Origin of the sequence: Rossellomorea aquimaris (genome assembly GCF_001877785.1) — a bacterium.
GTDB lineage: Bacteria > Bacillota > Bacilli > Bacillales > Bacillaceae_B > Rossellomorea > Rossellomorea aquimaris_A.
This window is the reverse complement of the sequence record NZ_MINN01000150.1, coordinates 112,522-163,192: the sequence shown is the minus strand read 5'-3', so window position 1 is coordinate 163,192 and position 50,671 is coordinate 112,522. Positions and strand designations below refer to the sequence as shown.

The following is a 50,671-nucleotide window of genomic DNA, read 5'->3' as shown; positions in this document are numbered from 1 at the left end:
CCAGATATATTTAAATTTGGGTGTATCTGTTTGACCATGCCGTGTCTCTTATGTTGAACACTTAAGAAATCCCGAGAAAAACAAAGATATTCTAAGTAACCTGCCATTATCGTGAGGGAGGCTCACCGGCCGCCCGCGGAAAGCGAAGTCTTGCACGGAAATCATTAGCGCATAAAGAAACTATACTTTTATTGTTTGCCGCTATATGGAATTTTTTTAGTTTTATCCCACATACTTTTTATAAACTTATTTCCTCAAATCCCCATTCTTCTGGAATATATCTGCCTTTACCTCCTTCGGCAATAACGTGTACTTTTTTTCACAGGTAATGACCCAATAATATATTGCATATTTCAATAAAGTCTATTTTCCTGTATAATTTTACATACCAAATGAATTTCCAGAAAGGCTGATTTCTATGCCCATACCAACAAACCATTCTAAGCCTGTCCGCCAATCTGCCAAGGAAAACGCATTCAACCAGATTCAGGAGTGGATCATTGATGGAACATTGAGTCCAGGCGAAAAATTGAATGATACTGAACTTGCTAATGCGTTAGGAAGCAGCAGAACACCGATACGTGAATCGCTGCAGCTTCTGGAAGTGCAGGGGTTCGTTAAAATGTACCCTGGTAAGAGTACGGAAGTCACAGAAATCGAACGTGAAGCGATCAAGGATCTGCTCCCTCCGTTGGCTGCCTTGCAGTCTTTGTCTGCTGAGTTGGCAATCGGCCATATCACAGAGGAGCAGCTGAAGCAGCTGGAAGATATCAATGAGCATTTCGCAAAGTTAATCCATTCAAAGAATGCCTACGCTGCCTTGAAAATAGATGAAGAATTTCACCAGGTCATTATAGAAATAACGAAAAATACATATATCAAAAACATGGTAAAGTCCTTGCAGGCACATGTCCGAAGGCATTTTTTCCATAATTCCATTATCTTAACCGAGAGGTCGATCGATGAACATAAAGCCATTATTTCGGCCTTGAAACATGGTGATAAGGATAAGGCAGCAGCCATCATGAAAGATAACTGGCTAGGTACACTGGAGGATTTTCAGGCATAGACAAATGAAAAGCCGGTCCCCTCATTTTTATGAGGGGGCCGGCTTTTTTTATGAGGCCAACGCTATTGTCACTTGTTACTAAGCATGGACCGGAGCCTTTCTTTGGAAACGGCTGATCACACCGGTAACGATAATGACGGCAAGGGCCGGCAGCAGCCATCCAAGCCCTTGATTGTATAGGGGCAAAGTTTGTTCATAAAAAGCTACAATTGGCTTCATCCAGCTGAAATACTCGATTCCAAGTGAGTCACAAAGCGACTTGAGGCCATCAAAGATGCTGATCAAAAATGTCACAGCGATGGTTGAACTATAAACAATCGTTGCGTGATTAAACAATGGAGACAGAAATGTCAGGATGATCAGCACAATCGCCAGTGGATATAAGAACATCAGGACCGGTATAGAGTAGGAGATGATGTTTGACAATCCAAAGTTCGCAATCACGAAGGTGATTGTGGCAAAAAAGACAACAAGTTTCTGATAACTGATCTTCGGAAACAACGTATGAAAATATTCGGCATTGGCTACCGTCAATCCGATCGCTGTTGTCAGACATGCCAATATGATGGCAATCGCAAGCATAACGGAACCAAGTGTACCGAAGTAGTGGGAGGCAGCGTTACTCAAAATCGGTCCGCCGGTCTCAAAGGTTCCATAAATCTGTGCGCTTGTTGCCCCTAGATAAGCAATTCCGACATAAATCACAGCGAGCAGCAATATGGCAATACTGCCTGCTTTGACAGTTGCTTTTTGAATATCGGTATTCGAAGTTACGCCCATTGCACGGATCGCGTTAATCACGATAATACCAAATACCAATGAGGCAAGTGCATCCATGGTATTATATCCTTCCAGAAAACCAGTGATAAATGCGCCATTCGTATAAGCTTCCTGAGGTGCTTCCATGCTGCCCATCGGATTGGCTATTGCAGCCACAAGAAGAACGGCAAGCATGACCACCAGCCCGGGTGCCAAAAACTTTCCAATATTATCTACAAGCTTGGCAGGTTTCAATGAGAATAAGAGAACCGCACCAAAAAATAGTAAGGTGAAAATGAAGAGTCCCATTTGCTGTGAAGACTCATTTATAAAAGGGGCTATCCCTACCTCGTACGCAACGGTACCCGTGCGGGGAGACGCGAAGAACGGCCCGATGGTCAGATAAAGCAGTGACGTGAAACACACGGCATAAACCGGGTGTACGCGGCTTGAAAGTTCCTGAAGGTTACGGCTCCCTGAGAAACTCATTGCGATGATTCCGAGCAGCGGAAGTCCCACTCCTGTAATTAAAAAGCCAATGATGGACGGCCAGAGATTGGTTCCGGCATTTTGACCGAGCTGTGCCGGGAAGATCAGGTTTCCAGCCCCGAAAAATAATGCGAAAAGCATGACGCCTATGGTCGCGTATGATGAAAAAGTCAATTTTCCTTTCATGAAGTATGCCTCCTATGATGAAAAATATTTAAGAATAATAATTTCGATATGCAATATATCAATGAAATCTATCATACTCTCCTAATATGCATAATGCAATATATTTCAGAAAATTTTCATATGTAAATAAATGACGTTTAGAGGCTTGAAACAGTGATATTCCTCAAACATAGGAGAGGTAGGCGAAGCCGAAGTATTTTCAGGTGAGCGTATTGATCCTTAGAAAACTTTACTAGCTTGATATATCGGTTAGAAATATTGAATAATGAGCATTTAATAGAAAAGTTTGATGTTATAAAAGGTGTATAGTTCGGGAGTCGTTAGTCCAGCTGGCTCCATTAGGTATCACCTCGATTTCATGGTGCAATCGAGTTTAGTATGAGGAAACAGCCTGTTTATTATGCGATATGATAGCCGGGGAAAGAAGCTTATCATAAGTTGTAGAATAGTCTTTCATAAAAAAAAGAACCAGGCAAACCGCCTAGTTCCTCTTAGAATTAAAATAACTCACCGCTGTCATATGGCTTAGCAGCGCGACTGTAAGGATGGACAAAATCATGTGCACAGAAGATGTGACGGGGCTGAGTTCTTCCGTTTTGGTTATGAATCCGCCGAACGTTGCAAGTGCAGACACCAGGATTAATGATAAGGCCTGCATTCTCATCACATTGAACCTTATGGAAAGGAAGACGGCATAACCGATATAGAAAAGGGTGAGCAGTCCAAGGATTCCATGAGTAAAGTAGACAAAATTTGCGAGTGCGATCTCTGTGTGGTTCACTTCAAAAATCAGTTCGCTGAGCCGGAAATGTTTGAAGACAGCACCGATTAAGATTTCACTCATGAGGATGACAACACCGATGATCAACGGTTTTTTTATTTCCATATATTTGACGTGGTATGTCCGTTCGCTTAATCCTGCATAAAGGAAGACAAGGGAAATCAACAAAAACAGACTGAACATCACATCAAGAGTGGTGAATCCGGTAGGAGTCCCCAGCAATACATTCATCCCGCCAATCATCGCCTGCGTTAACAGGAGCAGCAAGGAAAGGGTCGAAATGAACTTCACCTGCTTCTCTGAAGTTTTTTTCCAGGCCAGGATGGCGTTGATTAAGATGAACAGACCAAGCAGGGTCGTGAATAACCGGTGGGAATATTCAATCACGATATGGTAGTCCGTGATGTCCGGAATGACCTTTCCATTACAGATCGGCCAATCTGTCCCGCAGGCGTCACCGGAGTTGGTGGCCACGACCAGATTGCCGAGTACCAGTGCTGCAATCGTCAGGAAGACCGTAAATAATGAGAATTTATTTTTCATTTCATAAAAAGTCCTTTCATGTTTGAATCGACTATATTGATTTCTGTTCATATACTATCAGCTTGGCCGGATTCCTACAAAAGATAGGTATAGAGTTCACATAACGTTCATCATTTATCAACTAATCAGAGCAAAACATTACCCTCATTTTTTTCCAAAATCAAATGAACGCATTGACACAAGAAGCATATTTTTTTATCATTTAATTATAATATATGAACACATTATCATATATAAGAATAGAATGGGAGTGTCAACATGGGAAAAGATAAAGATAAGAAGCATGAGTTGGACTCACAGCATCATGATGAAATAGAAGATACAAAAGGAACATGTGTTGAAATCGATGAAGAAACCCTGTTTATCGTGACACAGACGTTCAAAGCTTTATCCGAACCGACACGGGTGCGGATTCTGCACTTATTGGCTCAGAAAGAGCATTCAGTAAATGAGATTGCCGAGAAGCTGTCATTGCTTCAAACCACGGTCTCCCATCAGCTGCGTTTCCTGAAAAACCTGCGCCTGGTGAAATATAGACGGGAAGGCACGACATTGTATTATTCCGCTGATGACGATCATGTGATGAACATGCTCCAGCAAACCATGCACCATGCCAGACACCACTAAGTATCATGGGGGAGTTCAAGATGGACGAATATAAACTTCAGGGACTTTCGTGCGGAAACTGCGCGAGGGAAATGGAAGAAGAAATCAATAAGCTTGAAAACGGGGAAGGATCAAGGATCCTGTACAACAGCAGCAAACTGGTGCTTGCTAAGGGCGTCGATATGCAAAAGGTTGAAAAGATCCTTTCCTCGGATGGTGCTGTCATTGTCAAAGATCCTGATGACGGTGATGCCCGCGGACATGAACATGACCACTCCCACGTTCATGATAGCAGCACCGACATAAAGATCCTGCTGGGGATTTCCGCCATCATCTTTCTGTCCGCCATCTATGTCGATACCCAGTGGGATAATCTTGTCCCAGTCTTCATGTATCTCACTGCGGCCGCTACGAGCGGGTATCCTACGTTCATTAAGGGGGCTAAGAACTTATTAAAGTTTAAATTCAACATTGATACACTCATGACCATCGCCCTGATCGGCGCATTTTCCATCGGTGAATGGAAGGAAGGAACGCTCGTTGCGATCTTGTTCGGTGTCAATGAACTGTTGGAAGGCATGGGGATGGAAAAGGCAAGAAAATCGATGGAGGAACTCTTGAAGGTAGCACCTAAGGAAGCGATCCTTATTGAGGGAGAAAAAGAAAGGGTCGTTCCGATCGAAACCCTTAAAACAGGAGACCTTGTCCTGGTGAAGTCCGGACAGAAAATACCTTCGGAAGGAATCGTCGCAGCCGGGAAGAGCTCGGTCAATGAAGCAGCCATCACCGGAGAAGCCATGCCGGTTGATAAGGAGCCGGATGAGAAGGTCTTCGGGGGAAGTATCAACAATGAGGGTGTACTGAAAGTGAAGATCACGAAGGAATATAAAGATTCTTCCCTTGCAAAAATCCTTCACTTGGTCGAAGAGGCACAGGAAACGAAGACGCCGACAGAGCTGTTCATCAACCGGTTTGCCCGCTATTATACGCCGCTCATCATGATTGTTGCGGCTCTCGTGATGGTCGTGCCGCCGCTGTTCATGAACGGCGATTGGGGATCATGGTTTTATCAGGGCCTTGCCGTACTGATCGTTGGCTGCCCGTGTGCCTTGATCCTTTCATCACCGATTGCCATTGTTTCGGGAATTGCACGTAATGCCAAAAACGGCATCCTTGTAAAAGGCGGCGTATTCCTTGAACAGCTCGGTAAGATCGATACGATCGCCTTTGACAAGACAGGAACGCTGACAAAAGGCCATCCCTATGTGGAAAAAACAATTGTATATGATGAAGAGAATTTTTACCGGATTGCCGGTTCCATTGAAAAGACATCGTCCCACCCGATTGCTAAAGCGGTCATGGGAAAAATCGATCACGAAAACATCACATACACCGAACCTGAAGAGATCAATACGATTTCAGGGCAGGGGGTATCAGCGGTTATCGATGGAAGGACCTACAAAGTAGGAAATGAGAAAAGCCTCGGCTTCCCTTTATCCGAAAAGACGGAGACGGATATCGGCTCACTGAAGGATGCAGGCTATACCCTAGTGATCGTCTCAGATGAAGAAAAGGTATTAGGGGTATTCGGAATCACCGATGAGATCCGCGAAGAAAGCAAGGGAATCATTTCCAAACTTTATTCAGCAGGCATCAACAATGCCGTCATGCTGACGGGTGACCATCAAAAAACCGCAGAAAAAGTGGCGAAACAAGTAGGGTTGACGGACTATTATGCAAATCTGCTGCCTGATGAAAAAGTTGCCAAGGTGAAGGAACTGACCGCGAAAGGAAAGACTGCGATGGTCGGGGACGGCATCAATGATGCACCGGCACTCGCCACAGCGGATCTCGGCATTGCAATGGGGAAAGGAACGGACAGCGCGATTGAAACCGCCGATGTCGTCCTTATGCAGGATCACCTCGGCAAACTGCCGTCTGCCATCACGATTTCAAAACGGGTCAATAAGATCATCAAGCTGAACATTTCGCTGGCGCTCGGTCTCAAGCTGATTGCATTGCTGCTGACCATTCCGGGACTGCTGACACTCTGGATCGCCATCCTGTCAGACATGGGGGCCACCATCCTGGTGACATTGATCAGCCTCACGATTATGATTGGGGAAAAAAGAGATTCAGCATAGAAGAAAGAAACTGAACAACTAGCATATAAATTTAAAAAAGCTGGACCATCATTCAATAGGAGTATTTGAATGAGTCCAGTTTTTTTAGTTTGATTTTGTTTGAGCTTGTCTAAAGTTTGTAGTTTGTTCCAGCGTTTGATTGGAGTGCAAGACGAAGACTCCTATCAGAAAAGCGGAAGGGCTTTGCTCAGAGGCGTGTGGCATAAGGCGAATCGGCCTGGAAGGCGTTCTTTTCCTTCTTGGCCGGTTTGACTTATGACATGTGCCTCTAAGCCCTGCAGCTGGACAGTTAGTCCCCTTAAAAGAAGAGGAGGCTCACGGGCTACCCGCGGAAAGCTTAGTCTTGCACGGAAATCAATAGCGGTATGATGAAATTGTCACATAATATCCATATTTTCTTTTTTTAGTTTAAATGTGTATTGACGGAGTTTGAAGGGGTATGTAAAATCAATAAGTGAGAATAATTATCATTTTCAAATACATACATAAGGGTGGAAACAAGAGATGAACGTATCAAAACTGCTAAAGCCTATTATTGCAACAACGGCATTAACTCTTGCACTTGCCGGGTGCGGCGGACAAGACAATTCTGAGGGTGCGAAAGACAACGCTTCCAAAAAAGAAGAAAAGGTAGTCAATGTATACACTGCCAGACATTATGAAGCAGATGATCAAGTATATAAAGACTTCACCGAAGAGACTGGCATTAAGGTCAACGTTGTCAAAGGTGAAGCGGAAGAACTCATCGAGCGTCTGAAGCGCGAAGGGGAAAGTACGGAAGCGGACTTATTCATCACTGTCGACGGCGGTGTACTTGCCCACGCAAAAGACAATGATATTCTTCAAGCGGTTGAATCAGATGTGGTGAACGAAAACGTTCCTGAAACGTTCCGTGACAAGGAAAACAAATGGATCGGGATGGCGACAAGGGCCCGTGTCATCGTCTATTCAAAAGACCGTGTGTCAGAAGATCAATTATCAACTTATGAAGACTTAACAAGTGACAAGTGGAAAGGAAAAGTGCTTGCCCGTTCATCGACAAGCCTATATAATCAGTCGCTGCTTGCTTCTTTCATCGAATTGAATGGTGAAAAAGAGGCCGAAAAATGGTCAGAAGGCATCGTGAAAAACTTCGCCCGCCAGCCTGACGGCGGTGACCGCGACCAGGCGAAAGCCATTGCAGCCGGTGTAGGTGATGTAGGGATCATGAATACTTACTATGTAGGACTGATGGCTAATTCATCCGATCCCGAGGAAAAGAAAGTCGCAGAAGGCCTGGGCGTATTCTTCCCTAACCAGGATACAAACGGCACACATGTCAATGTCAGTGGAATCGGTCTGACGAAGCACAGTAAGCATCCTGAAAATGCCGTGAAGCTGATCGAATATATGACAGGCAAAGATGCTCAGGAATATTTAGCTGCAAACAACTATGAATTCCCGGTGAATGATGAAGCGAAAAAGCCTGAAATCCTTGAATCATGGGGCAAGTTCAGAATTCAGGATCTGGACTTTGATACTCTGGGGAAACATAATCAAAAAGCCATTGAAATCTTCAATAAAACAGGCTGGAAATAATTATGCGTATACAATCTGTTAAACATTTTTTCCGAAAAGATTTTAACGGATGGTGGCTGGTAAGCTTGATGGGGGCAGCAATCATATTGCTGCCCATCTTGTTTATCTTTTTTTCTATTTTCCAGGAACCGAATGAAAACTGGTATCAAATAAAAGAATATCTCTTGAAAAATTATGCCGCCAATTCAATTATCCTGGTTTTGTTGACAGGGATCTTTACAGCGGTTCTGGGTGTCAGCCTCGCCTGGATCATTGCCGCTTATGATTTCCCGATGAGACGCTTTTTCAGCTGGGGGCTCCTTCTTCCGCTGGCGATCCCGCCATATATCGCAGCTTACACCTACCGGACGATGCTGAGTTACACGGGAGTCGTTCAGGTGACATTGCGGAATCAGTTTGATTATCAAGTTGATCCTGATTGGCTCGCGATCTCCTCCCTGAGAGGAGCCGTCTTCATCTTTACGATTTTTCTATTTCCATATGTATATATCATGTGCAGGGCATTCCTCGAAAACCAGAGCTCTTCATTCCTTGAAAATGCAAGGCTTCTGGGGAGGAAACCGTTCTCGATATTTGTAAGGATCGTACTCCCGCTGTCTAGGCCGGCGATGGTGGCAGGTGCTGTGCTCGTGGTATATGAAGTACTGAGTGACTATGGTGTGACAAGTTACTTTGGCATTCACACGATCACAACGGCGATATTCCAGACGTGGTTCGGGATGTATGATGCAGACTCGGCCATGAGACTCGCTGCCTGGCTGATGGTCATAGTGGTTGGGTTATTTTTCATCGAAAAATGGCTCAGGCAGGGGAGAAGATATAGTATCGGCAGTAAAGCAAGGCCGCTGACACGCCAGCGCCTGAAAGGGCTGTCTGCCGCAGCCGCTTTCGCTTATTGTCTCTTGATCTTCCTGCTCGGCTTCTTCATCCCCGTGGTCCAGCTCTTGGCATGGTCCAAGCTTACATTTGCGAAAGTGTGGGATGATACATTTTTTACTTTATTGAATCAGACTGTTTATGTTGCACTGATATCCACGGTACTCATTCTGTTATTTGCAGTGATCCTCGCCAATGTGACGCGTTCGCAAGCCTCCGGGACGTACATCTTATCTAAGCTGGCTACAGCAGGCTATTCGATCCCGGGTGCGATCATAGCGATCGGAATCCTGGCATTATTCATTGAACTTGATTCATTGCTTGCACCATTTTACTCTTATATGGGATGGGGAACGGCCCCGCTCATTTTGAGCCTGTCCCTTTCCATGCTCGTGATCGGATATACGGTCCGGTTTATGGCAACGGGTTATAATGCGGTGGAAGTCGGATTTGAGAAAATCGGGCCTAAATATTCAGAAGCGTCAAGAATGCTCGGTTTCGGGGTGACGAAAACCTTTTTCAAGGTGGATCTGCCTTTGATCAAAGGGGCTTTATTCAGCGGGTTCATTCTGACTTTCGTCGAAATCATAAAAGAACTGCCCCTGGCTCTCTTGCTCAGGCCGTTTAATTTTGACACCCTTGCCACAAAAACGTACCAATATGCAAAGGATGAGATGATACATGAAGCAGCCATCCCGTCCCTGATGATCATTCTGTTAAGTGTAGTATCAGTGGCTGTATTCCAAATGATTGATAGGAAGGTGAAGAAATGAACATCCTTACGATCAATAACCTGACATTTTCGTTTCCAAAATCTCGGATCCCCGTGATAAAGGATTTTTCTTTTTCCATGAATGAAGGAGAAATCGTCGGGATCCTCGGTGAGAGCGGAAGCGGGAAAAGCACGCTCCTCCGCTTGATTTCAGGCCTTGAAATCCCGCGGGGAGGCACCATCGAAATCGCAGGCAGGCAAGTCGCCGGCAAGAAGACGTTCGTTCAGCCCGAAAATCGCGGAGTGGGCATGGTGTTTCAGGATTATGCCCTTTTCCCTCATATGACGGTAAGGGATAACCTCCTTTTCGGGTTGTCGCGGCTGCCGAGGAAAGAAAGGAATCCCCGTGTGAGGGAGATGCTCGAGCTCATTCAGATGACAGAGTTCGAGAAAAGGTATCCCCATCAGCTGAGCGGCGGGCAGCAGCAGCGGATCGCGCTTGCCAGGGCGCTTGCCCCCAAGCCGGAACTCTTGCTGATGGATGAGCCATTCAGCAATCTGGATGCAAGCTTGAAGGGTGCCATCCGGGATGAGCTCTGCACCATATTGAAGAAGGCAAACATGACCTGTATCATGGTCTCGCATGACAAAGAAGACGTACAGGCCATTTGTGACAGGAGCCTTGTTTTTGGAAATAAGGATGACCTACTGCAGCAGACACCCGACGACCGGGAGCTCACCTTTTTAAAGTAGATGTTATCCTTAGAAGCCCGCAGCCGTGCGGGCTTTTGCTTTATTTTGTCAGTCAGTTTCTGGCAAAGAGTAAAAAGCGTTGCTTCCTGCACCGAATATTGATAGAATCTCGTTGGTGGTATTGAAAACGCACACAAAAGGGGTAGAGACATGACGACTGCTACTAGCGGATACAGAATAGAAAAAGATTTCCTCGGGCAAAAAGAAGTGCCTGAGAATGTATATTATGGAATACAGACGCTCAGGGCGGTGGAGAACTTCCCTGTGACAGGTTATAGAATTCATAAAGAAATGATCGACGCGCTCGCTGTTGTCAAGAAAGCGGCAGCGCTTGCGAATATGGAAACGACACGCCTTTATAAAGGAATCGGCGAAGCGATTGTACAGGCTTGCGATGAAATCCTCGCGGGGAATCTGCATGAGCATTTCATCGTCGACCCTATCCAGGGAGGCGCAGGGACGTCCATCAACATGAATGCGAATGAAGTCATCGCCAATCGTGCGCTTGAACTGCTTTCCCATCATAAAGGGGAATACGGGAAAGTCAGCCCGAACAGTCACGTGAATATGGCACAGTCGACCAATGACGTCTTCCCGACGGTCATCCATATCTCCACATTGAAACTGTTGGATAAGCTCCTTATCACGATGGAAGATATGCTGGCTGTCTTTAAAAAGAAGGCACAGGAGTTCGACCATGTCATCAAGATGGGCCGCACCCATCTTCAGGATGCTGTTCCTGTCCGTCTCGGCCAGGAATTCGAGGCGTACAGCCGCGTTGTCGAGCGTGATATCAAGCGCATCGGCCGTACGCGCGAGCATCTGTATGAAGTAAATATGGGTGCGACGGCAGTGGGAACAGGGTTGAATGCCGACCCTGAATATATCAAGAGTGTCGTGAATCATCTGGCTGACATCAGCGGCCTGCCTTTGACAGGCGCCGAGCATCTTGTAGATGCAACGCAGAATACAGATGCCTATACAGAGGTTTCCTCTGCATTGAAGGTATGCATGACGAATATGTCCAAGATCGCAAATGATCTGCGCCTGATGGCTTCAGGTCCGCGCGCAGGACTTGGCGAGATTTCCCTTCCCGCGAGACAGCCGGGTTCGTCGATCATGCCCGGCAAAGTGAATCCGGTCATGCCGGAGCTCATCAATCAGGTGGCTTTCCAGGTGATGGGGAATGACCAGACCATTTCCCTTGCTTCTGAAGCTGGGCAGCTTGAACTGAATGTGATGGAGCCCGTCCTTGTATTCAACCTTCTTCAATCCATCAGCATCATGAATAACGCGTTCAGAAGCTTCACCGACAACTGCCTGAGCGGCATCGAAGCAAATGAGACACGCATGAAGGAATATGTCGAAAACAGCGTCGGCATCATCACGGCAGTGAACCCGCACCTGGGATATGAAGTCGTTTCAAGAATCGCAAGGGAAGCGATCCTGAAAGGGAAATCCGTAAGGGAACTTTGCCTGGAATACGATGTTCTTACAGAGGAAGAACTTGATTTGATCTTAAACCCTTACGAAATGACCAATCCCGGCATTGCCGGACGTGTACTGTTTGATCGTGAATAAAAAGGCAAAAAAGCTTGCAGACAAAAATCCTTGAATCGGATTAAGTCTGCAAGTTTTTTATTTTTGTGGGCAGCGCCCCTACAGTATCTTCTATAAGAATTGAAACCCGTACCTGAATAGGGACTTCACTAAAAAGAGTAATGATAGCTGTAATCTGTTGAATTTCTTCAAAGTTACATATTTGATTTTCTTGAACCAATTCATATTTATAAAATTGAGTCGGAGGCTGGCACAAAAGTGTTATAGCCAAATTTAAACCCGAACGAATTTACCTTCTTTGAAGCTGAATTCATACGGGTTTTATTTGTTCAAATGGACATGTAAGAAAAGCTCTTTCTAGCGGTTGATTGGAGTGCAAGACGAAGACTCCTGCGGGAGTAGTGGCCAATGTGAGACCCCGCAGGCGAAGCCGAGGAGGCTCACGGGTCACCCGCGGAAAGCGAAGTCTTGCACGGAAATCATTAGCGGTATTGTAAAGTTATTAATTAATTTGTCCCGTAATAGGAAGATATTTTTGAGTGAAGAGATCTTAATTATTTACTTTTTAAATATAAAAAACCATGTAGCTGTTTTTTTGGCTTCCCAGTAACAAACTTAATAATATAACTGTCACAATTAGCATTCAAATATCGGTATAATTCTGAATTATCAATCCATAAAACGCTCTCAATGCTATTCGGAAATAGTGTTGGGAGTCATTTTTTTGCCTCTCGAGCAATTCTTTCCAACATTGTTACCGTTTTGTGAATAACTTTCGTCTAAATTTCGAAAATCAGGTTACAGTTCGGTTAAAGGGGGGTACCTTCTTAAGAGAATTTGATAATATGATGCTACAACTGTTAAATACGAAGTAAAGGAAGGTGAACCCTTTGTTTGATAAATTCAAGCCATACTTGATTGTTTTGATAAGTCTGGTTTCTTTATTTTTCATCATCATATTCAGTTCGGGAAGTGAAATGATCATTCTCGATCCGAAAGGGCCTGTAGGGGTCATTCAGAAAGACCTGATCATGCTGTCGATTTATTACATGCTTGGCATCATGGTCGTTGTTCTATCATTCTTTACATTTATTCTATTAAGATATCGAAGCAGCCGGAAAGGTGATTACAGACCGGAGATGCATGGAAGCACGAAGCTTGAAATCATCTGGACGCTCATCCCTGTGTTGATCGTCATTGCTTTGTCGATTCCGAACACAAAGGCGCTATATGAGTTGCGGGAAGCCCCAAAAGCGACTGCCCATAAAGATCCCATCGTTATTCATGCCACGGCTGTCGACTGGAAATGGATCTTCAGTTATCCGGAGGAAGGGATCGAAACGGTGAACTATGTCAATGTGCCGGAAGATCACCCGATTCTGTTCAAGGTGACGGCTGCAGACTCCATGGCTTCGTTCTGGGTGCCGCAGATCGGCGGCCAGATTTACGGAATGCCTGGAATGGTGAACGATTTATACTTACAGGCGGATGAGCCTGGCACATACGACGGCCGAAACTCGAACTTCACCGGTGAAGGAATGACACACCAGCAGTTTGATTTCGTGGCCATGAAAGAAGGGAAGTACGAAGACTGGGTGAAAGAGGTTAAGGCAAGCGAACCGAAGCTTGATGAAAAGACGTATGAAAAGCTGATGCTGCCTGGTACGGTCGAAGAAATGACGTTCTCTTCCACTCACTTGTCCATTGTCGATCATGGTAAGAATTCCGAATATGCATATGCGATCCGTGAGAAATACGGTGTCTCTGATAATGCTCACGGTGCGGATGCGGAAGCAGAATCCGGCCACAGTGGACACGGGGACCATGGAAGCGGCAGCGGAAGCCATCAGGACCAGGAAGGTCATGATGGACATTCAAAAGACGAAAAAAAAGAAGAGGGACATGAGCATTAAGAAAGGAGGACCACTCTAGATGATTGATTTTATAAAAGATAACTTAATCCTCAATGATCCGTTGATTCTTGGAGCCAATATTTCGATTGTATTCACTGTCATCGGGATTGTCGCCACACTGACGTATTTTAAAAAGTGGAAATGGCTTTGGAACGACTGGATCACGAGTGTTGATCATAAAAAGATTGGTATCATGTATATTCTCGCTGCATTGGTCATGCTCTTCCGCGGAGGAGTCGATGCACTATTGATGAGGGCCCAGTTGACGGTGCCTAATAACGAGTTTTTATCATCTCAGCACTATAACGAAATCTTTACGACTCACGGTACGATCATGATCCTGTTCATGGCGATGCCGTTTTTACTTGGATTGATGAACGTTGTTGTACCTTTGCAAATCGGTGCAAGGGACGTTGCGTTCCCGTATTTGAATAACCTGAGTTTCTGGTCATTCATGTTCGGGGCGATCCTGTTTAATATGTCATTCGTATTCGGCGGGTCGCCGGATGCCGGGTGGACGAACTATGCACCGCTCGCGATTGAAGGAAGCCCTGGACCGGGTATCAACTATTACCTGCTCGGACTTCAGATTTCAGGGATCGGTACATTATTGACCGGTATCAACTTCGTCGTGACGATCATCAAGATGCGTGCGCCGGGCATGACCCTGCTTCGCATGCCGATGTTCACTTGGACGACTTTGATCACTGCATTCATCATCGTGTTTGCATTCCCGATCTTGACTGTCACACTTGCACTGATGACATTTGACCGTTTGTTCGGCACGCATTTCTTCACGCTGACTGATGGCGGGAACCCGATGCTTTGGTCGAACCTGTTCTGGCTATGGGGACATCCCGAGGTATATATCGTTATCCTGCCGGCTTTCGGTATCTTTTCGGAAATCATTGCGACGTTTGCAAGAAAGACATTGTTTGGCTATAGATCTATGATTATCTCGCTTGCTGCCATTTCACTCCTCAGCTTCATCGTGTGGGTCCACCACTTCTTTACGATGGGCGGAAGTGCGGCAGTGAACAGTGTATTCTCGATCACGACGATGGCGATCGCCATTCCGACGGGTATCAAGATATTCAACTGGCTCGGTACCCTGTATAAGGGAAGGATCGAGTTTACGACCGCGATGATGTGGTCTGTCGCGTTCATCCCGACATTCCTGATCGGCGGGGTGACTGGTGTCATGCTCGGTATGGCTGCAGCTGACTTCCAGTATCACAACAACTACTTCCTGGTTGCCCACTTCCACTACACATTGATCGCCGGTGTCGTATTTGCCTGCTTCGCGGGACTTGTTTACTGGTATCCGAAGATGTTCGGCATCAAGATGAACGAACGAATCGGGAAATGGGCTTTCTGGTTCTTCTCGATCGGATTCAACGTATGTTTCTTACCGCAATTCGTACTTGGATTTGCCGGTATGCCAAGACGTGTGTACACATACGGACCTGAAGACGGCTGGACAGCATTAAATGTCATCTCTTCTGTAGGTGCATTCGGCATGGGTGTCGGCTTCATGATCATCGTGTACAACGTATATTACAGCTACCGTTATGCAAAACGTGAGATGACGGGCGATGCCTGGGACGGCCGTACACTTGAGTGGGCGACAAGCTCAGCGATCCCTCCTCACTACAACTTTGCTCATGTACCGGAAGTGAAGAATGTCGATGCATTCCACTACATGAAACAGGAATGGAAAGAAAAAGGAAAGCCTGAAGAGCCTGAATACAAACCGATCCATATGCCGAACAATGCAGGAGTGCCGTTCATCATGTCCGCTCTCTTCTTTGTTGCAGGATTCGGACTTGTGTTCGAACTATTCTGGCTTGCGATCATTGCGCTTGTCGGGATCTTTGGAACGATGGCGCACCGCTCACTTACTTCGCACAAGTATGATAAAGGCTACTACGTAAGTGTGGATGAGATCGAAAAAACTGAAAATCGGTTCAAGAGGGAGGCGTGAGTATGGCACATAGTACAAATGTAGATCCAAACACGCCACTGGAATATCAATCGGAAATCGGGAAACTGAATATCTTCGGTTTCTGGATTTTCCTTGGAGCGGAAATGGCGCTGTTCGCTACGATCTTCGCCACGTTCTTTGCCCTTGAAAGCGGGACGGTAGGCGGCCCGATGCCAAGTGAAGTGTTTGATCTGAAGAATACAATCATCATGACGCTGCTGCTACTGATCAGTAGTTTCACGTCGGGATTGTCGATAAATGAATTAAGAAGAAGAAATGTCAAAGGGATGATGATCTGGCTGATCATCACACTGCTATTCGGTGCAGGGTTCCTTTACATGGAGATAGCAGAGTTCCTTCACCTCATTCATGAAGGAGCTGCTATGGGAACAAATGCATACTGGTCTTCATTCTATCTGTTGACCGGTACGCATGGACTCCACGTTTCACTGGGGATCCTATGGATCATCCTTGTGATGTTCCAAGTGAAGAAGCAGGGATTGAATCCTGATACTGCGAAAAAACTATTTGTATCCAGCTTGTACTGGCACTTCCTTGATTTCGTATGGATCTTCGTGTTTACAAGCGTGTACTTGTTAGGGATGGTGGGATAATAATGTCAAATAACACATCAAACCACAGCCGTATACCTTGGACTCAAATCATTGGATTCTTCTTGTCAGTCGGATTGACCTTCCTGGCAGTCTGGTGGGGACTGTACACTGACCTTGCCCGCGGAACCATTGTGGCCATCGTCTTTGTCCTTGCCTTCCTGCAGGCGGCAATCCAGCTGTTCATGTTCATGCACGTAACCGAAGGAGAAGGAAGATGGCAGGTCGGCAAAATGCTGTCAGCAGCCTTCATCGCCATCGTCATCGTAGCAGGATCCGTCTGGGTCATGAACAGCATGCACTAAAAATGGGACAGGGGGACAGGTACACTGTCCCGTTGATCGACCATATGAACCATAGAAAAGGAAGCTTCTATTTAGGAGGCTTCCTTTTTTGTGTGTTTTGTTATTTTCAGTGTCGAAGAAAGGTGTTGACATTGGAAGGTTCTTACAATAAAATAATGATTGATTGATCAATCAATTTTAAAAAGGGAGAGATTTCACATGTCCGCATCACTTTCACTCGAAGAAAAAAAGAGAAGGAAAAGGGCGTTGATCCTCGAGGCTGCTGTGAAACTGTTCAGCGAAAACGGATTTGCCGAGACCCCGATCGCGGCGGTAGCGAAGGAGGCAGGCGTAAGCTTTGGTACCGTGTTTACGTACTTCGAAACAAAGGATGTATTGTTTCAGGCATCGGTCCTTGAGCACCTCGAAGAAATAAAGCCTTATTTTTATGAAATAGAAGAACGTTACAGCGGCAATCCGATGGAGATGGTTAAAGAAATGATCCATTGTCAGGTGGATATGTTTTCAAAAAGCATGGATTATCTGCGTTTGATTCAACAGGTTCTTGCCAGACCAGACAGATATCCTGCGCTTTTCAAGGAGCTTGATGATTTCGTCAACGTATTTATCGATAAAATCTATCCGGTCATAGCCGAAGGCCAGGAGATGGGACTCTTCTATAAAGATGCACCGCCTTTGATCGCCCAGTCGTATTTATCTCTGATAAACGGGATGAGATTGACATTCATCGATGACTATACAAACCTCGTTTGGAACGATATGAAGATCCAGGCACTGCGGCTGTTTGGACCGGTTGCAGACGCAAGGGAGGAAATGCAATAAAACTCAGGGACATTCATCCCAACATTAAATTAAGGCTGGGCATTCAATTCCTGGGCGGGCTTGTATCCATGGCCGTCATTCCGTTCCTGGCCATTTATTTTTCCAAGAAAATCGGGGCCGCCGAAACCGGGATCATCCTTATATTGACCGTCATCAGCGGTGTGATCGGAGGATTCATCGGCGGGCATGTGTCCGATAAGATCGGGCGCCGGAGCATCATGATCTATTCGGAAATCGGCGTACTCGTCACCTATCTATTGATCGCTTTCTGCAACTCCCCGTGGTATGACCTGCCGTATGTATCCGCGGTGTTTTTCGTCTTCAATATGTTTGCAGGCGGGATGCTGCAGCCGGCTGCCCAGGCGATGATCATCGATGTGACGGATACCGAGTCCAGGAAGCTCGTATTCACGATCAGCTACTGGCTGGGGAACCTTGCCACTGCACTCGGGGGAATAATGGGTGCCTTCCTGTTTAAAAGCTATTTATTCGAATTGTTCATCGGGATATCGGCCATCTCGCTTTTATCCGTCGTCATCACTTTTTTCTTCATCTCTGAAACCTACACACCAGCTCCCGTCCAGCCTTCCACAGGGAAAAGCAAATCTTCACCATTCGATTTTTTCAAAAGCTATTCCGCCGTATTGAAGGACAGATTGTTCATGTTTTACATCATTGGCGCCGTGTTCATTTTCACCCTTGAGCAGTCATTGACCAACTATATCGGGATCCGCCTTGAAAGGGATATCCCGGAACAGGGCGCAACACTACTCGGCCTTGACTTCACGATCGACGGCACAAAGGTACTCGGATTCCTTAAAACCGAAAACACCCTGCTGGTCGTCCTGTTGTCCGCGGTTGTTTTATACCTTTTTAAAAAGTGGAAAGACAAATGGAACCTCGTTATGGGAATGTTCATCTTTTCCATCAGTTTCAGTGCACTGGCCTTCATCAGCAATATATGGATCCTCTTCATCCTCATCTTCGTGGGCACGATCGGCGAGCTCATGTATGTACCGGTGAAGCAGGCCATGATCGGCGAACTTGCCCCGTCCAACGCACGCAGTACGTACATGGCATTTTACAGTCTGACCTTTTATGGTGCGATGATCATTGCGTCGCTCTTGATCATCGTAGGCGAATGGATCAGTCCGGTGATGATGGGCGGGATAATGCTCATTCTCGGCTTAACAGGAACTTGCCTCTATTATCTGATCACCAGGTCGCTTGAAGGGCGGGAAGCGGTTACCGAGGAGCTGAAGTCGTCCGTTCCTTCTTGACGTGAAAAAAGGACACGGAGTTTTATCCGTGTCCTTAAGGTGCAGGCGATTCAAGCTGGACACGGAATTTTAGCCGCATGTCCTAAGAGTAGTCGATTCCTTACTGGGACAATGAACCTGTCCCCCTGTCCCGTTATTAATGGGGCATATTTCCCGGCTGCTGGGGTACGGTCGTATAGCTCTGCAGCATCTGGGCCATATCCTGGTCGTTCAGCTGCGGCACCTGATAGTATCCGTGTTTATTCTGATAAAGGAAAATCTCGTAGCTCATTTCAATGAAGTTCGGCACGCTGTCCGCAACGACGCGGCGCAGGACCGGATTGGTCATCTCAAGAGCCGTCATCGCAAACAGGGTAGCAAGCGATTTGGTCTGTCCGAGCATATAGGCAGACAATCCTTTATCGGACAGTTCATTCACCGACTGATTCGGTTTCTTTGGCTGCCCCGGTTTTATTCCGTAAACCGTATCATTGGTTTGGGTCATTTTATACTGCTGGGTAGGGACCTGAGGATCGCGACCGGTTGAAAAGCTGCCGACGATCGTGTTGTACATCGTCGTCACGAAAGCGGATTGGCGTTTGACGATCTCTTTCAGCTCGGGATCCTGGATATGCTGATCATACATTTGATACTGATCGAGCATGCTGATGATCCCTGCAATCACCTCGTGGGCATCGAATAGTTCATGGCCGCCGTGGTTTTTATTCGGCTGGTTCATGGTTTGATTATTCATTCCCTGCCGGGGAGTCGGATTCATATTAGTCTGGTTTGGCTGATTTTGTTGATTGAACATGATGTTTCCCTCCTGAATCGTCGTTGACATCCCCTTTAGATTTCCCGCAGTGACAGATAATCATGTAAGATTTTTATAAAAAACAGACATGCGCCTACTACAAGGCGGCCCGTCCGAATATACTAGGAAGAAGTTTTGTCAGGGGTGGTTTCGGAGATGAGCGTATTTATAAGTTATATCGTACTGGGGTTATCGCTGTCCGCACCGATGGGACCGATCAATGCCCTGCAATTGGACAAAGGGATCCGCCTTGGATTCTGGCATGCATGGCTGGTGGGGGTCGGAGGGATGGCCGCTGATGCGGTCTTCATGCTTCTCATTTATTTCGGGCTTGCACAGTTCGTGGACACGCCTATTGTTCAACTGTTTTTATGGCTGTTCGGATTCTTTGTACTCGTTTATACAGGGATTGAAAGTGTCGTAAAAGCGGGCGCCCCTGCCTATGATTCTCAGCAAAACGGGGGAGAGACGAAAGCGAGGTCGTTTCGCACTGGATTTTTAATGGCCATTTCCAATCCCCTGAGCATCCTTTTCTGGCTCGGCATTTACGGGTCGATCCTGGCAGAGACCACAAAGACCTATCATGGCGGCCAGATCCTGATTTACAGCATGGGGATCTTCCTCGGCATCACCCTCTGGGATTTAGCGATGGCATCAGTCGCAGCAGGAACCCAGAAATGGTTCAGCGGGCGTATCATCAGGTGGATCTCGATCATTTCAGGACTTATCCTCATCGGGTTTGGACTATATTTCGGTGTGAAGGCTGCAGGTATTTTGCTGTCATAGACAGACACCCGGCCGGGCGCCTCCTAATAGGATAGTGTGTAGTCCGTTAGGAGGTATTCGCCCATGTTACGTTCAAAAAGCTGGATTGACCGTCATTTTAATGACATGCCCTCTTGGGAGAAGTCAGCCTATACCCGGTTTGCACAAATGATGCACGGTGAACAGCATCCATATCCCTGCGTGCCGGGGATACAGGGTTTTCAAAAAGATATGCTCCGCTTTGGATTTGCAGGTGATCCGAGGACGGACCGATCAATTGGACAGCTCGCTTCCCTGCTGAAGGAGTACGGTAAAATCTCCCGTGATACCGGGAATTATGCTTCACTGGTCGTCTTCTTTCAATCAGAAGGGCTGCAATCTGCAGACATCAATGATTATCAGGATCTGTTCTGGTCCGTATTGAATAAACTTCATGAACGGGATGAAACCCCCTGGCCGGAAGGGATCGCGGAAGACCCACATCATCACAGCTGGGAATATTGTTTCAGCGGGGAACCGTACTTCGCTTTCTGTGCCACCCCTGCTCACATTAGCCGGAAAAGCCGGCATTTTCCCTGTTTTATGATTGCCTTTCAGCCGCGCTGGGTATTTGACGAGATCAATTCATCCACCGCATTCGGGCAGAAACTGAAAAAAGTCATCCGGAAGCGTCTCGTGGAATACGATGGAATCGATGCTCATCCGAGTCTTAAATGGTACGGCCAGGAGGATAACCACGAGTGGCAGCAGTATTTCCTCCGTGACGACGATTCGTCCCTGTCCAAGTGTCCATTTATGAATAGCCAGAAGAGGATCAAGAGTTGAGGCGCGGTGCTTTGGCTCTTTTTTTGTGCTGAGAGTAAATCTTTGCTGTACAGTGCGGGGTATTGAGAGGGTAGTGGGGCTGTGCACTTGTCGAATAATCTTTAATTAGCCCATATATTGTGAATTCCGCCCATAAAATCAAAATTCCGCCCATATATCCCGGATTTCGCCCATAAAACAGGAGTTCCGCTCATATCTTAGGCGAGATACCCCTCATAAAACAGAGATACAACATAATCCATGCAGGATACACCCCTCATAAAACAAAGATCCCACATAATCCAGGCAGGATATCTCTCATAAAACAGAAATTTCGGACTTAATCCAGCCTGGATCCCATTACGCCGCGATCTTACAACGCCGGAATGTTTTCCATCCAGAAAGGAAAAAGTAAAAGAGGAAAACAGAAGGAGGCCAGAGGATGCATAAGATTCAACCGAACTGCTGGAACGAGCATGATGAACTGAAGACGGTCGTGGTTTGTTCCCCGACTGTATTGGACGTCCCCGACCAGCGCACCGCCGATTATGTCGGCTGGGAAAAGCCCGTTCACCATGAAAAGGCGAAGGAAAACCATGAGAATTTGATAAAAGCTATTGAAAATGAGGGTGCACAGGTCATCGACTACTCCCATTACTTAAAAGGCGGGGATGCCGAATTGAATCCACACCTGCTCAACAGGGTGTTTGTGCGGGACCTTGCCTGCGTCTACGGGAACACAGTGATACCCGGGGATGCCGGCGCGACGATGCGGGAACCGGAATATATCCACGCTCACGGACTATTTAAGGAATGGTTTGACGAAGAGGTCTTCAATATCAAGGCCAATAACGTGATGAAAGCACTTGAAAACGGGGACGTATTCGTACTTGATAACGATACCGTATTCATCAACACCGGCCTCAGGACAAGCATTGAAAGCCTTGAAGCAATCCAAAAAAGGATTTTTGCCGCGGGATTTTCAGAGATCGGCATCATCGATCTGCCCAGGACAGGGGAGACGATGCATCTGGACATGAACTGCAATGTCGCAGGCCCTGACCTCCTTGTCGCGAAAAGCTATATGCGTTTATTCCCTGTGCAGGTCGTCACTGAAAAAGACTCCTCCTACACCATGACAGGCGACTTCCTTAAGCGGCACGGGTTTGAAGTGCTGTGGACGGACAAGGTGAAGCACACCGTCGCAGATATCAATTTCCTGAACCTGAATCCTGAAACGCTTCTGGTCAGTACAAAAATCAACAAAAGCATCCTTCAAGATCATCCTAAATTGAAGAATAAAAAGGTCATCGAGGTCGATGTGAATGAACTGGAAAAAGGCGGTGGAGGCATCCGCTGCATGACGCTACCTTTGGAACGGAGATAAGGATTGTTTGGGTGTCCACGCTGCCGGGGTGGCGCCCGGCTGACAACACATAAATGGACATGCCGGGGGCAGGTCCATTTTTTATACGCATATCATGGAAGAAATCAAATAGGTGCAGTCTGCTTTTGCCTGATTATATTATAAAGGGCAGTTAAGTCCTTTTCCGACAGGATTTTCGGCACCGGATAAAACGGATTCGCTTCACTCAGGGCCCGCTTGACCATCAGCGGGATATCGCTTTCGGAAATGCCGTCCACCTTGTCAGGGATTTTCATATCTGTATTGAGCTTCTTTATCGCAGCAATAAAGGCAGCCGCTTTCTCACCCGCCGGATCCGTTGGCGACCCGATCCCGGCTGCATCGCCCAATTCCGCAAGCGGCTGATGAACCGACTCTCCGTAGTACTCGAGTACATATGGGAGGATGACGGCATTCGCGAGCCCGTGCGGAACCGAATAGAATCCGCCGAGGGTATGGGCGATCGCATGGACGTACCCCACATATGCGCGGGTGAACGCAACTCCCGCAAGATACGATGCTTTCTGCATATTGGTACGGGCTGCAATGTTTTCCCCGTTGGAATAGGCTTCGTAAAGATTGCTGAATATCAGCTTCACTGCCTGTTTGCTGCACTCCATTGTCTCCCTTGTTCTGCTCCTGCCGATATAGGCCTCGACTGCATGGGTCAATGCGTCCATTCCGGTCGTCGAAGTGATGTGAGGCGGAAGTTTTACCGTAAGCAGCGGATCGAGGACCGCGATCTGCGGAATCAGCGACAAGTCGTTGATTGCATATTTCTCATGGGTAGAGGGGTTTGAAATCACTGCGGCGATCGTCGCTTCGCTTCCCGTTCCGGCAGTGGTCGGGACGGCGGCGAGGAGAGGGAGCTTCCTTCTCACTTTCAACTGTCCCTTCATCTCCGGTATGGTCCTGTCCGGCCTCGCCACCCTGGCCCCCACCGCTTTGGCACAGTCGATCGGCGACCCGCCGCCAAATGCGATGATCCCATCACACTTATTGAAGTGATACAATTTCAAGGCGTCTTCGATATTATCGATGGTCGGGTTCGGGACGGTCTTGTCATAGACGGAGTAACGAATATTGTTGTTTTTCAACTCTTTGAGGAGACCGTCCATCAATCCGAGTGAAGAAATACCTTCATCTGTAATGACCAGTACGCTCGAAATTCCGCTTTCTTTTAAAATACCAGGCAATTCGGCGAGACTGTTTTCCCCCTCGATCAACCGGGGTTTCCGCCACGGCAGGAAATACAATGCCCCCCGGTAAGCGGTTTGGTAGGCCCTGCAATACAGTTTGTACATGACAATCCCTCTCTCTTTTTTAAAAATATGGCATGACGGAAGGCCTGTCTAAGGTTGTCTCTGTTAATATGTATATGCGTTTCACCTTGTTTATAAGTTGCTTACAAATTTTTCTGCTAATTATCTATGATTCTATCAAGCAATCATGAGGGTGACCAGCGAAACTTTGTATAATCCTGAAAGGTTGTTATAATGGTATTTCATTGCTAAACGAAAAAGGAGATGAAACCTTTGAAATATATACGTTCCCAAATGAAGCGATTGATGAAGGATGAAAAAGCACTGCAGGACCGCCTTAAGAATTTGATGGATGAGCAGGGCTTGGAGAGAAGTTTTGCCATGAAGGCCCTGTATCACTCCGAAGTGGCTGACGGAGGAAAGTATCAGGCAAAGTACCAGGCGCTGGATGAGCAGGGGAAGTAAATCAGCCCGGTTTTATAAAAAGACCTGTATAGAGCTGTTCTATGCAGGTCTTTTTATCGTGGTTAAGGGGTTAAGTGCAGAATCATCCGGGTAAACAAGCTGAAAACGTGCAAAGGATGATACAATGCCATTCGATTATTCACTGGACTTCGACTCCACCGATTTCCGGGAGCATCCCGAACTTTACCGGGTCGGAAGGGGAGAGCAGGGTGTTCTGCTCGTTGAACCTTATAAAAGTGAAATCCTCCCGCATTGGCGGTTCAAGACACCCGATATCGCGAAGGAATCCTCGGAGAAAATTTATGAGATGTTCCTCGATTACAAAAGGCAGGACGATTTTGTCGGAATGGACATGGCGCGGAAATTCCTGCAGATGGGCTACACCAGATCCCGCCGCTACGCCAACTACAAAGGCGGCAGGAAGTATGATGAAAAAGGCGATGTGAAGGAAAGACAGATCGATTCGGAAAAAGCAGAATCTGCCGCCATCTTTGAAGAGAAATGGAAGCTTGCAAGGGAAGATGAAGACTATCTTTCCAGGAAAAAGGAACACCAAAAGAAGTATGGATGAAAAAGGCCCGGCCCTGAACTGCGTTAAAGCAGCGAGGGATGGGCCTTTACTGTTATCTTCTTCTCCGGCTGTCAATGAGGTGCATGACACCTTTGAAGATCAGTACGATGGAGAATAATAAAACTGCAAGAACCCCGATCACATCGACAATCGGATTGATCGGCGCAAGGAAGCCGGTCAGCGGCACCCTCAAGAGGGCAAAGCCTGACAGAATGCCGAAGAGGTATAACCAGATTGGACTATCCATTTTGATTCACACTCCTTTCTACTGATTAATTTATTCCGGATTGTTAAAAGCGTTTATGAAATGGGTAAAGTGCCCGGAATGACCAGGGACTGAGTAATTACTAACTTTTTCGGGAAAACAGTGGAGAAACATCTGAAACTTATAGAATATCGTCAAAATCTCATTGAATAATTAATCCCTCAAGTCCAGCAATATTTTTACGAGCATGCTTCTTATATCGAAGTGTGAATGAGCTCTCTTTTACAAAACTTTTACCGGCATTAATCTTACATAACAGAACGGCCCAACCCTTTTTTGAAATATTTATTTCATGTTAAGTTATAATAAGAAATATATATTTAATATCGGAGGTCTTACTTTTGCATCAAAATAAGCTCAATCCATTGTCCCGTCACACAAAGAATTCAGCGGCACTATTTGAAAAGGCCAAAAAGGTCATCCCGGGAGGAGTCACGGCGAATATCAAATATATGGCACCTCACCCGATCATGATGGAAAAAGGGCACGGCAGCAGGCTGATCGATGTTGACGCAAATGAGTACATTGATTATCTGCTCTGTTATGGAGCCCTGATCCTTGGCCATGGTCATTCGCGGGTATATGAAGCAGCGATGAATCAAATGAAGAAAGCGGGAACGACCATTTTCGGCACCCCGCACAGACTTGAGACCGTCCTTGCTGAAAAATTGATTTCTCTATTTCCAGGTATTGAAATGGTACGATACACGAATTCAGGTCTTGAAGCCACTTTACTTGCGATCCGGACAGCGGCGGCTTATACAGGCAAACCAAAAATCGCGAAGTTTGAAGGTCATTATCACGGCGGGTATGATCAGGTGCTCCTCAGCGTGAATCCTGAAATCGACATGGCCGGCGATGAAACTGAACCGGATGTGGTGCCTGAGTCACCTGGCATTCCTGATTACTATCGTAAAAATACGGTCATACTTCCTTTTAATGATATTGATGCGACAGAAACAATCCTGCGGAACAGAGCGCATGAGATTTCTGCCATCATCATGGAGCCGGTTCAAGGCGGATTCATTCCTGCTGATGAGATTTTCATGACAAAGCTAAGGGAGATAACGGAAGAACTTGGGATCCTCCTGATATTTGATGAAGTGAAAACAGGGTTCCGGCTTACCGTAGGAGGAGCGCAGAACCTATATCATATCAAACCGGACCTCACCGCTCTCGGTAAGGTGCTTGGCGGAGGATTTCCCGTAGGGGCGGTCGGCGGAAAAAAAGAAATCATGGAAATCAGCGCGCCGGATGGGGGAAGGGACATTCTTACGGCCGGTGCTGAAAACGGCAGCAAAAAAGATCCATTATTTCACAGCGGAACCTACAACGGCCATCCGACAGTACTGGCATCAGGACTTGCGACGATTGAGGTTCTCGAAGAGGAGGGAACGATGGAGGCACTTCTCGCTGACACAGCATTACTGAGGTCTGGGCTTGAAGATATCTATAAATGCCATGACATCCCGATGCAGACTGTGGGGAAAGGGAGCATCTTCAACATCATCCTGGCGGAAGGAAGCATCAGGAACTATCGGGATATGGCTAAAGCCAACAGTACCTTAAGAAGCAAAATCGACTATGAGCTATTGAAACTTGGAATCTACACAAAACCACTCAACCGTTATTCCATGTCTGCCGTCCACAGCCGGGAAGATATAGAAAGGACACTCGATGCACACGATAAAGCCATCAAAATAATCAGGAAATGAGTCAAAAAGAGGTGAAATATGAACATTGATGTCTACAAAGTCATTTCCGGAAAAATGCCGGAAATGAGTAAGGCGCAGGAGAAAATTGCCCGATATATACTCGAAAATCCCAATCAAATCCCATTTTTAACAGTCGGGAAGCTGGCGAAGCTAGTCAACGTAAGCGATGCTACAGTCGTTCGTTTTGCCGCGTTTTTGGGCTTTACGGGTTATCCCGAGTTTCAGCGCCACATCCAGTCTTCGGTTCAGCAGCAATTAACTGCGACTGAGAGACTGAAGCTGTCAAAAGAGGTATACGGGCATGAAGATCAAGGCATTTCCCAAATCATCGGAGGAGACATTGAAAACATCCAGCACACATTTAAGAACCTGGATGTTGAAAATTTCCGCAAAATGGTAGAGTACTTGTTGAAGGCAAGGAGAGTCTATATTGTGGCTAACAGGAGTGCAGAAGCCCTGGGGGTTTTCCTTCATTACTACCTGACTATGATTCTTGATGATGTCAAGATGCTCGATTCAATCGAGAAAAATGCAGACCGTCTTCACGATCTTGGTGAGGAGGATTTAGTCCTGGGTATCAGCTTCTCAAGATATACAAAAAGTACAGTCGACATACTCCGTTTTGCAAAAGAAAAAAAAGCAAAAACAGCTGCACTTACCGACAATCTGTTATCACCGCTCATTCAGCATGCGGATGTATCATTAACGGCAGAAAGCAAAATGCCTGCCTTCATCGACAGCTTCACCGCACCGCTCAGTGTCATCAACGCACTCGTCATCTATGCCGCAAAACAAAAGCAGGACGGTTTCGAAAAGCGGCTCGATGAACTCGAAGAAGTGTGGGAGAGGTTCGATGTATTCTATTAAATGAAAGGGCCCGTCCTTCACTGCTTTAATGCAGTGAGGGACGGGCCTTACACAATTATTCCACAGCATCCCGCTGTCTCTTCTTACCTCTAAATCGGTCAAATACCAGATAAAGTGCCGGTACGATCAAGAGCGTCAGGATCACCGAGAAGGCGATCCCGGAAATGATGGTGACCGCGAGCGGTGTGAAGAGGGCGTCTCCGCTGACGGCAACCGGGATCAGGGCGACGATGGATGTCAGGGCCGTCAGTACGATCGGACGCAGTCTTGCGCGTCCTGCTTCGATTACGGCATTCTTCACGTCCATGCCATCGCGCAGTCGCTGCTCGGTGAATTCGATGAGTACGATCGAGTTCCGGACGACGATCCCGGTCAGCGACACCATTCCCATGACGGCAAGGAAAGAGATCGGTGTCTGGGTGACGAACAATCCAAGGATGGCTCCCGCAATCGCCAGATAAACGGCAACCAATACCAGGAATGGCATTGACAATGAATTGAATTGCAGGGCAATCAACAGGTAGACAAGGAAAATCACAATCGTGAACAGGATGGTGATTTCCGAGAAGAAGCTGTCCTGCGCTTCATTTTCACCGCCGAGTGTCAAGCTGTATTCAGAACCTACGTCTTTCCCGGCGTCATCCACGATCTCCTGGACTTTTTCTTCATAACCTTCCTCATTTTCAGGGAATGCGCGAATTGTGATCGCACGTTCGCCGTCGACGTGAGGAATCTGCTGGATTTCTTCTTTCTTTTGAACATTCACCAGTTCATCAAGACCTACCAGTTTCGGCGGTCCGGCAGGGTTCTTCCCGCCGGCAGCCGGTAATTCGAGGGAAGAAAGATCGATTTCCCCGTCATTTCCGCCGAGTACAAGGTTCATATCGCGTTTCGTGACGCCGTTGTCAAAGGCTTTCAGAGGGATCCCCTCTGTTGCCAGGCGTATTTGCTGACTGATCTGGTTAACGGTGATGCCGTTTTCCTCGAGCGCTTCACGGTCAGGTACATATTCCTGGACAGGGGAGAGTTCTCCTACATTGTCGACGACCAGATTGGTCTCGAGCTTTCCGATATCATCCTTGATCGAATCCCTCAGTTCAAGCAGTTTCTCCATTTCAGGTCCAGATAAGGTTACCGTTACAGGCGCACCGGCAGGAGGACCTTGTTCGATTGTTTCCATGAAAAGGACGGCATCCGGGAACCCGGTGCGCAGCTTTTCAGTCCAATCGTCGATAAGCCCTTGGGCAGTCTGGTTTTCCCGGTCTACGCGGGCAACGATCTGACCTGTATTGTCCCCTGAGTTCTCAAGGGAACTATTGAATAGATTTGGCAGCCCGGTTCCGGCGAATACGCTTGTTTCGTAGACACCTTCATCCGATTTCAGTCTGTCTTCCATTTCTGCAAGCGTGTCGGATGTTTCTTCAAGTGTCGTACCAATCGGAAGGGTGACGTCGATCGTCACTTCTTCGCGGTCGGCGGACGGGAAGAATTCAAACGGCGTAAAGGCGATCAGGCCGAATATGGCTGTCGTGAACACCAGTCCGAGTATGGCGGTCAACAAAGGTTTCTTTGAAAATCTTCTAAGGACACCGTCTGCATACCAGTCGGCCAGTTTATCAAGCGGCTTCCCGAGCAGACCGGGGGAGTCAGAAATCTTTTTCTTTGTTTTACTGTAAAGCATGTAGCGGAGCACCGGTACGAATACCAGTGCTGCCAAAGTCGAAGCCAGGATCGTTGTGATCAAGACGGTCGGAAGCGCCCTGATGAATGCACCGTTCCCTCCTGATAAAAAGACGAGCGGCAGGAAAGTGAACACGATCGCGAGGGAGGAGGTGACAATCGACACCCACATTTCCTTCACGCCGTTCACAGCACCCCTCAGCGCAGAATCCCCGAGTTTGTAGCGGCGCTGGATATTATCATTCATGACGATCGAGTCATCCACAAGGATACCGAGTGCGATGATGGCCCCGATCACTGATATTTGGTTCAGGTCCACCCCTGCATATGGAAGTGGGATCAACCCTGCGAGCACCGAAATCGGAATCGCCAGTGCGACGACGAAGACCCCGGATCCGGTCAGACCCACCGCGGTCGTGACGATGACTGCAAGGACGGATATTGCAAGCGAGGTGAACAATCCTTTAAAAATATCAGTCACCAGGCTTGCCTGTGAATAATATGGAACGAGTTCTACGTCCCCCGGAAGATTATCCGAAAGTTCTTCGACCTTGCTGCTCACCCGGTCATCGACGGATGGGATATCTTCGCCCTGTTGTACAAAAGCAGTGAAGGATACGGCAGGTTTTCCATCGAAAGTAATGATATCCTCAGGCTCTTTGGGTGAGATCTTCACGTCTGCGATATCCCCGAGCAGGACGGATTCACCACCCGGATTCTTTCCGATGAAGACTTTTTCCATATCCTCCAGGGTCTTATAATGATCGACCGTCAACTGGACGACTTCATCATTGATTTCTTCTTTCCCCAGAGGTGAAGGATAGTACTCATCATTGATGGCGGTCATGACATCGGACACGTTAAGACCGGATTCCTTTAAATCCTCGAGCTTCAATTCAATCAGGATCTGTTCCTCGGGCAGTCCCTTGACAGCCACCCCTGAAACCCCGGATAATTCCTCGACCTCCGTTTTCCAGCGGTCGACCTCTTCCTTGATGTCCTGAAGGCTTTCACGGCTGTCGCTCGTGAGCTGATAGGAGACGATCGGCATCTTCACTGTGGATTCATTGATCTCCGGATCGAATACCTCTTCAGGAAACGATGTGGAGGCATCAGAAACGGCCTGCCGCACATCGCTGAACACTTCTTTTTTGTCTTTGCCATCTTCGACCTCTACAATGATAGTAGAGAATCCGGCAGCAGAAGACGAATTGAGTTCCTTGATCCCGTCGATCGACTGCAGCGAATTTTCAATCGGATTCGTGACGGTACGCTCGACCGTATCAACGGTTGCCCCCGGATATACCGTGGAAACCGTCCCGATATTCACTTCAGTCTCGGGAATTTCCCTTTGGGGGAGCTGGAAAAAAGTAAAAATCCCGATAATGGCAAAGAGCAGTACAAAAATCAATGTGATTTTCGATCGCTTCAAGATTGCTCGAATCATCAATCATTCCTCCTGTTCACTTGGTTTGACTCGTGGGTCAAAATGGTTTTGGCTATTGCTTTTGATGTATTGATATATCAAGTTTAATGAAAATTGACTCATAAGTCATTTTTTCACGGTCGTAAATTTTAGTCAAGGAATAATGTGCTAACCCGGGGAGGAGGGATGAGGGCATCGAAACTATGGTAAAATGGTTTAAAAATCAAATGAATCGGACTTTATATAGAAGACAGGTGATATCTATTGAACAAACGTAAAGCAATACTGGAAACAGCTGTCGATCTGTTTGCAGAACACGGATACAACCGGACCTCGATGCAGCAGATAGCTGACAGCATCGGGATATCCAAAGGTTCTCTTTACTCTTTTTTCCAATCAAAGGAAGATTTAATCATATCCATCTATGAACATTATCAGCAGCTCGTCTTCGAGCGGGCGTTTGTGGTCGGCCTTGACAGCAATATGGCACCAGAGGACCGCCTGGCTAAACAATTCCAGGTCCAGTTTGAAGGAATCCTTGAGTACAAATCGTATATGAAGATGCATATGAGGGGAGAAACCGCCAAGGACAGCGAAAAGCTCGCCGAGATGGAGCACAGGATGCGCGGGAGATTATTCAGCTGGCTGCAGCACAATCTCCACCGGTTATACGGGGATAGGATCGACCCCTATAAATGGGATCTGATGTGGATGACACAGTCCATTTATTCTTCTTATATGATGCTTCTGATTTCAACCGACAGCGATCTTGAACCGGCCGATCTCGGGAAGCATATTGTGAGACAGATCATGATCCTTGCAGACGACTTCTTTGAAGGGAAGAGCGCACCTCTCCTCGATGATGAAATGATGAAACCGTTTTCAGTTGATATGGACCGGGAAGGGGCCTTCATTTCTTTTGAAAAAAGGGAGGAAGCGTGGACGAATCTGTATGAGAAGATTCATTCACTCGGGAGTGATGAAGCAGGGGAGTATGTGAAATTTGCCGACAGGATTTCAGAAGAGTGCCGGAAATCCAAACCGGATGAGTTGATCCTAAAAGGGATGTTCAGGCTGCTCCGTGATGTGGAAGACTTAAAAGAAGAAGTGACGGAATTGGAAAAACAGCTGCTGCCTTAAGCGAAATCCGGGCAGCAGCTGTTTTATTATTCTGGCTTTAGTTTCGTCAATACATTGTATCCAAACAATAACACGGCAAGCGTCGTCAGCACTCCCCCGGCTGCGATCACCGGGATGATGACTTCATTGCCGGATGAAATGAGGATGAGCAGTCCGGCCATCATAAGCGGGAGACCGATATTGTGGAGCCAAAAATGAGCTTTTGCAAGCTTTGTCTGAGACACAGCCGGGAATAAATGATAGATGATACCTGCCAAAGTAAGAGCTGTCCAGCCCAGAAGATTGGTATGAGCGTGAACCGGTGTGAAGCTGTAATCATGCGTCATCGACATATACAATCCGAATAACACGCCGATCATAAAATAAACAACCGAAATCTTGATTAATCTGATACCCATTGTTATCCCTCCATTTCTAGAAAAAATATATGAATCAAATGAATTGGATAGAACAATATTAATAGTGCTTAAGTCACGACTGAAGATGAAAAACAGTAGTAAGGTTACACCAATTAAATTTACTATGTGCAACTTTTTTGACTTTAAGAGAGATAAATGGGGAAGGATAAAAAGGTTTCTATAGACCCACTCGCATGCCGCTTGATAAAATGTTCAGGCAGTTGTTTGGAGGTTGGAATCATTGGATGATAAACGATATTCAGATTTAAAATTGGGTGAACGGGGTGCGATCATCAGCATCATCGCATATATTCTCTTATCCATATTAAAACTGGTGATTGGCAATGTGAGCGGGTCGGAGGCATTGAAAGCGGATGGTTTGAACAATACGACGGATATTCTGGCTTCGGTTGCCGTATTGATCGGGCTCAGGTTGTCGCAGAAACCTGCTGATGATGATCATCTATACGGGCATTGGAAGTCTGAAATGGTCGCTTCGATGGTGGCTTCTTTCATCATGGCAGTCGTAGGGTTCGAAGTGCTGAGAGGGGCAGTCGTTACCCTGTTCGAGGGGCACTCGCACCCGCCGGACATGATTGCTGCCTGGACGGGGATTTTTTCAGCATTGGTGATGTATTTCGTCTACCGTTATAATAAAACACTTGCGTTGAAAATAAAGAGTCAATCGGTCATGGCCGCAGCCAAAGACAATCTTTCCGATTCGTGGGTAAGTATCGGTACGGTGGTCGGGATCATCGGTTCACAGTTCCACCTGGCCTGGCTCGATCCCCTTACGGCTTTAATCGTAGGGATCTTGATCATCAAGACGGCCTGGGGCATTTTTCGTGAAGCTTCCCATCAATTGACGGATGGATTTGATCAGGATCTGATACAAGAGTACATAGAAACGATCGACGATATTTCAGGTGTCGAGGGGATCAAAGATATCAAGGCAAGAACGTACGGAAACAATATTGTCGTGGACATCGTCATTACGGTGGATCCGGAATTGAACATCAATGAAGCCCATGACATCTCTACCAAAGTGGAGAAACAGCTGGAGAGAGAGTACGAAATTTATGATGTCCACGTCCATGTTGAACCGGAGTGACTTCATATTTGAACGCAAAGAGGGACGGGCCAATAAATTCTGCCCGTCCCTCTTTTGATATTAATAGACTTTATCACCATTGAAGATGGAATTCTTCACGACCACATAATCGACGTGGCGGATGCTGTCAAGATTAGTTCCCCCTGCATAGGAGATGGAAGACTGAAGATCCTGCTCCATTTCAGTCAGGGTATCCTGGAGTGCTCCTTTGTGTTCCACGAACATTTTCTTTCCTTCGACGTTCTTCTTTTCACCTTTTTGAAATTCGGACGCAGAACCGAAATATTCTTTGAAAAGCTTGCCGTCTTTCTCGAACGTTTCACCCGGGGATTCTTCGTGACCGGCGAACAAGGAACCGATCATGACCATGGACGCACCGAAGCGGATCGATTTCGCTACATCACCGTGCGTGCGGATCCCTCCGTCAGCAATGATCGGCTTTGTGGCGGCTTTTGCACACCAGCGGAGGGCCGCCAGCTGCCAGCCTCCCGTACCGAATCCCGTTTTGATTTTCGTGATGCATACTTTACCAGGTCCGATGCCGACTTTCGTAGCGTCAGCCCCTGCGTTTTCAAGCTCTCTTACGGCTTCCGGAGTTCCGACGTTGCCGGCGATCACAAAGCTTTCGGGAAGGTGCTTTTTGATATGCTGGATCATATTGATCACGGCATTGGAGTGGCCGTGAGCGATGTCGATTGTAATATAGTCAGGAGTAAGCTGCTCTTCTGCAAGCCCCTCCACAAATGTGTATTCTTCTTCTTTGACGCCTACGCTTATGGACGCGTATAAACCGCGTGACTTCATATCCTTGATGAAATCCCGTCTTTTTTCAGGTTCAAAGCGATGCATGATATAGAAGTAATTATTTTCTGCCAGGTAAACGGCGATCTTTTCATCGATGATGGTCTGCATATTTGCAGGAACAACAGGAAGTTTAAATGAACGGCCGCCAAGCGTAACCGATGTATCACATTCAGAACGGCTGTTTACCACACATTTTGCAGGAATTAATTGAATATCTTCGTAATCAAATACATTTTCCATGAATAACACTCCTAAAAACGAATATTAATTATATTTTAATTCGTGAATGTTCGTTCCTATCGTAATATACTACATTTATTGCCAGGGTGTCAAAGATTTTTCTGACATTTATCTTCCTCTGCAAAATAAAAAACGGACCTGCTTAACGCAAGTCCGTCTAATGGATCAACACTTCTCCAGATTCCCATTCATTTTCACAAGGACTTTCCTGTACATTTCCAGCTCATCTTCTGAGATGCCGGCGAGGATGTTTTCTTCCCACAGCGCTTCGATGACCGGGGTCAGTTCCTCTTTGAGCGTGTTCCCTTTGTCTGTTATGAACAGGATGAATGAACGGCGGTCCTCTTCATTTTTCTTCTTGATGACCAGTTCTTTCCGTTCGAGGATATCGAGGATCCTTGTCACGGTGGGCTGGTCCTTCTCTGCTTTATTCGCCAGTTCCTTCTGGTTGATGCCGTCATTTTCGGACAGCCGCTTAAGGACGGTCCACTGCTCGGGTGTAATATCGAAATTCTTAATGTTCACAGATAAGAAACGGATAATGTTCTTAACGGTATTGCTTGTAAAAAGACCGATTGCTTCATCGCGAGTATCATGCATGCTGTATCACCTGCCACCAATTTTAGTCTCCTTCTATCATACTACAAAAGTCACTGGAAATGAGAACGATTTCATATTAATTGTCATAACAAGTATTTACTTCTGTGCTTTCTGTATATATAATTAGTATGACAACTAATTGAATCGATTATACATCATCGCTTGAAAGGGGATTTACATGCAAAAATCGACACACAACATTTGGACAAAGCCTTTTCTGATGGCTTTATCGAATAATTTTTTCGTCTTTTTGGTCTTCTATTCGTTGTTGACCGTGCTGCCTGTCTACGTTATTGACGAACTTCAGGTAAGTAAAGCACAGGCTGGTCTCGTAACAACGATGTTTTTAATTTCAGCGATCATCGTCCGGCCGTTTTCAGGAAAGATCATTGACGCACTGGGGAAAAAGAAGACCCTGATGATATCCGTTTTCTTCTTTGGCGCTTCTTCCTTTTTTTATTTTGTGATCAGTGATTTTAATCTGCTGATCGCGCTGCGCTTTTTCCATGGCATCTGGTTCAGCATCGCTTCAACCGTATTAGTGGCAATCGCGGCGGATATGATACCGGAGCATAGGAAGGGGGAAGGACTCGGATACTTTGCCATGTCGATGAATCTGGCCGTTGTTGCCGGTCCGTTCCTTTCACTGGCCCTCGTTCAGTTCATCCCATATACATCCCTGTTCCTTCTGCTGGCGTCCATGATGGTGGCTGCCTTTATATTGACTTTCGGCATACAGACATCTTCCGCAGCGGCATCCGGCCCGAAAGCTTCCAGACGGATCACTGCGAAGGATTTGATCGAAGTGAGGGCGATGCCGATCGCGTTCGTGGGATTCCTGACGGCGTTTGCGTATTCCGGCATCATGTCATTCATTTCCGTTTATGCAAAATCAGTCGGCCTCTTTGAATCGGTCAGCCTGTTTTTCGTCGTGTTTGCGGCAGCGATGCTGTTATCCAGACCATACACAGGAAGATTATTTGACAAAAAGGGACCCGATTCGGTCATTTACCCGTCGCTGATCATCTTTGCGATCGGCCTCGCCGTGTTGAGTATCACACAGTCGACAATCGTCCTTCTTGCAGCAGGTGCACTCATCGGCCTCGGCTACGGTGCCTTGCTGCCAAGCTACCAGACGATGGCGATCCAATCTTCCCCGAGGGAAAGAACCAGCCACTCGACAGCGACATTCTTTATCTTCTATGACCTCGGAATCGCAGTCGGATCTGTCGTGCTGGGTATGATTTCAGGAGGCCTGGGCTTCACGAGCCTGTACCTGCTGTCCGGTGCGGTAGTCTTGGTGACACTGTTTGTTTATCGGTATCATTCTGTGCTTGCAGGTAAAAAAAGAAGTGGGGCGCGGGAGGCATTGGAATTATAATGGTAGAGAAGACCGTGATTTTTTGATGGTCTTTTCTATTGGTAGAAAATACTGTAAAAAATATGTCGAAATTGTGTTGACAACGTTTTCACCCTCCTGTACATTTGTAAGTAAGTTAACAGAAGCGCAAGAGATTGAGAGACTCGCGGTACTAGGTCCACTTTTCTATGGGGAAAGTGTATACATGTACGGGTGTCTCTCTTTTTTTGTGTTTTTAACTGGCCATGGTCGGGTATATTCCTGCTCTTTTGGCAAAATAATTATATGTGAATAGGCGAAGCCGTCTATTCCACTCATTAAAAAGGAGGGCAATCATGCTTAAATTATTCAAGCCGGCACCGCCGATTGAACGGCTGCCGGAAGAACGTGTCGATGCTGAATACAAAAAGCTCCGTCTTCAAGTATTCATCGGGATTTTCATCGGCTACGCGGCATATTATTTAATTCGTAAAAATTTCTCTTTGGCGATGCCGTACCTTACAGAAGAAGGCTTCTCAAAGGGTGAACTCGGTCTTGCGCTATCTGCGATTTCCATTGCATACGGAATCAGTAAATTCGTAATGGGGACCGTATCGGACAGGAGTAACGCCAGGTATTTCCTGACCGCGGGACTCGTATTATCAGCAATCATAAGCTTGGCTATGGGATTAATACCATTCTTTACTTCATCTGTTACCATCATGTTTGTGATGCTGTTTTTAAACGGCTGGGTACAGGGGATGGGCTGGCCGCCGTCAGGCCGTACACTCGTCCACTGGTTCAGTGTCAGTGAGCGTGGAGGGAAGACGGCCATCTGGAACGTCGCCCATAACGTCGGCGGCGGGTTGATGGCTCCACTTGCGATAGGTGGAGTATCAATCGTAGGCACTTATTTTGGGGCAGTTTATTCAGGATACGAGGGTGTCTTCATTCTTCCTGCACTCGTTGCCCTGGTTATCGCAGTGATTGCATTCATCCTAATGCGTGATACCCCGCAATCAGTCGGACTTCCACCGATCGAAGAGTATCGCGATGACTATCCTACTAAATCGAAAGTCACTCTTGAAACTGAATTAACAACAAAGGAAATCCTTTTTAAATATGTCCTGAATAATAAGTGGGTCTGGGTCATTGCTGTGGCCAATATTTTCGTGTATTTCGTCCGTTACGGAGTACTTGACTGGGCACCGACTTATTTGAGCGAAGAAAAAGGATTCGATATGGAAGCATCAAGTGTAGCCTATTTCCTTTATGAGTGGGCCGGTATTCCGGGGACGCTTCTGTGCGGGTATTTGTCAGATAAGTTCTTCAAAGGCCGCCGCGGCCCTGCCGGATTCGTCTTCATGCTGGGTGTATTGATCGCCGTTGTGATTTACTGGCTGAACCCTGCAGGAAACCCAATGATCGATAACATTGCATTGATTGCAATCGGCTTCCTTATCTATGGACCTGTCATGCTGATCGGTCTTCAGGCGCTTGATTATGTACCTAAGAAAGCAGCCGGTACCGCTGCGGGTCTTACAGGTCTGTTCGGATACCTTGGAGGAGCGGTCATGGCCAATGCTCTGATGGGCTTCATCGTAGAGGGAGCAGGCTGGGATGCAGGATTCATGCTCCTTGTCGGTTCATGTGTACTCGCAACCATCCTCTTTGCATTCACATGGAATGTGCGCGGACAGGAAGTTGTCAAAGGGCACTAATTTTTAGAGTAGTTTATAAACCCAATCGCCTTAGTGCGGTTGGGTTTTTTTATTGAGAATGAGCACCTTCCGAATCACCGGCCGTTCTCATTTCCATCTAGTCCAAACCTCCTTTTTTACGAAAGTCGGGAATGTTTTCAAAACAGGGAATCCAAGGTTGGATGAACTGCTGTGAAGGATGCTCGAACCCCAATACCACCAAAGCTTTTCCCGCATCAAACAAAACCAATTAACATCCCCTGCCAAAAGTAGTATTTATCCTGTTTTAACTGAGAACAGTTTTCAATTATTGTTGACATTGATAATCATTATCAATTACTATGACGTTGAAAGCAAAACGGAAACAATCAGTGAAAGGATGATAACGAATGACAGTTCAAACATTGACTTCAAATAAAGAATTACTAAGCCAGCAGGAGAAACGCGAATCCAATGCAAGATCCTATCCGAGAAGGATTCCTCTTGCCATCAGCGAGGCCGAGGGGATCCATGTTACCGATATGGAAGGAAAGAAGTATTACGACTGCCTGGCAGGGGCCGGCACATTGGCGTTAGGGCATAATCATCCTGCAGTGGTCGAAGCCATGGAGCAGGTAATCCGCGATAAACGCCCTTTACATACTTTAGATTTGACCACGCCAGTGAAAGAAGAATTCGTTAACGAGCTATTTGCTTCTTTGCCCGAAGGGTTCCGGGACCGTGCAAAAGTGCAATTTTGCGGGCCGACCGGTGGAGATGCCATCGAAGCAGCATTGAAATTGGTCAAAACGGCAACCGGAAGACAGAGCATCCTGACCTTCCAAGGGGGATATCATGGTGCAACGCACGGAACGATGGCGATCTCAGGAAACCTGGGTCCGAAGAAGAAAGTCGGCGGCCTCATGCCTGACACTCATTTCCTGCCCTACCCATATACATACCGCTGTCCGTTCGGGGTAGGGGGAGAAGAGAGCCACCGTATCTCGGCACGCTATATCGAGAACCTGTTGGATGATCCTGAAAGCGGGATCCTGCCGCCGGCTGCGATGATCTTCGAGACCGTCCAGGGTGAAGGTGGTTCTATACCGGCACCGATCGAGTGGCTGCAGAAAATGAGACGGATCACGGAAGAACGCGGCATCCCGTTGATCATTGACGAAGTACAGACTGGAATAGGACGTACAGGAAAGCTGTTCTCATTCGAGCATGCCGGAATCGTACCGGATGTATTTGTCCTCTCGAAGGCAATCGGGGGCAGTCTGCCGCTGTCCGTTGTCGTATATGACAAGGATCTCGACTGCTGGGAGCCGGGAGCGCATATCGGTACGTTCCGCGGCAACCAGATGGCAATGGCAGCGGGTACGGCAACATTGAAATATATCAAGGAAAATGACCTTGTTCAGCATGCAGACAAAATGGGACAAAGGCTCCTCCAGTCGTTATCCGGACTTCAAAGCGAATTTCCTGAAATCGGGGACGTGAGAGGAAGGGGCTTGATGATCGGAGCAGAAATGGTGGACCCGTCCCTCCCGCAGTCAACATCGAAAAGCCACCCGGCAAACCCTGAGCTTGCAAGCCGTATCCAGCAGGAGTGCTTCAAACGAGGATTGATCCTTGAAGTGGGGGGCAGACACGGGGCAGTCGTCCGATTCCTTCCTCCGCTCATCATTACTGGGGAGCAATTGGATGAAGTCTTCTCCATCTTCAAAGAAGCTGTCTCGGCTTCCGTTGTGAGGTAGGCCCTATGAGTACAGGCATAAAGCTAAAAAATAAAAAGACGGCGTTTGACTCCTTCTTCCTTCATCAGGGGGAGGAAGGGCTCACCGCTTTTGAAAAAGGAATGGAACAAGTCAGCAATAAACTTAAAGAAGTTTACAGCGATACCGAACAGCCTTTCATCGGAAAGACCCCGGCTGAAATCGAAAAGGAAATCGCGGGGATCATGAACTTTGCCGGGGAAGGCCGCTCGCTTCAGAAGGTCCTCGATGAGATTGAAGGTCCCGTCATAAGGAACAGCCTTCATATCTCACATAAAAAGAGCATGGCTCATCTGCATTGTCCGCCGCTGCTCCCGGGGATCATCGGCGAATGCATCATCGGTACATTGAATCAGTCCATGGACTCCTGGGATCAGAGCACGGCAGCTACATATGTAGAAGAAGGAATGGTGGAATGGCTGAAGGAAACGGTGGGTTATCCTGGACCCTCCGACGGTGTGTTCACGAGCGGCGGTACACAATCCAACTACATGGGGCTGCTGCTTGCCAGGGATTCATTCTGCCAAAACCAATGGGGCCATAACGTACAAAAGCAAGGATTGCCGCCTGAATTTCACCGGCTGCGCATCCTTTGTTCGGAAGATGCCCATTTTACCGTGAAGAAGTCCGCCTCACAGCTCGGTCTGGGTGAACAAGCTGTCATCACGGTGAAAACGGACGAGTACCACCGGATGTGCATGGAAGATATTCAAAATGTACTGAAGCGGCTTAAGGCAGACGACATGCTGCCCTTCGCCATCGCCGCAACATGCGGAACCACAGATTTCGGAAGCATCGATCCATTGCCGGAACTCGCTTCCATTTCAGAGGAAAAAGGACTTTGGTTCCATGTGGACGCAGCATTCGGGGGTGGGTTGCTCCTGAGTCATTCTCACTGCGATAAGCTTAAAGGCCTTGAAAAGGCGGACTCGATGACCATAGACTTTCACAAATTATTTTATCAGCCTGTCAGCTGCGGGGCATTCATGGTGAAGGACCGGCGGCATTTCGGATTCCTTTCCCATCACGCGGATTACTTAAATCCCTTAAAAGATGAAGATGACGGAATTGTGAATCTTGTGACGAAATCGACCTCTACCACCAGAAGATTTGATTCATTGAAGCTTTATCTGTCCTTGAAGACAGTGGGCATAGAAACCTTTGGTGAAATGATCGACCGGACCATGGAGCTTGCCCGCTATACAGCAGGATACCTGGAAGGTCTTGATACCATCGACCTCAAAAATAAACATCCAGAAATCAATACCATCGTCTTCAGGTATAAGCCGGAGACTGAAATCGGCATCGGCCTTGATGAACTGAACAGGGCGATTCAGCAGTCGCTCCTTCATGAAGGAAAGGGAGTCATTGCGAAGACAACCGTTGACGGTGAGACCTTCTTGAAGCTCACTCTCCTGAATCCGAGAACAAGTGAAGAAGATATCCACGAGCTGATGGATGAAATAAAGAAGACTGCAACTCAACTAATGAATGGAGGTTTAGCCCGTGTATGATACAAAGCAGCTGGCAGAAAACGCCACGATGCAAAGCTTTCTGAATTGTTATTTAAGGGAGACCGGGAATTTTGAAGAAGCTCCGGAGCTGATGGAACACCCTTTTTTTGTAAAAGAGGGGATGGACAAAGTGATTGTCTCCAAATTGATCCTGCAGAAAATCGAAGTGGTTGCAGGGGTTGGATACTGGTCTGATACAGACCGCCATTTATTTTCTTTCCCGATCTACTATCGCACCTCTGGCAGTGAAGACCTGCAGCCGATCGACTATATCACGCTTACTTCGCTCATAGTGAAAGAATTCCTACTGGATAAAAGCTTCAGGGGAGCCGAGGATGAACTCATTTACCGCGTCATCCTGAGCTGCCGCAGCATCAAAACGTACCTGGATGCCCGGGTGGAAGACGCAGAATCACTTTCTCAGGAAGACTTTGAATTCATCGAAGCGGAGCAGTCCCTATTATTCGGGCACCTGCTTCATCCGACCCCGAAAAGTAAACAGGGTCTGACTGAAACGGAGGATGCGATGTATTCCCCCGAGCGGAAAGGAGCGTTCCAGCTTCACTATTTTGCAGCGGAGAAGTCACTGGTTCTCCAGGATTCCAGCCGTCCGCAGTCTGCTGCTTCTATTATTTTCGAAGAATTGGAGAATGACAGCGAAGTTGATCAGGACTGGCTCGAAGAAATCATGAAAAAAGATGAAAAGGTATTGATCCCGGTTCATCCACTCCAAGTGAAGGAACTGATGGAGAATCCTGAAGTGCAAACGAGGCTAGCGGATGGTTCGCTTCAGTATGCAGGTCCCGCCGGCAAAAAGTTTACGGGTACTTCATCATTCAGGAGCGTGTACAGCAAAAGCTCTAAATATATGTATAAATTCTCTGTACCTGTCAAAATCACAAACTCCCTCCGCATCAACCAGGCAAAGGAGCTTGCCAGGGGAGTGGAGGTTTCAAGGCTTCTGGAGACGGAAGTTGGACAAAGTATCAAGCGGAATTTTCCCAACTTTCGCATATTAGAGGATCCAGCTTACTTGAATCTTGTATCGGAGACAGAACTCTCAGGATTTGAGGTCGTGATCCGCGACAATCCTTTCTATGAAAATAGCAAAAATGCCAGCCTGGTTGCAGGTTTGTGCCAGGATCATGCCTTCGCTGGAAAACCAAGGCTCTACAGTATAATCAAAGGGATTGCCAACCGAGAGAATCGTTCGGCGGAAGAAGTGAGCATCGACTGGTTCAAACGTTACCTGGATCTGACACTCGACCCGATAATCTGGCTGTTTAACACCTATGGAATTGCGCTTGAGGCCCATCAACAGAACTCGGTCATCAAGCTCGGGGGCGGCTATCCTGAAACGTTCTATTACCGCGACAACCAAGGCTACTACTACAGCGAATCGAAGGCGGACAAATTGAAGGAACTGCTGCCTGAACTCAATACAGTGAGTGATACGATCTGTGCTGATGACGTATCGGAAGAGCGACTGAGATATTACTTTTTCTTCAATCACCTGTTCGGTCTTATCAACGGTTTTGGAGTCAGCGGTCTTATCGAAGAAGGGGAGCTGATCCATGTATTGAAGGAACGGCTTAAGAAACACGAAGAAACGATGCCATCAGACCTTCTGAGCAGTCTGTTGTATCAGCCGGAGCTTCCATGCAAAGCCAACCTGCTGACCCGTTTCTATGACATGGATGAGCTTGTCGGCCCGATGGAATCGCAGTCCGTCTATACGATGGTGAAGAACCCGATCGCGGGAGAGGTGGAGATCCTCCATGCACTATGAGTTTTATGATGAAGAGATCGGAAGGAAGATTTCGTTTAGGAAAGCAGAGTTTGAGCGGGATGTGGACATGATCCACACCTGGATGATGGAGGACCATGTCCACCCGTTCTGGAATCTCAACATGCCTCTTAATAAGTTCAGGGAACATTTGAGAAAAGCATTGAACGATGATCACCATACCCTCTATATCGGATGTCTGGACGATGTGCCGATGAGTTACTGGGAGGCCTACTGGGTCAAAGGGGATGTGCTGGAAAAAATGTATAATGCCGTTCCCCATGACCAGGGCGTCCATCTCTTGATCGGTGATAAAGAATTTTTAGGAAAAGGATATTCATTGCCGCTGTTAAGGGAAATGGTCCGGTTTCAATTCCAGGATGACAGGACAGAAAAGGTCATGGCGGAACCCGATATCCGGAATGAAAAAATGATCCATGTGTTTACGAAATGCGGTTTCAAAAGAATCGGACCGATTGAACTGCCGGATAAAACCGGACTGCTCATGAAATGTGAGCGGGGAGAATTCGAAAAGAGGTGGACCCCATGAATGAAAATGAAATCCATGACGTGATCGGCATCGGGATCGGCCCCTTCAATTTAGGTTTGGCGGCCTTGCTTGATGAAGTTGGGGATATGAAGGCCCTGTTCCTTGAAAAGAAGACGGAATTCAATTGGCATCCCGGGATGCTGATCGATGGGACGACCCTGCAGGTACCATTTTTCGCGGACCTTGTGTCGATGGCAGATGTCAGAAGCAAATACACATTCCTGAACTATTTACAGGCTCACAATCGTTTGTATCACTTTTATTTCCTTGAGAAATTCCATATTCCGAGAAAAGAATACAACCATTATTGCCGCTGGGTCTCCGATCAGCTGCCGCAATGCCGGTTTGGGATGGAAGTCGAACGTGTTGTACCGGCAGTGCTGGATGACGGAGGGAACGGGTACGAGGTTTCCGTATGGAATGATGCGGCGCGTACTGAAGAGCGGTTCGTGACGCGCCACCTCGTGATGGGGATCGGCTCTGTTCCTTCTGTCCCGGAACACTTCAGGGAACATCTCGGAAGCAGCGTCTTCCATACATCCGAGTATCTGGAGAAAAAAGAGATCTGTAAAGAGGCGCGATCGGTGACGGTCATCGGGTCTGGGCAGAGCGCCGCGGAAGTATTCCTTGATGTGGCGAAAGAACAGGAGAACCACGGATTCACCCTGGACTGGTTCACCCGTTCCAAAGGATTCTTCCCGATGGAGTATTCAAAGCTCGGACTTGAATACTTCTCACCCGACTATACGGACTTCTTCTACAGCCTGCCGCAGGAGAAAAAGGATGCTCTCCTGAAGGATCAGGACCTCTTGTATAAAGGAATCAGCGCAGACACGATCGCGGAGATTTATGACTATCTGTACGAGCGTTCGATCGGAAGTGAATACCCTCGGATCTCTCTGCAGGCGATGACGGAAATCACCGGTCTTGAAGCCAGTGGCCGCGGTTACTCGCTCCGCGGATATCACCAAGTAAAAGAAGAAACATTCACTCAAGAGAGCGACGTCGTCATCTTCGGGACAGGTTACAAAACAGCGGTTCCGTCGTTTCTGTCCGGTATGAAGGATGACCTGGTATATGACGTTGCCGGCAGGTTCAAGTTCACGAAGGATTACCGCCTGGAGACCTTCATCGGCGAAGGCGGCAGCATCTTCGTTCAAAACGGGGAGATGCACACCCATGGAGTCGGGGCCCCGGACCTTGGACTCGGCGCACACCGGAATGCAGTCATTATCAATCAATTAGCCGGAAGGGAAGTATATCCGGTTCAGACGAAGAATGTGTTTCAGACATTTGGAGTTGAAAAACGGGCTGCGGCTGCCGTTCCAAGCATGTGAGGGTGACGGGGGAATGAAGGCGGACTTGGGTTGGGTAAGCACCTGCATTTTTTGATAATAAAAGTATAGGTTTGCTTATAAGTGTCGCGCTTTCGATTACAATAAAGAATCTTTAATAAAAGGCTTCGCAGTTTCGATAATAAAAGCTTGATTTTCAATAATAAAGCTTTTGATTTCGATAATGAAATTTCCGTTTTCAATAATAAAGCTTTCTGAGTATAAGGAAAGTAAGTTCAAATTTGAAGATTTTAGTTGGAAATACGTTTTTATAGTGGAAAACGAATGAATTATATAGCGGGTAGGATGAAAAACATGTTTTCCTATGGAAAATACACAAATTTCACTGTTTTTTGACGCTGGATTCTAAACTGGTTCGGGCAAGACGCAGACCCTTTCGGAAAGCGAAGTCCTGCACGTAACCCAACAGCGGTAATAAACCTTGAATCTCATTTATTAAAAGCAGCAACTAAAATAGACAGAAAGAAGGGATCCCATGCAATTTGCAAGCGAACTGCAAACCGTATTGAACAAGCACAACTGGAAAAAGGTCAACCGCAAACTGATTGCAAAAATGTTATCAGAGTATATGTACGAAGACATGATCCAGCCCAGCATACTCGATGAAAAGGGAAAGACCATCACATATGCCCTGCAGATCTCAGACGATAAACAGTACCGCTACCAGGCTGAAAAACGATTGTTTGACAGTTTTGATGTGAAATGGGAAACGATCGACATCACAGCAGACGGAGAAACAAAGCAGGCTGACAGCGCCATCGCACTGCTCATCGATCTTCAGGAACTCATCCCGATGTCACCGGAAACGGTCGGGCATCTGATCAAAGAGCTGAACGCTACCCTGATTGCCGACGCCCACCTGCTGGACAAAGAATCGAAATCATCTGATGAACTCATCCATGTAGATTATGCCGAGCTCGAAGGCTTCATGACCGGCCACCCGTGGATTACATACAACAAGGGTCGGATCGGCTTCGGGTACGATGACTATCTTACCTATGCACCCGAACACGGGAGGGAAATCCGTCTTTCCTGGGTTGCCGTCGCTAAAAAAATTGCTTCATTCCAATCGATCGAAGGCTTGAAGTATGAGGACCTGCTCGCCTCTGAATTGTCCGAAACGGAAAGAACTTCTTTTGAAAAAATAATAAAAGACCATGGAGAGGACCCGTCAGACTATTATTTCATGCCGGTACACGAATGGCAGTGGAAAAACGTCCTGATCCAGAACTTCCCTGAGGAACTTTCAGGAAAAAAGATCATCCCACTCGGGGAAGGAAACGACAGCTACCTGCCGCAGCAGTCGATCCGTACATTCGTGAACAGGACGAATAAAGGGAAGCACCACGTCAAGCTTCCGATTAGCATCCTCAATACACTTGTTTACAGGGGGCTGCCGTCCGAGCGCACATTGATTGCCCCGCAGGTGACGGAGCTCATCAAAGGCATAGCAGACAAAGACACTTTCCTGAAGGACGAATGCCGCGTCATCCTGCCGGGGGAAAATGCCAGTATGAATGTCGATCACCCCTATTACACCGGGGTGAAGCAGGCTCCATATCAGTATCTCGAAATGCTTGGGACAATTTGGAGGGAAAGCATCTATACGTATCTCGATGAAGGGGAACAGGCCATCACGCTTGCGGCTCTTTTATATGAAGATCATGACATTAAACCGTATGTACAAAGCCTGATCGAAGATTCCGGACTCCAAGCCGATGAATGGATGAAGACCTTCTTCAAGGTGGTCATGGATCCGCTGCTTCATTACCTATATCAATATGGAACGGTTTTCTCTCCGCATGGTCAGAATACGATCGTCGTGCTGAAGGATTCTGTTCCCCACCGTCTGGCCATCAAAGATTTCGTCGATGACGTCAATATCTCGGACCAGGACTTCCCTGAGCTGAGAGGATTGTCGAAGGAATTCAAAGAGGTGCTGAGAAGCGAGCCGCCGGAAGGCTTGACTCAATTCATCTTCACAGGTTTGTTCATCTGCCATCTGCGCTATATGAGCAATATCCTCGTCAATCATGAACTTATGGAAGAAGAAACATTCTGGGGCATGCTTGCAGAGGCCATCGGGGATTATCAGCACAGATTCCCCCAATTGAAGGAACGGTTCGAGCTGTTTGACTTCTTTAAGCCGGAATTGACCAAGCTTTGCCTGAACCGCAACCGCATGGTCGATTATGGATACGCAACCGGCGACGACCGTCCGCATGCTTCAGAGTTCGGAAAAGTGAATAATGCACTGGCACTTTTCAAGGTGAAGGAGACGGTTTAATAGCTGTGCTGCAAGCCTGCCGGGCAGGCTGCCATAATGCCAGGGAAAATTCCGTAAGTAAGATGAGCAAAAAAACGGATCATCCATGATCCTCGAAGAAAGAAGGTTTAGCAGGTGAGTATTATCGTACAAAAATTCGGAGGGACCTCTGTCGATTCTGCATCCGCAATTAAAAGGGCAGCTTCAAGGGTGATTGAGGAAAAGAATCTTGGACATGATGTCGTGGTGGTCGTCTCGGCCATGGGGGATACAACGGATACCTTGACGAGGCTTGCCTATGAAGTAACCTCGAATCCGCAAAAAAGGGAAATGGATATGCTTCTGTCGACAGGGGAACAGGTTACGATCGCTCTATTAGCCCTGGCCCTCCAGGAAAAAGGAGTGGATTCGATCTCCTTCACCGGCGGCCAGGCAGGCATCCAGACGGATTCGATACACGGCAACGCCAAGCTAAAAAGTATTGATCCCGATCCAATATTAAGGGAACTCGCTGATGGTAAAGTCGTCGTGGTGGCAGGTTTTCAAGGCGTGACAGAAGCGGGGGCCATCTCCACGCTGGGGCGCGGCGGGTCAGATACAACCGCAGCCGCCCTTGCAGCCCGTCTCGGTGCGGAACGCTGTGACATTTATACTGACGTTGATGGCGTATACACCTCGGATCCCAGGTATATCAAGAAAGCTGCCAAGATTTCATCCCTGACGTACGATGATATGCTGAACCTTGCAGCAAGGGGAGCAGGCGTACTGCATCCACGATCCGTTAAACATGCGAAAGAGCACGGAGTTCCGATGACAGTACGGTCCAGTCTTACTAATGAACGGGGCACGTACATAAATCATACTTCCAAGCGGTCAGACAGATACCCCGTCATCGGCATCGTCTTTCAAGACGAAAGAGCAAGCATTACTCTGAATGGAGAGGACAGGGACCGCGGACATGACAGGCAATCTGTAATCAGGTCGATACTTGCAGCCAGACATATCGAGTGTGATTTTTACAAAAATCAACAAGAAACTACTCTTCTCATTCCGCATTGTGACCTGAAGGAATCACTGGAGCTTATTTCAGAAAAGGAAGGACCAATCGCGTTTGAACGGTTGACTACGGACTGTGATCTGGCCAAATTGGCCGTCATCGGAAGCAACATCCGGACACGCCGGGTCATCCAGGGGAAAACCGCACAGATGCTGACTCGTGCACAGATCGATTTCCAGTTCATCGACGACGCCCCCGGGAGTGTGACGGTAGTCGTGAAGCAGCCTGATATGCACCGGGCAGCTGAAATACTCCATACAGGATTCGGCCTCGATGTTCCCGAAATGAGAAAAATTGCTGCAATTCATTAAAAAGGACACTTCCCTCAGCGGAAGTGTCCATTCATGTTCATTTTTTCAAAAACTCCAAGCTTCTCTTCACACTCTGGAGCGGCGGATTCCTGCACTCATCCTGCTCGACGATCCACCAGTCAACAGTCCCTGACCCGTTCCCGAATGAGAGCACCGACTCAAGATCGACCCCGCCGGCCCCAAGCTCCCCAAAAAAACGCTCCCCATCCGTCGTCATATCCTTTAAATGTACAAGCGGGGAGCGGTGTTTGTAACGTTCAAGCCACTCGGCCGGTTTTTCCCCTGCAAATGTCAGCCAAAAAATATCAAATTCCGCCTTCACCCACTCCGGGTTTGTTTCCTCGAAGATCGTCTCCAATGCTGAACGTCCATCACTTAGGGAAGTCAATTCAAAGTCATGATTGTGATAACAAAGTGCGATGCCTTCCCCGGCACATTTTTCGCCGATCTCATTAAGGTCATTGATCAGCCGGATATAATCGTTTTCCGTCCTTTCTTCAGGAGCGAGGTACGGGCATACAGCATAGCGGCTTCCCAGTACCTTTTGATCATCGATCACTTTTTCCGTTTCATCCCTTAACTCAGCAAGCGGGATGTGACTGGAGGCTGCTTTCAGCCCCAGATGATCGAGTACTTCTTTTAATTTTCTTGCCTCCAAACCTCCGTACCCGGCCAGCTCGACTCCTTCATAACCGAGCCCGGAAACTTTTTTCAGTGTGCCCGTAAAATCCTGTTCAGCTTCGTTCCGCAGCGTGTACATCTGCAGTGCGATGGGAATGTGCTTCATTTTTATGCAGCCTGCCTTTCAAAATCTTTCTACTATAAGAGTTCTGAAAGAAAGGGAGAAATCCTTTTTAATTAAGCTCTTTTCGCATACTTTGTTGCTTTACACACAAGAAAATACCGGAACTTGGGTATTTTCTGATGTCCGTCTACCTGTGGTTTAAACTGGAATTCGAAAAGAGCACGTCCACAATCAACATTCAGGCTACTAGCCAATTTACGAAAAGCAACAATCTTTTAGAAAACAGCCTTTAATTAAAAAGCCCAAACCGTTTATTGGCTGGGCAGGTGATATTATTTAACGGCCTGCGATTTAATCTTCAAGCACGAGAGCTTCTTTTCATTTTTAAAAACGGAATAGTGGGCTGCCGCGATTCTTTCCTCGACATAATCAAGTGAAAAGGTCCCGGATGGATCGGCAAGGCTGCCGATTGCCCTGGATAGATGGTCGACAACATGCTTCAAATCAACTTTTCTCTCCAATTCATTGCCGGCATTCATTTCATCCATGATCTCAAATGCAAGGTTCTGCACATGATACAAACGTCTTTGCTCCAACCTGATTCCCCCTTTGGCTTATTCGTATCTTTTCTGATTATATGGCGGAATCTGAATGGTTATGATAGTAAAGAACAGGGTATAGGGATTCTAACACCCCGAGGTATGAACAGATGAAATTTAGTGAACTCTAAAGATAAATGAGGAGGTGAAGAAACATGGCACAAGATGTACTATGTGAAGTAAGCAACTGCAAATACAACAAAGAAGGCAAGAAATGCTCAGCCGACCAAATCTTCGTAGTGAGTCACAAGGGGAACAAAGCCCACAACAGCGAAGAAACGGATTGTAAGACATTTGAACCTGGTATGTAATTGAATTTGATGACGAGATAGGAACTTTTTCCGTGAATGAAGTTCCGGCAGGCAGCCATTGGAGTGGCTGCCTGTTTTTATATAGTATTGATAATGATT

Annotated in this window: 43 protein-coding genes; 32 read left to right on the top strand and 11 right to left on the bottom strand. The window is 47.0% G+C overall.

All coding sequences use genetic code 11. The features are described from left to right. Positions 1 to 418: 418 nt before the first annotated feature. Entirely contained in the window at positions 419 to 1,069 is a 651-nt protein-coding gene (locus tag BHE18_RS21810) for a GntR family transcriptional regulator (RefSeq protein WP_071620576.1), read from the top strand. Between the two features lie 78 nt (positions 1,070 to 1,147). On the opposite strand, the gene brnQ is transcribed toward BHE18_RS21810, so the two are convergent. Together brnQ and BHE18_RS21800 are read right to left on the bottom strand one after the other, a co-directional pair. Further along, positions 1,148 to 2,503, bottom strand: coding sequence for a branched-chain amino acid transport system II carrier protein (gene brnQ / locus BHE18_RS21805; protein WP_071620575.1), 1,356 nt, complete (start codon positions 2,501 to 2,503; stop codon positions 1,148 to 1,150). Between the two features lie 481 nt (positions 2,504 to 2,984). Then, the gene (locus tag BHE18_RS21800) at positions 2,985 to 3,827 is read right to left on the bottom strand and encodes a COX15/CtaA family protein (RefSeq protein ID WP_071620574.1); all 843 of its coding nucleotides are present in this window, start codon (positions 3,825 to 3,827) and stop codon (positions 2,985 to 2,987) included. 258 nt (positions 3,828 to 4,085) lie between these two features. Here BHE18_RS21800 and BHE18_RS21795 point away from each other — a divergent pair, with 258 nt between their 5' ends. From BHE18_RS21795 to BHE18_RS21735, 12 genes are all read left to right on the top strand, one after another. After that, positions 4,086 to 4,454, top strand: a complete 369-nt coding sequence (locus BHE18_RS21795) for an ArsR/SmtB family transcription factor (RefSeq protein WP_071620573.1) — start codon at positions 4,086 to 4,088, stop codon at positions 4,452 to 4,454. Positions 4,455 to 4,474: 20 nt separating this feature from the next. After that, complete coding sequence (locus BHE18_RS21790; protein ID WP_071620572.1) at positions 4,475 to 6,577, top strand: heavy metal translocating P-type ATPase; 2,103 nt, start codon at positions 4,475 to 4,477, stop codon at positions 6,575 to 6,577. 504 nt (positions 6,578 to 7,081) lie between these two features. Then, positions 7,082 to 8,155: a Fe(3+) ABC transporter substrate-binding protein gene (locus BHE18_RS21785; RefSeq protein WP_071620571.1), complete on the top strand. Its 1,074-nt coding sequence runs from the start codon at positions 7,082 to 7,084 to the stop codon at positions 8,153 to 8,155. Positions 8,156 to 8,157: 2 nt separating this feature from the next. After that, complete coding sequence (locus tag BHE18_RS21780) at positions 8,158 to 9,804, top strand: ABC transporter permease (protein WP_071620570.1); 1,647 nt, start codon at positions 8,158 to 8,160, stop codon at positions 9,802 to 9,804. Beyond that, positions 9,801 to 10,496, top strand: coding sequence for an ABC transporter ATP-binding protein (locus BHE18_RS21775; RefSeq protein ID WP_071620569.1), 696 nt, complete (start codon positions 9,801 to 9,803; stop codon positions 10,494 to 10,496). The genes BHE18_RS21780 and BHE18_RS21775 overlap by 4 nt, the downstream gene beginning before the upstream one ends. 150 nt (positions 10,497 to 10,646) lie before the next feature. Continuing rightward, the gene (aspA, locus tag BHE18_RS21770) at positions 10,647 to 12,077 is read left to right on the top strand and encodes an aspartate ammonia-lyase (protein ID WP_071620568.1); all 1,431 of its coding nucleotides are present in this window, start codon (positions 10,647 to 10,649) and stop codon (positions 12,075 to 12,077) included. An 869-nt stretch (positions 12,078 to 12,946) separates the two neighbouring features. Further along, a complete protein-coding gene (gene qoxA / locus BHE18_RS21760) occupies positions 12,947 to 13,969 on the top strand; it encodes a cytochrome aa3 quinol oxidase subunit II (RefSeq protein ID WP_071620566.1) in 1,023 nt (340 codons plus the stop codon). Between the two features lie 19 nt (positions 13,970 to 13,988). Continuing rightward, positions 13,989 to 15,953, top strand: coding sequence for a cytochrome aa3 quinol oxidase subunit I (gene qoxB, locus BHE18_RS21755; RefSeq protein ID WP_083573927.1), 1,965 nt, complete (start codon positions 13,989 to 13,991; stop codon positions 15,951 to 15,953). A gap of 2 nt (positions 15,954 to 15,955) precedes the next feature. Continuing rightward, complete coding sequence (qoxC, locus tag BHE18_RS21750) at positions 15,956 to 16,567, top strand: cytochrome aa3 quinol oxidase subunit III (RefSeq protein WP_071620565.1); 612 nt, start codon at positions 15,956 to 15,958, stop codon at positions 16,565 to 16,567. 2 nt (positions 16,568 to 16,569) lie between these two features. After that, the gene (gene qoxD, locus BHE18_RS21745; RefSeq protein ID WP_071620564.1) at positions 16,570 to 16,869 is read left to right on the top strand and encodes a cytochrome aa3 quinol oxidase subunit IV; all 300 of its coding nucleotides are present in this window, start codon (positions 16,570 to 16,572) and stop codon (positions 16,867 to 16,869) included. 198 nt (positions 16,870 to 17,067) lie between these two features. Beyond that, entirely contained in the window at positions 17,068 to 17,691 is a 624-nt protein-coding gene (locus BHE18_RS21740; RefSeq protein WP_071620563.1) for a TetR/AcrR family transcriptional regulator, read from the top strand. Continuing rightward, on the top strand, positions 17,688 to 18,971 hold the full coding sequence (locus tag BHE18_RS21735; protein ID WP_071620592.1) for an MFS transporter: 1,284 nt from the start codon (positions 17,688 to 17,690) through the stop codon (positions 18,969 to 18,971). Before BHE18_RS21740 ends, BHE18_RS21735 begins: the two co-directional genes overlap by 4 nt. A gap of 136 nt (positions 18,972 to 19,107) precedes the next feature. On the opposite strand, the gene BHE18_RS21730 is transcribed toward BHE18_RS21735, so the two are convergent. Then, positions 19,108 to 19,764, bottom strand: a complete 657-nt coding sequence (locus tag BHE18_RS21730; RefSeq protein ID WP_440480407.1) for a spore coat protein — start codon at positions 19,762 to 19,764, stop codon at positions 19,108 to 19,110. 156 nt (positions 19,765 to 19,920) lie between these two features. On the opposite strand from BHE18_RS21730, the gene BHE18_RS21725 reads away from it, so the two are divergent. From BHE18_RS21725 to BHE18_RS21715, 3 genes are all read left to right on the top strand, one after another. Then, on the top strand, positions 19,921 to 20,550 hold the full coding sequence (locus tag BHE18_RS21725; RefSeq protein ID WP_071620562.1) for a LysE family transporter: 630 nt from the start codon (positions 19,921 to 19,923) through the stop codon (positions 20,548 to 20,550). A gap of 63 nt (positions 20,551 to 20,613) precedes the next feature. Beyond that, positions 20,614 to 21,354: a YqcI/YcgG family protein gene (locus tag BHE18_RS21720; protein ID WP_071620561.1), complete on the top strand. Its 741-nt coding sequence runs from the start codon at positions 20,614 to 20,616 to the stop codon at positions 21,352 to 21,354. A 421-nt stretch (positions 21,355 to 21,775) separates the two neighbouring features. Next, entirely contained in the window at positions 21,776 to 22,720 is a 945-nt protein-coding gene (locus BHE18_RS21715; protein WP_071620560.1) for an arginine deiminase family protein, read from the top strand. Positions 22,721 to 22,824: 104 nt separating this feature from the next. Here the strand turns inward: BHE18_RS21715 and BHE18_RS21710 are convergent, their stop codons facing one another. Next, a complete protein-coding gene (locus BHE18_RS21710; RefSeq protein ID WP_071620559.1) occupies positions 22,825 to 24,042 on the bottom strand; it encodes an iron-containing alcohol dehydrogenase in 1,218 nt (405 codons plus the stop codon). A 231-nt stretch (positions 24,043 to 24,273) separates the two neighbouring features. On the opposite strand from BHE18_RS21710, the gene BHE18_RS21705 reads away from it, so the two are divergent. Together BHE18_RS21705 and BHE18_RS21700 are read left to right on the top strand one after the other, a co-directional pair. Beyond that, entirely contained in the window at positions 24,274 to 24,465 is a 192-nt protein-coding gene (locus BHE18_RS21705; protein ID WP_071620558.1) for a hypothetical protein, read from the top strand. 124 nt (positions 24,466 to 24,589) lie between these two features. Then, the gene (locus BHE18_RS21700) at positions 24,590 to 25,036 is read left to right on the top strand and encodes a DUF4385 domain-containing protein (protein WP_071620557.1); all 447 of its coding nucleotides are present in this window, start codon (positions 24,590 to 24,592) and stop codon (positions 25,034 to 25,036) included. Positions 25,037 to 25,088: 52 nt separating this feature from the next. Here the strand turns inward: BHE18_RS21700 and BHE18_RS21695 are convergent, their stop codons facing one another. Further along, entirely contained in the window at positions 25,089 to 25,283 is a 195-nt protein-coding gene (locus tag BHE18_RS21695) for a hypothetical protein (protein ID WP_071620556.1), read from the bottom strand. Between the two features lie 359 nt (positions 25,284 to 25,642). Between BHE18_RS21695 and BHE18_RS21690 the strand changes: the two genes are divergently transcribed. Continuing rightward, complete coding sequence (locus tag BHE18_RS21690) at positions 25,643 to 27,016, top strand: aspartate aminotransferase family protein (protein WP_071620555.1); 1,374 nt, start codon at positions 25,643 to 25,645, stop codon at positions 27,014 to 27,016. An 18-nt stretch (positions 27,017 to 27,034) separates the two neighbouring features. Then, positions 27,035 to 27,883, top strand: a complete 849-nt coding sequence (locus BHE18_RS21685; protein WP_071620554.1) for a MurR/RpiR family transcriptional regulator — start codon at positions 27,035 to 27,037, stop codon at positions 27,881 to 27,883. Positions 27,884 to 27,938: 55 nt separating this feature from the next. Here the strand turns inward: BHE18_RS21685 and BHE18_RS21680 are convergent, their stop codons facing one another. After that, positions 27,939 to 31,010 carry an efflux RND transporter permease subunit gene (locus BHE18_RS21680; protein ID WP_071620553.1) on the bottom strand — a complete coding sequence of 1,024 codons (3,072 nt, stop codon included), beginning with the start codon at positions 31,008 to 31,010 and terminating at the stop codon, positions 27,939 to 27,941. Between the two features lie 243 nt (positions 31,011 to 31,253). On the opposite strand from BHE18_RS21680, the gene BHE18_RS21675 reads away from it, so the two are divergent. Then, positions 31,254 to 32,129: a TetR/AcrR family transcriptional regulator gene (locus BHE18_RS21675; RefSeq protein ID WP_071620552.1), complete on the top strand. Its 876-nt coding sequence runs from the start codon at positions 31,254 to 31,256 to the stop codon at positions 32,127 to 32,129. Positions 32,130 to 32,155: 26 nt separating this feature from the next. Here BHE18_RS21675 and BHE18_RS21670 read toward each other — a convergent pair whose 3' ends face one another. Then, complete coding sequence (locus BHE18_RS21670) at positions 32,156 to 32,527, bottom strand: cbb3-type cytochrome c oxidase subunit I (protein WP_071620551.1); 372 nt, start codon at positions 32,525 to 32,527, stop codon at positions 32,156 to 32,158. A gap of 241 nt (positions 32,528 to 32,768) precedes the next feature. On the opposite strand from BHE18_RS21670, the gene BHE18_RS21665 reads away from it, so the two are divergent. Then, a complete protein-coding gene (locus tag BHE18_RS21665) occupies positions 32,769 to 33,638 on the top strand; it encodes a cation diffusion facilitator family transporter (RefSeq protein ID WP_071620550.1) in 870 nt (289 codons plus the stop codon). Positions 33,639 to 33,698: 60 nt separating this feature from the next. Here the strand turns inward: BHE18_RS21665 and guaC are convergent, their stop codons facing one another. Both guaC and BHE18_RS21655 read right to left on the bottom strand, forming a co-directional pair. After that, complete coding sequence (gene guaC, locus BHE18_RS21660) at positions 33,699 to 34,682, bottom strand: GMP reductase (protein ID WP_071620549.1); 984 nt, start codon at positions 34,680 to 34,682, stop codon at positions 33,699 to 33,701. 165 nt (positions 34,683 to 34,847) lie between these two features. Further along, positions 34,848 to 35,282: a MarR family winged helix-turn-helix transcriptional regulator gene (locus tag BHE18_RS21655; RefSeq protein WP_071620548.1), complete on the bottom strand. Its 435-nt coding sequence runs from the start codon at positions 35,280 to 35,282 to the stop codon at positions 34,848 to 34,850. A 178-nt stretch (positions 35,283 to 35,460) separates the two neighbouring features. Here BHE18_RS21655 and BHE18_RS21650 point away from each other — a divergent pair, with 178 nt between their 5' ends. The 9 genes from BHE18_RS21650 to BHE18_RS21610 all read left to right on the top strand — a co-directional run bounded on the left by BHE18_RS21650 (position 35,461) and on the right by BHE18_RS21610 (position 48,917). Further along, entirely contained in the window at positions 35,461 to 36,663 is a 1,203-nt protein-coding gene (locus tag BHE18_RS21650) for an MFS transporter (protein WP_071620547.1), read from the top strand. Positions 36,664 to 36,977: 314 nt separating this feature from the next. Continuing rightward, positions 36,978 to 38,342: a glycerol-3-phosphate transporter gene (gene glpT / locus BHE18_RS21645; protein ID WP_071620546.1), complete on the top strand. Its 1,365-nt coding sequence runs from the start codon at positions 36,978 to 36,980 to the stop codon at positions 38,340 to 38,342. Between the two features lie 368 nt (positions 38,343 to 38,710). Continuing rightward, positions 38,711 to 40,060 (top strand): aspartate aminotransferase family protein, encoded by a 1,350-nt coding sequence (locus BHE18_RS21640; protein ID WP_071620545.1) that lies wholly within the window; start codon positions 38,711 to 38,713, stop codon positions 40,058 to 40,060. Between the two features lie 5 nt (positions 40,061 to 40,065). Then, a complete protein-coding gene (locus tag BHE18_RS21635; RefSeq protein WP_235860412.1) occupies positions 40,066 to 41,592 on the top strand; it encodes a pyridoxal phosphate-dependent decarboxylase family protein in 1,527 nt (508 codons plus the stop codon). A 28-nt stretch (positions 41,593 to 41,620) separates the two neighbouring features. Further along, entirely contained in the window at positions 41,621 to 43,381 is a 1,761-nt protein-coding gene (locus BHE18_RS21630; RefSeq protein ID WP_071620589.1) for an IucA/IucC family protein, read from the top strand. 16 nt (positions 43,382 to 43,397) lie between these two features. Then, positions 43,398 to 43,928, top strand: coding sequence for a GNAT family N-acetyltransferase (locus BHE18_RS21625; protein WP_141771966.1), 531 nt, complete (start codon positions 43,398 to 43,400; stop codon positions 43,926 to 43,928). Further along, the gene (locus BHE18_RS21620) at positions 43,925 to 45,265 is read left to right on the top strand and encodes a lysine N(6)-hydroxylase/L-ornithine N(5)-oxygenase family protein (RefSeq protein WP_071620543.1); all 1,341 of its coding nucleotides are present in this window, start codon (positions 43,925 to 43,927) and stop codon (positions 45,263 to 45,265) included. Before BHE18_RS21625 ends, BHE18_RS21620 begins: the two co-directional genes overlap by 4 nt. 493 nt (positions 45,266 to 45,758) lie before the next feature. After that, a complete protein-coding gene (locus tag BHE18_RS21615) occupies positions 45,759 to 47,570 on the top strand; it encodes an IucA/IucC family protein (protein ID WP_071620542.1) in 1,812 nt (603 codons plus the stop codon). A gap of 114 nt (positions 47,571 to 47,684) precedes the next feature. Next, entirely contained in the window at positions 47,685 to 48,917 is a 1,233-nt protein-coding gene (locus BHE18_RS21610; RefSeq protein ID WP_071620541.1) for an aspartate kinase, read from the top strand. A gap of 37 nt (positions 48,918 to 48,954) precedes the next feature. Here the strand turns inward: BHE18_RS21610 and BHE18_RS21605 are convergent, their stop codons facing one another. Further along, entirely contained in the window at positions 48,955 to 49,704 is a 750-nt protein-coding gene (locus BHE18_RS21605) for a sugar phosphate isomerase/epimerase family protein (protein WP_071620540.1), read from the bottom strand. Positions 49,705 to 49,994: 290 nt separating this feature from the next. Then, the gene (locus BHE18_RS21600) at positions 49,995 to 50,210 is read right to left on the bottom strand and encodes a hypothetical protein (protein WP_411159275.1); all 216 of its coding nucleotides are present in this window, start codon (positions 50,208 to 50,210) and stop codon (positions 49,995 to 49,997) included. Between the two features lie 206 nt (positions 50,211 to 50,416). On the opposite strand from BHE18_RS21600, the gene BHE18_RS21595 reads away from it, so the two are divergent. Then, a complete protein-coding gene (locus BHE18_RS21595) occupies positions 50,417 to 50,572 on the top strand; it encodes a DUF1540 domain-containing protein (RefSeq protein WP_071620538.1) in 156 nt (51 codons plus the stop codon). Positions 50,573 to 50,671: the final 99 nt, after the last annotated feature.

Excerpts from the sequence above, each read along its gene's own strand:
- BHE18_RS21810 (WP_071620576.1), top strand. The coding sequence starts at position 419 with ATGCCCATACCAACAAACCATTCTAAGCCTGTCCGCCAATCTGCCAAG.
- brnQ (WP_071620575.1), bottom strand. The coding sequence starts at position 2,503 with ATGAAAGGAAAATTGACTTTTTCATCATACGCGACCATAGGCGTCATG.
- BHE18_RS21800 (WP_071620574.1), bottom strand. The coding sequence starts at position 3,827 with ATGAAAAATAAATTCTCATTATTTACGGTCTTCCTGACGATTGCAGCA.
- BHE18_RS21795 (WP_071620573.1), top strand. The coding sequence starts at position 4,086 with ATGGGAAAAGATAAAGATAAGAAGCATGAGTTGGACTCACAGCATCAT.
- BHE18_RS21790 (WP_071620572.1), top strand. The coding sequence starts at position 4,475 with ATGGACGAATATAAACTTCAGGGACTTTCGTGCGGAAACTGCGCGAGG.
- BHE18_RS21785 (WP_071620571.1), top strand. The coding sequence starts at position 7,082 with ATGAACGTATCAAAACTGCTAAAGCCTATTATTGCAACAACGGCATTA.
- BHE18_RS21780 (WP_071620570.1), top strand. The coding sequence starts at position 8,158 with ATGCGTATACAATCTGTTAAACATTTTTTCCGAAAAGATTTTAACGGA.
- BHE18_RS21775 (WP_071620569.1), top strand. The coding sequence starts at position 9,801 with ATGAACATCCTTACGATCAATAACCTGACATTTTCGTTTCCAAAATCT.
- aspA (WP_071620568.1), top strand. The coding sequence starts at position 10,647 with ATGACGACTGCTACTAGCGGATACAGAATAGAAAAAGATTTCCTCGGG.
- qoxB (WP_083573927.1), top strand. The coding sequence starts at position 13,989 with ATGATTGATTTTATAAAAGATAACTTAATCCTCAATGATCCGTTGATT.
- qoxC (WP_071620565.1), top strand. The coding sequence starts at position 15,956 with ATGGCACATAGTACAAATGTAGATCCAAACACGCCACTGGAATATCAA.
- qoxD (WP_071620564.1), top strand. The coding sequence starts at position 16,570 with ATGTCAAATAACACATCAAACCACAGCCGTATACCTTGGACTCAAATC.
- BHE18_RS21740 (WP_071620563.1), top strand. The coding sequence starts at position 17,068 with ATGTCCGCATCACTTTCACTCGAAGAAAAAAAGAGAAGGAAAAGGGCG.
- BHE18_RS21730 (WP_440480407.1), bottom strand. The coding sequence starts at position 19,764 with ATGTTCAATCAACAAAATCAGCCAAACCAGACTAATATGAATCCGACT.
- BHE18_RS21725 (WP_071620562.1), top strand. The coding sequence starts at position 19,921 with ATGAGCGTATTTATAAGTTATATCGTACTGGGGTTATCGCTGTCCGCA.
- BHE18_RS21720 (WP_071620561.1), top strand. The coding sequence starts at position 20,614 with ATGTTACGTTCAAAAAGCTGGATTGACCGTCATTTTAATGACATGCCC.
- BHE18_RS21715 (WP_071620560.1), top strand. The coding sequence starts at position 21,776 with ATGCATAAGATTCAACCGAACTGCTGGAACGAGCATGATGAACTGAAG.
- BHE18_RS21710 (WP_071620559.1), bottom strand. The coding sequence starts at position 24,042 with ATGTACAAACTGTATTGCAGGGCCTACCAAACCGCTTACCGGGGGGCA.
- BHE18_RS21700 (WP_071620557.1), top strand. The coding sequence starts at position 24,590 with ATGCCATTCGATTATTCACTGGACTTCGACTCCACCGATTTCCGGGAG.
- BHE18_RS21695 (WP_071620556.1), bottom strand. The coding sequence starts at position 25,283 with ATGGATAGTCCAATCTGGTTATACCTCTTCGGCATTCTGTCAGGCTTT.
- BHE18_RS21685 (WP_071620554.1), top strand. The coding sequence starts at position 27,035 with ATGAACATTGATGTCTACAAAGTCATTTCCGGAAAAATGCCGGAAATG.
- BHE18_RS21680 (WP_071620553.1), bottom strand. The coding sequence starts at position 31,010 with ATGATTCGAGCAATCTTGAAGCGATCGAAAATCACATTGATTTTTGTA.
- BHE18_RS21670 (WP_071620551.1), bottom strand. The coding sequence starts at position 32,527 with ATGGGTATCAGATTAATCAAGATTTCGGTTGTTTATTTTATGATCGGC.
- guaC (WP_071620549.1), bottom strand. The coding sequence starts at position 34,682 with ATGGAAAATGTATTTGATTACGAAGATATTCAATTAATTCCTGCAAAA.
- BHE18_RS21655 (WP_071620548.1), bottom strand. The coding sequence starts at position 35,282 with ATGCATGATACTCGCGATGAAGCAATCGGTCTTTTTACAAGCAATACC.
- BHE18_RS21650 (WP_071620547.1), top strand. The coding sequence starts at position 35,461 with ATGCAAAAATCGACACACAACATTTGGACAAAGCCTTTTCTGATGGCT.
- glpT (WP_071620546.1), top strand. The coding sequence starts at position 36,978 with ATGCTTAAATTATTCAAGCCGGCACCGCCGATTGAACGGCTGCCGGAA.
- BHE18_RS21640 (WP_071620545.1), top strand. The coding sequence starts at position 38,711 with ATGACAGTTCAAACATTGACTTCAAATAAAGAATTACTAAGCCAGCAG.
- BHE18_RS21635 (WP_235860412.1), top strand. The coding sequence starts at position 40,066 with ATGAGTACAGGCATAAAGCTAAAAAATAAAAAGACGGCGTTTGACTCC.
- BHE18_RS21630 (WP_071620589.1), top strand. The coding sequence starts at position 41,621 with ATGCAAAGCTTTCTGAATTGTTATTTAAGGGAGACCGGGAATTTTGAA.
- BHE18_RS21620 (WP_071620543.1), top strand. The coding sequence starts at position 43,925 with ATGAATGAAAATGAAATCCATGACGTGATCGGCATCGGGATCGGCCCC.
- BHE18_RS21615 (WP_071620542.1), top strand. The coding sequence starts at position 45,759 with ATGCAATTTGCAAGCGAACTGCAAACCGTATTGAACAAGCACAACTGG.
- BHE18_RS21605 (WP_071620540.1), bottom strand. The coding sequence starts at position 49,704 with ATGAAGCACATTCCCATCGCACTGCAGATGTACACGCTGCGGAACGAA.
- BHE18_RS21600 (WP_411159275.1), bottom strand. The coding sequence starts at position 50,210 with ATGGATGAAATGAATGCCGGCAATGAATTGGAGAGAAAAGTTGATTTG.
- BHE18_RS21595 (WP_071620538.1), top strand. The coding sequence starts at position 50,417 with ATGGCACAAGATGTACTATGTGAAGTAAGCAACTGCAAATACAACAAA.